The sequence below is a fragment of the Streptomyces sp. NPDC086519 genome, assembly GCF_040686075.1.
Classification (GTDB): domain Bacteria; phylum Actinomycetota; class Actinomycetes; order Streptomycetales; family Streptomycetaceae; genus Streptomyces; species Streptomyces shenzhenensis.
The window spans coordinates 111,628-168,987 of sequence record NZ_JBFBJL010000013.1 but is presented as its reverse complement, the minus strand read 5'-3'; the positions used below and the strand labels follow the sequence as shown (position 1 = coordinate 168,987).

The 57,360-nt window shown below is 70.8% G+C and carries 50 protein-coding genes and 1 pseudogene (1 of these 51 only partly in view); 29 read left to right on the top strand and 22 right to left on the bottom strand.

Going from position 1 to position 57,360, the window contains the following annotated elements; genetic code table 11:
• Positions 1-57, top strand: partial view of an ABC transporter substrate-binding protein gene (locus AB0P24_RS15250; protein WP_365793986.1) — the end only. Its footprint begins 1,497 nt before the window's first position; the window shows 57 of its 1,554 coding nt (coding positions 1,498-1,554); its start codon lies off the left edge, out of view; its stop codon occupies positions 55-57.
• Between the two features lie 139 nt (positions 58-196).
• On the opposite strand, the gene AB0P24_RS15245 is transcribed toward AB0P24_RS15250, so the two are convergent.
• Positions 197-1,663, bottom strand: a complete 1,467-nt coding sequence (locus tag AB0P24_RS15245; protein ID WP_365793984.1) for a HAMP domain-containing sensor histidine kinase — start codon at positions 1,661-1,663, stop codon at positions 197-199.
• Positions 1,660-2,349, bottom strand: coding sequence for a response regulator transcription factor (locus AB0P24_RS15240; protein ID WP_234535435.1), 690 nt, complete (start codon positions 2,347-2,349; stop codon positions 1,660-1,662). The genes AB0P24_RS15245 and AB0P24_RS15240 overlap by 4 nt, the downstream gene beginning before the upstream one ends.
• Positions 2,350-2,524: 175 nt before the next feature.
• On the opposite strand from AB0P24_RS15240, the gene AB0P24_RS15235 reads away from it, so the two are divergent.
• On the top strand, positions 2,525-4,939 hold the full coding sequence (locus tag AB0P24_RS15235) for an MMPL family transporter (RefSeq protein WP_365794032.1): 2,415 nt from the start codon (positions 2,525-2,527) through the stop codon (positions 4,937-4,939).
• Here the strand turns inward: AB0P24_RS15235 and AB0P24_RS15230 are convergent.
• The 9 genes from AB0P24_RS15230 to AB0P24_RS15190 form a co-directional block, all read right to left on the bottom strand.
• On the bottom strand, positions 4,932-5,678 hold the full coding sequence (locus AB0P24_RS15230) for a TetR family transcriptional regulator (protein WP_365793982.1): 747 nt from the start codon (positions 5,676-5,678) through the stop codon (positions 4,932-4,934). The genes AB0P24_RS15235 and AB0P24_RS15230 overlap by 8 nt on opposite strands.
• Before the next feature lie 9 nt (positions 5,679-5,687).
• Entirely contained in the window at positions 5,688-6,233 is a 546-nt protein-coding gene (locus AB0P24_RS15225) for a DCC1-like thiol-disulfide oxidoreductase family protein (protein ID WP_365793980.1), read from the bottom strand.
• The gene (locus AB0P24_RS15220) at positions 6,230-6,637 is read right to left on the bottom strand and encodes a hypothetical protein (protein WP_365793978.1); all 408 of its coding nucleotides are present in this window, start codon (positions 6,635-6,637) and stop codon (positions 6,230-6,232) included. The genes AB0P24_RS15225 and AB0P24_RS15220 overlap by 4 nt, the downstream gene beginning before the upstream one ends.
• A gap of 94 nt (positions 6,638-6,731) precedes the next feature.
• On the bottom strand, positions 6,732-7,142 hold the full coding sequence (locus AB0P24_RS15215) for a VOC family protein (RefSeq protein ID WP_181807210.1): 411 nt from the start codon (positions 7,140-7,142) through the stop codon (positions 6,732-6,734).
• A 227-nt stretch (positions 7,143-7,369) separates the two neighbouring features.
• Positions 7,370-8,149, bottom strand: a complete 780-nt coding sequence (locus tag AB0P24_RS15210; RefSeq protein ID WP_365793976.1) for a succinate dehydrogenase iron-sulfur subunit — start codon at positions 8,147-8,149, stop codon at positions 7,370-7,372.
• The gene (gene sdhA / locus AB0P24_RS15205; protein WP_365793974.1) at positions 8,149-9,903 is read right to left on the bottom strand and encodes a succinate dehydrogenase flavoprotein subunit; all 1,755 of its coding nucleotides are present in this window, start codon (positions 9,901-9,903) and stop codon (positions 8,149-8,151) included. Before sdhA ends, AB0P24_RS15210 begins: the two co-directional genes overlap by 1 nt.
• 19 nt (positions 9,904-9,922) lie before the next feature.
• Positions 9,923-10,405 (bottom strand): succinate dehydrogenase hydrophobic membrane anchor subunit, encoded by a 483-nt coding sequence (locus tag AB0P24_RS15200; protein WP_189265798.1) that lies wholly within the window; start codon positions 10,403-10,405, stop codon positions 9,923-9,925.
• Positions 10,406-10,410: 5 nt separating this feature from the next.
• The gene (gene sdhC / locus AB0P24_RS15195; protein WP_043406142.1) at positions 10,411-10,791 is read right to left on the bottom strand and encodes a succinate dehydrogenase, cytochrome b556 subunit; all 381 of its coding nucleotides are present in this window, start codon (positions 10,789-10,791) and stop codon (positions 10,411-10,413) included.
• A 195-nt stretch (positions 10,792-10,986) separates the two neighbouring features.
• Positions 10,987-11,595 (bottom strand): 2-oxo-4-hydroxy-4-carboxy-5-ureidoimidazoline decarboxylase, encoded by a 609-nt coding sequence (locus AB0P24_RS15190; RefSeq protein WP_365793971.1) that lies wholly within the window; start codon positions 11,593-11,595, stop codon positions 10,987-10,989.
• 155 nt (positions 11,596-11,750) lie between these two features.
• Here AB0P24_RS15190 and AB0P24_RS15185 point away from each other — a divergent pair, with 155 nt between their 5' ends.
• The 4 genes from AB0P24_RS15185 (at position 11,751) to AB0P24_RS15170 (ending at position 16,631) form a co-directional block, all read left to right on the top strand.
• On the top strand, positions 11,751-13,409 hold the full coding sequence (locus AB0P24_RS15185) for a glycoside hydrolase family 20 protein (RefSeq protein WP_365793969.1): 1,659 nt from the start codon (positions 11,751-11,753) through the stop codon (positions 13,407-13,409).
• A gap of 363 nt (positions 13,410-13,772) precedes the next feature.
• The gene (locus AB0P24_RS15180) at positions 13,773-14,330 is read left to right on the top strand and encodes a hypothetical protein (RefSeq protein WP_365793968.1); all 558 of its coding nucleotides are present in this window, start codon (positions 13,773-13,775) and stop codon (positions 14,328-14,330) included.
• 170 nt (positions 14,331-14,500) lie between these two features.
• A complete protein-coding gene (locus AB0P24_RS15175) occupies positions 14,501-14,881 on the top strand; it encodes a hypothetical protein (RefSeq protein ID WP_365794030.1) in 381 nt (126 codons plus the stop codon).
• Between the two features lie 277 nt (positions 14,882-15,158).
• Positions 15,159-16,631: a DHA2 family efflux MFS transporter permease subunit gene (locus AB0P24_RS15170; RefSeq protein WP_365793966.1), complete on the top strand. Its 1,473-nt coding sequence runs from the start codon at positions 15,159-15,161 to the stop codon at positions 16,629-16,631.
• 3 nt (positions 16,632-16,634) lie between these two features.
• On the opposite strand, the gene AB0P24_RS15165 is transcribed toward AB0P24_RS15170, so the two are convergent.
• Positions 16,635-18,917, bottom strand: a complete 2,283-nt coding sequence (locus tag AB0P24_RS15165) for a peptidoglycan recognition protein (protein ID WP_365793964.1) — start codon at positions 18,915-18,917, stop codon at positions 16,635-16,637.
• 598 nt (positions 18,918-19,515) lie between these two features.
• On the opposite strand from AB0P24_RS15165, the gene AB0P24_RS15160 reads away from it, so the two are divergent.
• Positions 19,516-20,178, top strand: coding sequence for an RNA polymerase sigma factor (locus AB0P24_RS15160; protein ID WP_365793962.1), 663 nt, complete (start codon positions 19,516-19,518; stop codon positions 20,176-20,178).
• On the top strand, positions 20,178-21,206 hold the full coding sequence (locus AB0P24_RS15155) for a hypothetical protein (protein WP_365793960.1): 1,029 nt from the start codon (positions 20,178-20,180) through the stop codon (positions 21,204-21,206). Before AB0P24_RS15160 ends, AB0P24_RS15155 begins: the two co-directional genes overlap by 1 nt.
• Positions 21,207-21,431: 225 nt before the next feature.
• Here AB0P24_RS15155 and AB0P24_RS15150 read toward each other — a convergent pair whose 3' ends face one another.
• The gene (locus AB0P24_RS15150; RefSeq protein WP_365793958.1) at positions 21,432-22,283 is read right to left on the bottom strand and encodes a L,D-transpeptidase family protein; all 852 of its coding nucleotides are present in this window, start codon (positions 22,281-22,283) and stop codon (positions 21,432-21,434) included.
• Positions 22,284-22,397: 114 nt separating this feature from the next.
• On the opposite strand from AB0P24_RS15150, the gene AB0P24_RS15145 reads away from it, so the two are divergent.
• Together AB0P24_RS15145 and leuE are read left to right on the top strand one after the other, a co-directional pair.
• Positions 22,398-23,978, top strand: coding sequence for a methylmalonyl-CoA mutase family protein (locus AB0P24_RS15145; RefSeq protein ID WP_365793956.1), 1,581 nt, complete (start codon positions 22,398-22,400; stop codon positions 23,976-23,978).
• Positions 23,979-24,107: 129 nt separating this feature from the next.
• Positions 24,108-24,764: a leucine efflux protein LeuE gene (leuE, locus tag AB0P24_RS15140; protein ID WP_365793954.1), complete on the top strand. Its 657-nt coding sequence runs from the start codon at positions 24,108-24,110 to the stop codon at positions 24,762-24,764.
• Positions 24,765-24,844: 80 nt separating this feature from the next.
• Here leuE and AB0P24_RS15135 read toward each other — a convergent pair whose 3' ends face one another.
• Positions 24,845-26,242 carry an FAD-dependent monooxygenase gene (locus AB0P24_RS15135; RefSeq protein ID WP_365793952.1) on the bottom strand — a complete coding sequence of 466 codons (1,398 nt, stop codon included), beginning with the start codon at positions 26,240-26,242 and terminating at the stop codon, positions 24,845-24,847.
• A 71-nt stretch (positions 26,243-26,313) separates the two neighbouring features.
• Here AB0P24_RS15135 and AB0P24_RS15130 point away from each other — a divergent pair, with 71 nt between their 5' ends.
• Positions 26,314-26,958, top strand: a complete 645-nt coding sequence (locus tag AB0P24_RS15130) for a TetR/AcrR family transcriptional regulator C-terminal domain-containing protein (protein ID WP_365793950.1) — start codon at positions 26,314-26,316, stop codon at positions 26,956-26,958.
• A gap of 78 nt (positions 26,959-27,036) precedes the next feature.
• Here the strand turns inward: AB0P24_RS15130 and AB0P24_RS15125 are convergent, their stop codons facing one another.
• Complete coding sequence (locus AB0P24_RS15125) at positions 27,037-27,966, bottom strand: class I SAM-dependent methyltransferase (RefSeq protein ID WP_365793948.1); 930 nt, start codon at positions 27,964-27,966, stop codon at positions 27,037-27,039.
• A 171-nt stretch (positions 27,967-28,137) separates the two neighbouring features.
• Entirely contained in the window at positions 28,138-29,247 is a 1,110-nt protein-coding gene (locus AB0P24_RS15120; RefSeq protein WP_365793946.1) for an acyltransferase, read from the bottom strand.
• A 261-nt stretch (positions 29,248-29,508) separates the two neighbouring features.
• On the opposite strand from AB0P24_RS15120, the gene AB0P24_RS15115 reads away from it, so the two are divergent.
• Entirely contained in the window at positions 29,509-30,969 is a 1,461-nt protein-coding gene (locus AB0P24_RS15115; RefSeq protein WP_365793944.1) for a glycosyltransferase family 29 protein, read from the top strand.
• Positions 30,966-33,284 (top strand): glycosyltransferase, encoded by a 2,319-nt coding sequence (locus AB0P24_RS15110; RefSeq protein WP_365793942.1) that lies wholly within the window; start codon positions 30,966-30,968, stop codon positions 33,282-33,284. Before AB0P24_RS15115 ends, AB0P24_RS15110 begins: the two co-directional genes overlap by 4 nt.
• 181 nt (positions 33,285-33,465) lie before the next feature.
• On the opposite strand, the gene AB0P24_RS15105 is transcribed toward AB0P24_RS15110, so the two are convergent.
• Positions 33,466-34,800, bottom strand: a complete 1,335-nt coding sequence (locus AB0P24_RS15105; RefSeq protein ID WP_365793940.1) for an alpha-2,8-polysialyltransferase family protein — start codon at positions 34,798-34,800, stop codon at positions 33,466-33,468.
• Positions 34,797-35,774: a glycosyltransferase family 2 protein gene (locus tag AB0P24_RS15100; protein ID WP_365794028.1), complete on the bottom strand. Its 978-nt coding sequence runs from the start codon at positions 35,772-35,774 to the stop codon at positions 34,797-34,799. Before AB0P24_RS15100 ends, AB0P24_RS15105 begins: the two co-directional genes overlap by 4 nt.
• Before the next feature lie 198 nt (positions 35,775-35,972).
• Between AB0P24_RS15100 and AB0P24_RS15095 the strand changes: the two genes are divergently transcribed.
• Genes AB0P24_RS15095 through AB0P24_RS15080 form a run of 4 tightly spaced genes read left to right on the top strand, consistent with a single transcriptional unit; the run spans position 35,973 to position 40,770 of the window.
• Entirely contained in the window at positions 35,973-37,295 is a 1,323-nt protein-coding gene (locus tag AB0P24_RS15095; RefSeq protein ID WP_365793938.1) for a DUF6716 putative glycosyltransferase, read from the top strand.
• 59 nt (positions 37,296-37,354) lie between these two features.
• Positions 37,355-38,617, top strand: coding sequence for an N-acylneuraminate cytidylyltransferase (locus AB0P24_RS15090; protein WP_365793936.1), 1,263 nt, complete (start codon positions 37,355-37,357; stop codon positions 38,615-38,617).
• A 15-nt stretch (positions 38,618-38,632) separates the two neighbouring features.
• Complete coding sequence (locus AB0P24_RS15085; RefSeq protein ID WP_365793934.1) at positions 38,633-39,568, top strand: N-acetylneuraminate synthase family protein; 936 nt, start codon at positions 38,633-38,635, stop codon at positions 39,566-39,568.
• Positions 39,569-39,609: 41 nt separating this feature from the next.
• Positions 39,610-40,770: a hypothetical protein gene (locus tag AB0P24_RS15080; protein ID WP_365793932.1), complete on the top strand. Its 1,161-nt coding sequence runs from the start codon at positions 39,610-39,612 to the stop codon at positions 40,768-40,770.
• A gap of 165 nt (positions 40,771-40,935) precedes the next feature.
• On the opposite strand, the gene AB0P24_RS15075 is transcribed toward AB0P24_RS15080, so the two are convergent.
• Positions 40,936-41,949, bottom strand: a complete 1,014-nt coding sequence (locus AB0P24_RS15075; RefSeq protein WP_365793930.1) for an aldo/keto reductase — start codon at positions 41,947-41,949, stop codon at positions 40,936-40,938.
• 92 nt (positions 41,950-42,041) lie between these two features.
• On the opposite strand from AB0P24_RS15075, the gene AB0P24_RS15070 reads away from it, so the two are divergent.
• Complete coding sequence (locus AB0P24_RS15070; protein WP_365794026.1) at positions 42,042-42,935, top strand: AraC family transcriptional regulator; 894 nt, start codon at positions 42,042-42,044, stop codon at positions 42,933-42,935.
• Here AB0P24_RS15070 and AB0P24_RS15065 read toward each other — a convergent pair.
• Both AB0P24_RS15065 and AB0P24_RS15060 read right to left on the bottom strand, forming a co-directional pair.
• On the bottom strand, positions 42,901-43,125 hold the full coding sequence (locus tag AB0P24_RS15065) for a DUF397 domain-containing protein (RefSeq protein ID WP_365793928.1): 225 nt from the start codon (positions 43,123-43,125) through the stop codon (positions 42,901-42,903). The genes AB0P24_RS15070 and AB0P24_RS15065 overlap by 35 nt on opposite strands.
• The gene (locus AB0P24_RS15060) at positions 43,125-43,967 is read right to left on the bottom strand and encodes a helix-turn-helix transcriptional regulator (protein WP_365793926.1); all 843 of its coding nucleotides are present in this window, start codon (positions 43,965-43,967) and stop codon (positions 43,125-43,127) included. The genes AB0P24_RS15065 and AB0P24_RS15060 overlap by 1 nt, the downstream gene beginning before the upstream one ends.
• A 192-nt stretch (positions 43,968-44,159) precedes the next feature.
• Here AB0P24_RS15060 and AB0P24_RS15055 point away from each other — a divergent pair, with 192 nt between their 5' ends.
• The 3 genes and pseudogenes from AB0P24_RS15055 to AB0P24_RS15045 all read left to right on the top strand — a co-directional run bounded on the left by AB0P24_RS15055 (position 44,160) and on the right by AB0P24_RS15045 (position 46,080).
• Entirely contained in the window at positions 44,160-44,567 is a 408-nt protein-coding gene (locus AB0P24_RS15055; protein WP_365793923.1) for an ATP-binding protein, read from the top strand.
• Positions 44,568-44,582: 15 nt separating this feature from the next.
• A pseudogene (locus AB0P24_RS15050) lies at positions 44,583-44,879 on the top strand (hypothetical protein); the annotation flags it as partial.
• 112 nt (positions 44,880-44,991) lie between these two features.
• Positions 44,992-46,080 carry a glutamate--cysteine ligase gene (locus tag AB0P24_RS15045; protein WP_365793921.1) on the top strand — a complete coding sequence of 363 codons (1,089 nt, stop codon included), beginning with the start codon at positions 44,992-44,994 and terminating at the stop codon, positions 46,078-46,080.
• 39 nt (positions 46,081-46,119) lie between these two features.
• Here the strand turns inward: AB0P24_RS15045 and AB0P24_RS15040 are convergent, their stop codons facing one another.
• On the bottom strand, positions 46,120-46,776 hold the full coding sequence (locus tag AB0P24_RS15040; protein ID WP_365793919.1) for a class I SAM-dependent methyltransferase: 657 nt from the start codon (positions 46,774-46,776) through the stop codon (positions 46,120-46,122).
• Between the two features lie 260 nt (positions 46,777-47,036).
• Between AB0P24_RS15040 and AB0P24_RS15035 the strand changes: the two genes are divergently transcribed.
• From AB0P24_RS15035 to AB0P24_RS15000, 8 genes are all read left to right on the top strand, one after another.
• Positions 47,037-48,254, top strand: coding sequence for an amidohydrolase (locus AB0P24_RS15035; protein WP_234535372.1), 1,218 nt, complete (start codon positions 47,037-47,039; stop codon positions 48,252-48,254).
• Between the two features lie 384 nt (positions 48,255-48,638).
• Positions 48,639-49,670: a BMP family ABC transporter substrate-binding protein gene (locus AB0P24_RS15030; RefSeq protein WP_365793917.1), complete on the top strand. Its 1,032-nt coding sequence runs from the start codon at positions 48,639-48,641 to the stop codon at positions 49,668-49,670.
• Between the two features lie 243 nt (positions 49,671-49,913).
• Positions 49,914-50,963, top strand: coding sequence for a BMP family ABC transporter substrate-binding protein (locus tag AB0P24_RS15025; RefSeq protein ID WP_365793915.1), 1,050 nt, complete (start codon positions 49,914-49,916; stop codon positions 50,961-50,963).
• Between the two features lie 521 nt (positions 50,964-51,484).
• Positions 51,485-53,197 carry an ABC transporter ATP-binding protein gene (locus tag AB0P24_RS15020; RefSeq protein WP_365794024.1) on the top strand — a complete coding sequence of 571 codons (1,713 nt, stop codon included), beginning with the start codon at positions 51,485-51,487 and terminating at the stop codon, positions 53,195-53,197.
• On the top strand, positions 53,194-54,315 hold the full coding sequence (locus AB0P24_RS15015; protein WP_365793913.1) for an ABC transporter permease: 1,122 nt from the start codon (positions 53,194-53,196) through the stop codon (positions 54,313-54,315). Before AB0P24_RS15020 ends, AB0P24_RS15015 begins: the two co-directional genes overlap by 4 nt.
• Positions 54,315-55,577, top strand: a complete 1,263-nt coding sequence (locus AB0P24_RS15010) for an ABC transporter permease (RefSeq protein ID WP_365793911.1) — start codon at positions 54,315-54,317, stop codon at positions 55,575-55,577. Before AB0P24_RS15015 ends, AB0P24_RS15010 begins: the two co-directional genes overlap by 1 nt.
• A complete protein-coding gene (locus AB0P24_RS15005) occupies positions 55,574-55,978 on the top strand; it encodes a cytidine deaminase (protein WP_365793909.1) in 405 nt (134 codons plus the stop codon). The genes AB0P24_RS15010 and AB0P24_RS15005 overlap by 4 nt, the downstream gene beginning before the upstream one ends.
• Before the next feature lie 80 nt (positions 55,979-56,058).
• On the top strand, positions 56,059-57,336 hold the full coding sequence (locus AB0P24_RS15000) for a thymidine phosphorylase (RefSeq protein ID WP_365794022.1): 1,278 nt from the start codon (positions 56,059-56,061) through the stop codon (positions 57,334-57,336).
• Positions 57,337-57,360: the final 24 nt, after the last annotated feature.

Genomic DNA, 57,360 nt, shown 5'->3' with positions numbered 1-57,360 from the left:
CAGTACCTCACGGACAGCACGGGCGTCTTCCGCCTGTGGAACCTGAACTGGATCTGACCGCCGGACACCCGGCGACCACCACAGGACGCGGGTGGGCGCCGGGTGAGGAGCAGACGTGCGACGAGACGGGCGGGTGGCCGCCCCTTCGGGGGCGCGGGGTTGCAGACGGCATGCGGCTACCGCCGCGTGGGCGCGCTCAACCCCCGCCCACCCGCACCCGAGACTCAGACGCAACGCAACGCAACGTGACCGTCACCGCCAGCCCCTCCCCGGGTGAGGTCCGCACACAGACCTCACCCCCATGCGCCTCCACCACCCCCTGCACGATCGCCATCCCCAGTCCGCTCCCCTGCGCACTCCCCACCCGGAAGAACCGGTCGAAGATCCGCCCCGCGTCCTCCTCCCCGAGCCCCGGCCCCTCGTCGGCCACCCACACCCGCACCACCCCGTCGGCCCGCTCCACCCCCAACCGCACGGCCGCCTCCACCGGGGTATGCGTACGGACGTTGGCCAACAGATTCCCCAGCACCTGCCGCAACCCCGACTCGTCGCCCCGCACCAGCACCGCCCCGTCGGCCTCCACGGCCACCGGCCGCCCCGGCTGCTGCGCCCGCAGGTCCTGAGCCGCGTCCCGCACCAGCCGGCTCACGTCGACGTTGCGGAACTGGATCTCCGGCCGCTGGTCGAGCCGGGCGAGCAGCAGCAGCTCGTCCACCAGGCGGCCCATCCGGTCCACTTCCCCGTGCATCCGGTCCCAGGCCCGCCGTCGCTCCCCGGGCTCGCTCAGCATCCCCTTCTCGTACAGCTGGAGATAGCCGCGGATGGCGGCGAGCGGCGTGCGCAGCTCGTGCGAGGCGTCGGCGACGAACCGGCGCAGCTGGGCCGCGCTGCGCTCGCGGGTCCGGTACGCCGTCTCCACCTGGTGCAGCATCGCGTTGAGGGCCAGCCGCAACTGCTCGACCTCCTCGGTCGGATGCTCACTGGAGGGCACCCGCCGGGTCAGGTCGCCCTCGGCGATCGCCGACGAGGTCTCCACCATGTCCTCCAGCGGCCGCAGCCGCTGCCGCACGCTGTACATGGTCAGACAGCACAGCAGCGCGAGCAGCAGCGAGCCGACCGCGAAGTCGAGCTTCAGCGCCTTGGCTATGCCCTTGTCCAGCAGCTCGGTCGAGGTGGCCAGCAGGATGTAGGGGCCGTCGGTGAGCCGGGTCGCCGTCACCCGGTAGGACGCGCCGCGCACGTCGAGGTCGCGCGGTTCGGGCGCGGCGGCGAGGGCGTGCGGGTCGGACACGGCGGCCGCGAGGGCGCGCTGGGCCCGGGTCGGCTTCATGTCGAAGACGGAGATCGCGTCACCCCTGGCGTCGATGACCGTGAAGATCGAGTCCGGGGTCGGGTCGGACTCGCCGGGGGTGATCCGGTCACGGATCAGGCCGAGCGCGCCCAGGGAGTCCACCTGCCGCAGGGTCAGTCCCGAACTGCCCAGGGAGGATCGCATCTTGAGCAGTTCGGAGTCCGTCTGTTCGAGCAGGTACAGCCGCATGCCCATGATGCTCACGGTGGTCGCCACCACGATGCCGACGGCCAGCAGCCCGACGTTGGCCAGGGTGAGTTTGCCGCGCAGCGAGTGCAGGCCGTGCCGGTGGCGGCGCTTGCCGAGGCTCATGTCAGGCCGTATCCGACGCCCCGCCGGGTGGTGATCACCGGGGCTCCCAGGGCGTCGAGCTTGCGCCGCAGGTAGCTGATGTAGGTCTCCACGACGGTCGACTCGGACGGTATGTGCTCGTACTGCCAGACGTGCCTGAGCAGTTGTTCCTTCGGCACGATCCGGCCGCCGTTGCGCACCAGGAAGCGCAGCAGCGCGTACTCGGTCGGGGTCAGCTCGACCGTGCGGCCGGCGCGGTGCACCGAGTACGTCGTCTCGTCCAGCTCCAGGTCGCCGTAGCGCAGCGGCGGGCGCTGCTGGATGACGTCCGCCGGGCGGGTGCGGCGCAGCACGGCGCCGATCCGGGCGACGACCTCGTCGATGTTGAACGGCTTGGTGATGTAGTCGTCGCCGTAGCCGAGCGCCCCGACTATCTCCGCCGGGGCGTCCCGCGCGGTGAGGAACACCAGCGCCAGGTCCGGGCGGCGGGCGCGCAGCTCGCGGCCGAGGGCGCGGCCGTCGCCGTCCGGCAGCATCACGTCGAGCAGGGCCGCGTCCGGCCGGGTGCGCTCGGCCAGCGCGAGGGCGTCCCGGACCGTACCGGCCGTCATCACCTCGAACCGGTGGTAGCGCAGGGCGATGGCGAGGACGTCCGCGATGCTCGGCTCGTCCTCCACGATCAGCACGGTGCTGCCTGGAGCCGTCATGCCCCCAGTATCGGCGCCGCCGCCGACAGCCGGGGGCGCACAGCTTTGGAGTTCCTTGAGAGTCATGCGCGTCCCGTGTCCCGGCACGCGGCCCGCTGCCGATGCTGTTGCCCAGGACCTGGGGGACCAACCGACCGAAGTGATCTACGACAAGGAGCTGTTGAGCGTGACGGCATTGGCACGGTGGTGCTATCGGCACCGGCTGGTGGTCCTGTTGCTGTGGGTGGGGGCACTCGTCGGCGTGGGCTTCTCGGCCTCGGCGGCGGGCACGAACTACGCGAACGTGTTCTCCCTCCCCGACACGGACTCCAAGACGGCGTACGACCTGATGGAGAAGGCCTTCCCGACCACCTCCGGTGACACGGACACGGTGGTGTGGAAGGCCGGCAGCGGTTCGGTCAGGGACAAGGCGGTCCAGGACCGGATCGGGCCGGCCCTGGACAGGATCGCGAAGCTGCCCGGCGTGGGCGCGGTCACCAGCCCCTACGCGGGCGCCCGGGGAGCGGCGCAGATCAGCAAGGACGGCACGATCGCGTACGCCCAGCTCACCTTCACCAAGCGCGCGAACGAGATCCCCAAGGAGCAGGTGCAGAAGGTCCTCGACACCGCGCGGGCCGCCGAACGCCCCGGCCTTCAGGTCGAGGTGGGCGGCCAGGCCATCCAGCGCGTCCAGGAACCGCCGCAGGGCCTGTCCGAGATGGTCGGCATCGTCGCGGCGGCCGTCGTGCTGTTCCTCGCCTTCGGCTCGTTCTTCGCGATGACCCTGCCCATCGCGATCGCGGTCTTCGGCGTCGGCATGGGTCTGTTCTCCACCCAGCTGCTCAGCCACACCACCGACATCCCCGACATCGCGCCGCTGCTCGCCTCCCTGATCGGCCTCGGCGTCGGCATCGACTACGCCCTGTTCATCGTCACCCGGCACCGGCGCGGCATCCTGCGCGGCCTGGACCCCGAGGAGTCGGCGGTCACCGCCCTCAACACCTCGGGCCGTGCGGTGCTGTTCGCGGGCGGCACGGTCTGCATCGCGCTGGCCGGCATGCTGGTCACGAGGCTGCGCTTCCTGGACGGCGTGGTGATCGGCACCTCTCTCACGGTCGTCCTCAGCGTCCTCGCGGCCACCACCCTGCTTCCCGCCCTGCTCGGCTTCCTCGGCCCGCGCGTCCTCAGCCGCCGCCAGCGCCGCCGGCTGGCCGCCGAGGGCCCCGAGCCGGAGAAGGCGAGCGGTCTCGCGGCCCGCTGGTCGGCGAACGTCGAGAAGCGCCCGCGCCGCATCGCGCTGCTGGCCGTGGTGGTCATGGCGGTCCTGGCCATCCCCGTCCTCTCCCTGCGCCTCGGCGCCACCGACCAGGGCAACGACGACGCCTCCACGACCACCAGGAAGGCCTACGACCTGCTCGCCGAGGGCTTCGGCCCCGGCTTCAACGGCCCCCTCCAGGTGGTGAGCGCGGGCGGCGACACGGCGAAGCTGGTCGAGGGCCTGCAGTCGACCCGGGGGATCGCCCAGGTGGCCGAGCTGCCCCCGTCCCGGGGTGTCACGGTCATCCAGGTGGTGCCGACCACCTCCCCCCAGTCCAAGGCGACGGACGACCTCATCGACACCATCCGTGACCAGGTCATCCCGAAGGCCGGCGCGCAGGCCCACGTGGGCGGCGTGACGGCGGTCTCCAAGGACTTCGCCTCCGTCACCGGCGACCGTCTGCCCCTCTTCATCGGGACGATCATCGCCCTGGGCTTCCTGCTGCTCCTGGTCGCCTTCCGCTCCCTGGTCGTCCCGCTGACGGCCGCGCTGATGAACCTGCTCGCGGCGGCCGCCTCCTTCGGCGTCCTCGTGGCGGTCTTCCAGTGGGGCTGGGGCCTGGACCTGCTGAGTCTCGGCAAGGAGGGCCCGATCAACGCGTTCCTCCCGGTCATCATGCTCTCCCTGCTCTTCGGCCTCTCCATGGACTACCAGGTGTTCCTGGTGAGCCGGATGCACGAGGAGTGGGTGCACACGAAGGACAACGCGCGGGCGGTCCGGGTGGGCCTCGCGGAGACCAGCCGCGTCATCAACAGCGCGGCCCTGATCATGGTCTGCGTCTTCCTGGCCTTCGTCCTCAGCGGCAACTCGGGCGCGGCGACGGCGGGCGTGGGCCTCGCGGCGGCGGTCGCGCTGGACGCCTTCATCCTCCGTACGGCCCTGGTCCCGGCGGCGATGCACCTGCTGGGCAGGTCCAACTGGTGGCTGCCGGTCTGGCTCGACAAGCGGCTCCCGCACCTCGCGGTGGAGCCGAAGGAGGAGGAGCCGGCTCCGCACCCGACCGCTCCCGGCGGCCCGGCCACGGCGATCCACGGCTTCATCCGGACGGCCGACGGCGGGCCGGTCGAGAACGCGTCCGTGACCCTCATGTCCAAGGGCGGCCGCCAACTGGACCGGGTGACCTCCCTGGCGGACGGCTCCTACATCCTCTCCGTCCCGGCGCCCGGCACCTACCTGCTGGCGGTGACCTCGGCGTCGTACGGCTCGCGGGCCCGGCACGTGACGGTGGTGACCGAGGGGCCGCTGGTGTACGACGTGGAGCTCACCGGGGACGAGGTGGACGCGGTCAGCTAGCCGAGTCCTTGGTCCTGGCCGACGGATCCGGCAGGACCCGGGTCATCCCCGGCAGGAAGTCCGTGAACAGTTCGTGGACCTCCAGCACCAGGGGCCGCAGCACCCGGAACCGCGCGAGGGAGACGCCTCGCGCGGTCAGCCGGGCTCCCCGTTCGGCGAGCCGGTAGCTGCGCTCGCGGCCCTCGGTGCGGTCGAAGATCCAGTACAGGACGAGGCCCATCTGGGAGAGCCACATCAACTCGGGGAGCACGTCCCGCAGTTCGGGGGCGACCTTCGTCTTCGCCCCCGCCAGCACCTCTCGATGCACACTGATCGCCTCCTCGCGCGCGTGCTCGCTCTCCGGGGAGAAGGGGCTGAGGGGGCTGTCGGGGTCGGCGGCGTTCTTGAAGAAGTGGATCGCGAACTCGTGGTACGGCCGGGCGATGTCCAGCCACACCGTGAGCACGCCCGCGAGCCGCGCCTCCAGGTCGGTCTCCTTGGCCAGGACCTCGCGGACCGCCACCCGGTGCTCGGCGGCGAGCTGGTCGTAGAAGCCCTGGATCAGGTGTTCCTTGCCGGCGAAGTAGTAGTACGCGTTGCCGACGGAGACCCCGGCCTCCGTGGCGATGGCCCGCATCGTGGTCTTCTCGTAGCCGCGCTCCCGGAACAGGCGCATCGCCGTCTCCAGGATCAGCGCGCGGGTCTGCTCGGACTTGCTCTGGGCACCGGCCTCGACGGGACCGTCGTTCTTCGCGGACACGGACAGAGCCTAACGAGTGGCGCAGACGCCGCCGTCACAGCCCGGCGGGTCGTAGATCCACCCGAGACCCGGGTCGTACTCCCACCCGTCGCCCGACCACCGCCCCTCAACGAGGCGCTTCGCGCCGCCCCTGTCGACGTCCTCGCGCCGGTAGACCTTCCCGCCCCACTGCGCGCCCCGCCACCTGGCGGCGGCGAGCACCGCGCCCCGGGCCAGCCGGGCCCCGGCCGGTGTGCTCAGCCGGTGGGCCAGCGGCCGCTGCTCCCGCAGCGCCCACAGCACGACGATCCAGGCGGCGGTGTCCCGGTAGACCTGCCCCGCGTCGCCCACCACGGTGACCTCGTCGAGGGTGGCCGAGTGGTCGAGGTCCGGGAAGCGCCGTCGGGCCTCGGCCGAACCCGCCGGGACCAGGTCCAGCGGCACCAGCTGCGGCTGGCGCCCGAGCCAGTCGCGCAGGAAGGTGCAGAGGCCGCACTCGGCGTCGTAGAGGACGGTGAGCCCGTGGACCGGGACGCGCAGGGCGTCCCGGTCGGCGGTCGTGGTCACGGCGCTCACGCCCCGGCCGCCGGTGCGGTCCAGCCCTGCGGGGGGACCGGCGGGAGCTGTTCCTTCTCCATGATCCCGCGGCGCCGTATCCGGTTGAGCACGTAGACGTTGCCCAGGTGCATCACACCGAGCACCAGCAGTACGACGCCGAGCTTGGCGGACAGTGCCTCGAAGATGCCCCGGGTGTCGTCGATCGCGTCGCTGGTGTGCAGGTAGAGCGCGACGAAGCCCAGGTTGACCAGGTAGAAGCCGACGACCAGAAGGTGGTTGACGGCGTCGGCGAGCTGCTCGTTGCCGTGCAGGACGTCGGCGAGGAAGACCCGTCCGTTGCGGCTGAGCGTGCGGGCCACCCAGATGGTCAGACCGATGCTGACGAGCAGGTAGATGACGTAGGCGATGACCGTGCGGTCCATGCCCCACCCCTTCTTGAACGCGTTCAAAACGCTGACGGGGATGACTGTAGACCTGCTTTTGAACACGTTCAACTCCGTTGCGGAGTGACCCCGTTCACGCTCGCCGCGCCAGCTCCGGCCGCTTGCCGTAGTCGGTGAAGCCGATGATGTTCCCCCAGGGGTCGGCGACCTCGACGGTCCAGCCGGTGGCCACGGAGAACGGCTCGTCGAGCACCGCGATCCCGGCCTCCTTGAGCCGCCGGGCCGTGCCCCGCGCGTCCGGCACCTCCAGCCACACACGCGGCGACGCCCACACCGCCGGCCGGTGCCCGAGCCCCTCCTCGGCCCGCAGCAGGATCCCGGGCGTCTCGCCCCCGACCTTCAACAGGGCGATCCCGCCCTCGTCGAACCGGAACCCGACCGTGAACCCGGCCCGCTCGTAGAAGGCGACGGCGTCCGCGAGCCTCCCGACGGGCATCACCACGTTGTCGAACCCGAGCAGTTCGTAGGACTCGTCATCTGACATGACGTCAGGTTAGATGCGGCGATCGCGGGGTCGTGGGAGCCGAACGGGGACCGGTGCCGTGATCACTCGTTGAGGTGAGGCATCCCTGGTCCCCCCTGGGCAGGCTGATGGGCCGGGCGAGACTCCGTCCCGTGGGAGCACCCGGAACCTGAGCGCCGAGCGGTACGACAAGGGCCCCGCCCCGGTGCGGAACCGGAAGCGGGGCCCAGGTGGTCCTGGCGGAAGGGTCAGAAGCGGCGCGTGATCAGCGCCCGCTTCACTTCCTGGATCGCCTTGGTGACCTCGATGCCGCGAGGGCAGGCGTCCGTGCAGTTGAAGGTCGTGCGGCAGCGCCACACGCCGTCGCGGTCGTTCAGGATCTCCAGGCGCTGCTCGCCCGCCTCGTCACGGCTGTCGAAGATGAAGCGGTGCGCGTTGACGATGGCGGCCGGACCGAAGTACTGGCCGTCGTTCCAGAAGACCGGGCACGAGGACGTGCAGGCCGCGCAGAGGATGCACTTCGTGGTGTCGTCGAAGCGCTCACGGTCCTCGGCCGACTGAAGCCGCTCACGCGTGGGCTCGTTCGTGTCCTTCGTGATGAGGAAGGGCATGACGTCCCGGTACGCCTGGAAGAACGGCTCCATGTCCACGACCAGGTCCTTCAGGACCGTCAGGCCCTTGATGGGCTCGACCGTGATCGGCTTCTCGGGGTTGATGTCCTTGATCAGGGTCTTGCAGGCGAGGCGGTTCTTGCCGTTGATCCGCATCGCGTCCGAGCCGCAGATGCCGTGGGCGCAGGAGCGGCGGAAGGTCAGCGTGCCGTCCAGGTCCCACTTGATCTTGTGGAGGCCGTCGAGGACGCGCTCCTTCGGGTCGATCTCCAGCTGGAAGTCTTCCCAGACGGCGTCCGCGGAGACCTCCGGGTTGAAGCGGCGGACCCGGAAGGTGACCGTGATGTACGGGGAGTCGGCGAAGCCGGGCTCGGGCTGGCCGGCCGCGTCCGCCTTGTCCAGAACGGGGGTTGCCATCAGTACTTACGCTCCATCGGCTGGTAGCGGGTCTGGACGACCGGCTTGTAATCGAGACGGATGGACTCGGTGCCGTCGTCGCCCACCTCGCGGTACGCCATGGTGTGGCGCATGAAGTTGACGTCGTCGCGGTTGGGGTAGTCCTCGCGGTAGTGACCGCCGCGGGACTCCTTGCGGGCCAGCGCGGAGACCGCCATGACCTCGGCGAGGTCGAGCAGGTTGCCGAGCTCGATGGCCTCCAGCAGGTCCGTGTTGAACCGCTTGCCCTTGTCCTGGACCGAGACGTTCTTGTAGCGCTCGCGCAGCTCCGCGATCTTCTCGACCGCCGTCTTGATCGTCTGCTCGGTGCGGAACACCATGACGTTGGCGTCCATGGTCTCCTGCAGCTCCCGGCGGAGCGTGGCGACCCGCTCGTTGCCCGTCGAGGTGCGCAGCCGCTCGATCTGGGAGACCACGAACTCGGCCGGGTTCTCCGGGATTTCCACGAAGTCGTGACCGTGCGCGTACGCGGCGGCCGCGATGCCCGCCCGGCGGCCGAACACGTTGATGTCGAGCAGCGAGTTGGTGCCGAGGCGGTTGGCGCCGTGCACCGACACACAGGCGACCTCGCCGGCCGCGTACAGGCCCGGGACGACGGTGGTGTTGTCGATGAGGACCTCACCCTCGACGTTGGTCGGGATGCCGCCCATGGCGTAGTGCGCGGTGGGCTGGATCGGGATCGGGTCCGTGTACGGCTCGATGCCGAGGTAGGTGCGCGCGAACTCGGTGATGTCCGGGAGCTTCGCGTCCAGCTGCTCCGGCGGGAGGTGGGTGAGGTCGAGGTAGACGTGGTCGCCCTCGGGACCGCAGCCACGGCCCTCACGGATCTCCGTGTAGATGGAGCGGGAGACGACGTCACGGGACGCGAGGTCCTTCATGACCGGCGCGTACTTCTCCATGAAGCGCTCGCCGTCCTTGTTGCGCAGGATGCCGCCCTCACCGCGGGCGCCCTCCGTCAGCAGGATGCCCATGCGCCAGATGCCGGTCGGGTGGAACTGGAAGAACTCCATGTCCTCCAGCGGCAGGCCGCGGCGGTAGACCGCCGCCTGACCGTCACCGGTGAGCGTGTGGGCGTTCGACGTCACCTTGAAGAACTTGCCGCAGCCGCCGGAGGCGTAGATGACGGCCTTCGCCTGGAAGACGTGGATCTCGCCGGTGGCCAGCTCGTAGGCGACCACACCGGCGGACTTCTTGACGCCGTCGACCTCGGTGATCAGCTGGTCCAGGACGTAGAACTCGTTGAAGAACTCCACGCCCTCCTTGACGCAGTTCTGGTACAGCGTCTGGAGGATCATGTGGCCGGTGCGGTCGGCCGCGTAGCAGGACCGGCGCACCGGCGCCTCGCCGTGGTTACGGCTGTGGCCGCCGAACCGGCGCTGGTCGATGGTGCCGTTCGGGGTCCGGTTGAACGGCAGGCCCATCTTCTCCAGGTCGAGGACGGCGTCGATGGCCTCCTTCGCCAGGATCTCGGCGGCGTCCTGGTCGACCAGGTAGTCGCCGCCCTTGATCGTGTCGAAGGTGTGCCACTCCCAGTTGTCCTCCTCCACGTTGGCGAGCGCGGCGGCCATACCGCCCTGCGCGGCGCCCGTGTGGGAGCGGGTGGGGTAGAGCTTGGTCAGGACCGCGGTGCGGCTGCGCTTCGTGGACTCGATGGCCGCGCGCATGCCCGCGCCGCCGGCGCCGACGATGACGGTGTCATACTTGTGGATCTTCATGATTCTCGCAGCCCCGTGCCTAGCGGATGTTCGGGTCGAAGGTGAAGATCACCAGCGAGCCCAGCAGAATGGTGAACACCGTGGCCGTGTAGAGCAGGCCCTTGAGCCACAGCCGGGTGTTCGCGCGCTCCGCGTAGTCGTTGATGATCGTGCGCAGACCGTTGGCTCCGTGCAGCATGGCGAGCCACAGCATGAGGAGGTCCCAGACCTGCCAGAAGGGGCTCGCCCAGCGACCGGCCACGAACGCGAAGCCGATCTTCGACACGCCGCCGTCGAGCACCAGCTGGATCAGCAGGTGGCCGAGGACCAGGACGACCAGTACGACACCGGACAGGCGCATGAACAGCCAGGCGGCCATCTCGAAGTTGCCGCGGGTGGAGCGCGGGGTCTTCTTGGTGCGCTTGCGCGGGGCCTCGATGAGGGGGGCCGGGTTGTCGACGTCGAAGAGGGGGGCGCCCTCGACGGGGCCGACGCCGGCAGCGGGGGTTTCAGTGGTCGACATCGGCGTCAGCTCCCGAACAGGACACGAGCGGCGTGGCCGAGAACGGGGTAAATGGCCCCGGCCATCAGGACGACCCAGACACCGACGACCGTCCAGAGCATCTGCTTCTGGTAGCGCGGGCCCTTCGACCAGAAGTCGACGGCGATGACGCGCAGGCCGTTGAGGGCGTGGAAAAGGATGGCGGCGACGAGGCCGTACTCCAGCAGTGCGACGATCGGCGTCTTGTACGTGGCTACGACCTTGTCGTAGTCCTCGGGGGAGACGCGGACGAGAGCGGTGTCCAGCACGTGAACGAACAGGAAGAAGAAAATGAGGACGCCGGTGACTCGGTGAGCCACCCAGGACCACATTCCTTCCCGGCCGCGGTACAGCGTTCCAGCCGGCACGGAAGTCCCTCCGGGAGCGGGGTATCGGGGCCGCGCCGGCTTGTGGGTGTCGGTCGGGCCCGGCCGGGTACGGTCCACCGGCCCTCAGCATCGTAGCGATGCGCCGGCGCCGGGCTTACGCCGGGCCTACCGGTGTGATCAAAGTGGCACGCGGATGGGTGAGCGCCGGCGGGGGGCCGAGGACGGTCCGTGCGGTCATCTGCCGGGTGCGGCGCCGTTCGGGCTGGTCGCTCCCCCACTCTCGACTGCGCTGGAGCGGGGGGACCCCCATCGCGGCGGAGCCGCTGAGGGGCACGGCCCCGCGCCCCTCAGTTTCTCGGCGAGCCGTTGCCCGGCGAGGCGCCGTAGCTCCTCCGCCGCCACAACCCGTTCCTCCTCCGGATCGTTTGTCAAACGTGACCGGATGCCCTCCAGGACGCGGTCCAGGGATTCGGCGGGCGGCGTGTCGCCCAGGTAGATGACGAAGACGTGTCCGAAGCGGGCCTCGTACGCCGCGTGTGCCGCGCTGAGCGCGGTGTGGGCGGCCGAGTAGGTGCCGTCGGGCACCGGCGGCAGGCACTCGCCCGCCAGGGCCCCGGACAGATCCTCCGGCGACAGGTCGTACGCCGCCTCGTCGGCTGCCGCCAGGAGGGATTCGACGTCGGGGTAGGGGCGGTGGGCGGCGATGCGGTGGGACCAGCGCGGGCTGTGCAGGCAGTGCAGGAGCAGCGCGCCGGCCTCGTCGTCCGGGGCGGCGTTGAAGGCGTCCAGCGGGGCGGGGAGAGGGGGCAGACGGTGGGCGGGCAGCGTGGGTCCTCGCGTCACGGGCGGTGTGGCAGGGGATGCTGTGAGAGATGTGTCGTCGACGTTATAGAGGACGTTCACGGCGTGTCCGATGGTTGCTTGAATTTCACCCGAACGGGAGAGTTTCGGATTGGGTCGGTGACGCTCGTGGGGCTGGCGCGTCGTAAGTTGTAGCCGTGAGCCAGCACAGGCGCAGGCCGTCGGCACGGCAGGGCGCGCGAAGGCGGGCGGTGATAGTCGCCGCGGCCTTCGCGGGGACCGTCGCGCTCGGCACGGGCATCGGCGTATGGGCCACCTCGGGCGGCGGCGACGGGGCGGCCCGGCAGCCCTCCGCGAGCGCGCGGGCCGCCTCGTCTCCGGCGCGTTCCGGGGCGGCGACCCCCGCGCCCACGCCGACCCGCAGCTACCCCCTCTCGCAGGCGCCCCGCACCATCCCCGCCGTCCGCTCCCACACCGCGGCCCGCGGCCCCGGCTGGCGCCCGCGGCCGGGCGGCCGGGTCGTGGTGAGCAACGCGGCGCTGGCCGACGAGGGACGGCTGACGGCGAGCGAGCTGGGCCTGTCGTACGCCGGGCAGAAGGGCGCCGCCGACGACGTCAGGCCCGGTGACCTGCGGCTCGACCTCGGCGGCAGCGGGGACCCGGAGTCGTACACCATGACCGTGCGCGGCGGGTCGGTCCGGATCAGCGGGCCCGGGGACGCGGGCGTCTTCTACGGCACCCGGACGCTGAAGCAGGAGGTGCACGGCGGCGGTACGGCCCCGGAGGGGGTCGTGCGGGACCAGCCGGCCAAGCCGCAGCGCGGGTTCATGCTCGACATCGCGCGCAAGCCGTTCACCGCGGGCTGGATAGAGTCGCGGATACGGGAACTCGGCGACCTGAAGTTCAACCAGCTCGGGCTGCACTTCTCCGACGACCAGGGCTTCCGGATCGAGTCCGACACCCACCCCGAGATCGTCTCCCGGGACCACCTGACCAAGGCGCAGGTGAAGGAGATCGTCGCGGTCGCCGCCGCCCGGCACATCCAGGTCGTGCCGGAGATCGACTCGCCGGGACACCTCGGTGCCGTCCTCGCCGCCCACCCGGAGCTGCAACTGCGCAACGCGCAGGGCGTGGCCACACGGGGCGCCATCGACATCTCCAAGGACGCCTCGGCGAAGCTCGTCGACGATCTGCTCGACGAGTACGCCGACCTGTTCCCCGGCTCCTACTGGAACCTCGGCGGCGACGAGTACCAGGCCCTGACCGTCGCGAACCCGCAGGCCTCCTACCCGCAGCTGGCGGCCGCCGCCCGGCGGGAGTACGGCTCCGGCGCCACCGTCGCCGACCTCGCCACCGGCTGGCTGAACGCCCGCGCCGACACCGTCCGCGCCCACGAGCGGACCATGCGGGCCTGGAACGACGGCTTCTTCCGCGGCACCTCCGTGCAGCCCGCCGAGGACCTCCAGGCCGGCTACTGGACCGGCAAGGAGTACGGCGCCCGGCAGCCCGTGGAGTACCTGAGGGCGGGCCGCAAGGTCCTCAACTACAACGACGAGTACCTCTACTACGTCCTCGGCGAGCCCAACACCTTCGTCTATCCGACCGGACAGCGGATCTACGAGCAGTGGATCCCGCGCATGCTGCGCGGCACCTCGGCCGTGGCCGCGCGGTACGAACCCCAGATCCTCGGCGGCTCCTTCGCCGTCTGGTGCGACCTCGCGGGCTCCCAGACCCAGGACCAGGTGGCGGCCGGCATCCGGATGCCGCTGCGGGCCACCATCCAGAAACTCTGGGACCCGAACCCCCCGACGATGTCCTGGACGGACTTCAAGGCCCTCGCGAACCGACTGGGCTGACAGGGGATCACGGTGGACGTACGGCGGTGACGGGCCGTACGTTCCGCCTTCCGCGCGCGGGCCGGGGAGGGTCCCGCGCTCTACCGCTTCCCCGACTTGACAGGGTCATGCCATGACTGGGGAGATGCTCATCCGTATGCGGCACGGGAAGGCGTCGGCGGCCACCGCTCCGGCCGCGCCCTGCCCCCCGGCCCGCCGCCTCCGACCCTGACACACTGTTGGCCGAAAACGCATTCTTCGGACTCCTGTGGATCCTGGGTGTCCTGCCTGTGTGACAGTGCCGTACCGTCGCACGCAGTCAGGGAAAGTGCGGGCTCCGTGCGCATGGGTGCCTTGGTATGTACCGTTTCTGGGAGGCGTGGGATGAGCCTGGTGGAGCTGATCGCTCAGGCCGATGAACGCGGACTGGCCGCCAGCGGGTTGGCCTGTTTGGATCGGTGCGTGCCGCTGCTGGGCGGCGACGACCTGGTCCTGCGGCCGCTGTGGGCGAGCCTCGCCGACGGCTCCGACTGGGGCCCGGGCCTGGAGAAGGCGCGCGGCTCGCTCGGCGCCGGCGCCGAGCGCGACGACCGGGCCGGGGAGGCCCAGGCCCTCGCCCGGCGGATGCTCGACGCCGCGCCCGAGTCGCGGGAGGCCGCGGACATCCGCCTGTGGGCCGACGCCTGCTCCGTCGCCTCGCTGCAGATCCATCGGCTCCTCGACCCCGCCGAGGACGCGGCACCCTCGGTCGACTCCCGCCGGGAGGGCGGCACCGAGGGCATGTCCCCGCTGGTCGCCGCCGAACTGCGCCGTCAGGTCACGGTGCTCGAACTGCTGGCGGAGCACGGCGCGGCCGGGCTGCGGCGGGCGCTGGACGTCTCCACCGAGGGCCGCCGGGTGCTGCGCGCGGTGGTCTCACGGCGGGCCCGCGGGCTCGGGTGAACCATTCGTGACGGCGGTGCGCGGGTCCTGCGCCGGTTGCCGCAACCCCCCTGTGTACGGGTGACGAAACCGCCGTCGGCCTCGCTTTTCCCTATGTGACAGCCCACGATGCGACAGCCGGCCACCTGACCGTCGAACACCTGCCTGACGATCACTTGCCCGACGACCACCTGACAGCGCCGCGGCGGACCAGGCCGCACGCCGCCGTGAGACCGGCCCGGTGGGCGGCGGACGCGGTGGCCATGATGCGCGAGGGCGCGCGGGTCCGGCTCGACTACTCGGCGCAGAGCCTGTGGCGGGTCGACCGCATGGTGGAGGAGATACGCCGGGAGGGCGCGCCGTACGACGCCGTCCGGGAGATGCTGCGCGGCTTCGGGGCCTACGCCGGCGAGGTGATCGTCCGTCACGCCGGCGCCGAGTGGTGGGCGTCCGGCGGCGACCACTGGATCCGCACCCCCGACGGCCGGCTGTGGGACCCGATCGACGAGGCCCGGCGGTGCTACCGCGGCCAGGGCTCACTGCGACTGCTGTGCCGGGACGCGCTGGGCTAGGGCCTGTTGCGAAAGTGCCGTCTGCCGCGCGGCGTCCGGCGTGCCCTCCCGCCGCACCGCCCGAAAGCCCGAGTACGCCCGGTACGAGGGCTTTCGGGCGGCACTCCGCCAGCCTTCGGCCGGGGGGACGCCCAGAGCACGCACCGGACGCCGCGCGGCCGCCCTCCGGGCGACGACGCCACTTTCGCAACAGGCCCTAGCCGGAGGCCCGGCAAAAAACACCGAAATAGGAGACGCGGCCGTTCCCAACAGGCCGGTGGCGGAGCACGATTGCCCCATGGCCGACAACCGACGCTGGTGGGCCCTGGTCGTCATCGCCCTGGCCCAGCTGATGGTCGTGCTCGACATGACCATCGTCAACATCGCGCTCCCCTCCGCCCAGGTCGCTCTGCACATGTCCGACGGCAACAGGCAATGGGTGATCACCGCCTACACCCTCGCCTTCGGCGGGCTGCTGCTGCTCGGCGGCCGGATCGGCGACCTGGCCGGACGCAGGGTGGCGTTCATGACCGGCCTGGTCGGCTTCGCGGCCGCCTCCGCGCTCGGCGGCGCCGCGGTCAACCAGGGGATGCTGTTCGGGGCGCGGGCCTTGCAGGGCGTGTTCGCCGCGCTGCTCGCCCCGGCCGCGCTGTCGCTGCTCGCGACGACGTTCACCGACCCGAAGGACCGCGGGAAGGCGTTCGGCATCTTCGGCGCCATCATCGGCGCGGGCGCCGCGGTCGGGCTGCTCGCGGGCGGCTTCCTCACCCAGTACCTGGACTGGCGCTGGTGCCTGTACGTCAACGTGCCGATCGCGCTGGTCGCCTTCGCCGGCGCCTGGGTCCTGCTGCCCGACGGCGGCCGCCATCCCGACGCCCGCCTCGACGTCCCCGGCGCCCTGCTCGGCTCGGCCGGCATGCTCTCCCTGGTCTACGGCTTCTCCGAGGCGGAGTCCCGGAGCTGGGGTGACGGCCTGGTCCTGGCCCTGCTCACCGGCGGAGTGGCGCTGCTCGGCCTCTTCGGGTACTGGCAGACCCGCGCCCGGGTCCCGCTGCTCCCGATGACCGTCGTACGGGACCGGCAGCGCATCGGCTCGTTCCTCACCGTGCTGCTGGTGACCGTCGGCATGTTCGGCGTCTTCCTCTTCCTGACGTACTACATGCAACGCGTCCTCGGCTATTCGCCCGTGAAGACCGGCGTCGCCTATCTCCCCATCACCGTCGGCATGGTCACCGGCTCCACCCAGGTCGCCGCCCGGCTGCTGCACCGGGTCCCGCCCCGCATGCTGATCGTGCCCGGGCTGCTGCTGGCGGCCGGGGCGCTGGCGCTGATAGCCCAGGTCGGGGTCGAACCGGCGTACGCCTCGCACATCCTGCCCGGCATGCTGATGCTCGGCCTCGGCATGGGCACGGCGATGATGACCTCCGTCTCGCTGGCCACCGGCAACGTCGCCCCACGGGACTCGGGCGCGGCCTCGGCCACCTTCAACACCGCCCAGCAGGTGGGCGGTTCGATCGGTACGGCACTCCTCAACACCATCGCCGCGAGCGTCACCACCCGCTACGCCACCGCGCACGCCGCGGCCGTTCCGGACCGGGCGCTGCTGGCGGCGAAGGCCGCGGTGCACGGCTTCAACGTGGCCACCTGGTGGGCGATGGCCGCGCTGCTGCTGGGCGCCCTGGTCGCCGGGGTGGTCGTGAACGCGGACCGGGCGCCCACCCCGCAGGCAGCGCGGGAGCGGACGCCCGAACCGGTGGAGTCGGCCACCTGAGAACTACTTGAGGTACACCAGGCCGTCCGTCGTGACCGTCGGACGGCCGCTGGTGCCGACCACCACGATCTTCACGGTGTGCTGGGCGCTGGACGACCAGGTCCTGGTCCAGATCGCCTGGCGGTACGAGGTCGTCGTGGACTTCAGGTCGACGGTCGCCACCTTGGTGCCGTCGACGTAGACGTAGGCCTGACCCGAGGTGGACGCCCGCGAGACCACCCAGGAGGCGGACCGGCCGGTGAAGGTCCAGGTCAGGCTCGCGCCCTTGGAGCCGCTGGAGTAGGACGTGCCGCCCAGGTAGTTGGTGGACGACCGGGCCGTCCACGTACCGGCCTTGGCGGCCGACGTCTCCTGGAGGATCACCGGGGTGAAGGAGGCGGAGGAGGTGCGGGTGTTGCCCGCGTAGTCGTACGCCTTCATCGACCAGGTGGACGCGGTGCCGGGCTGGGCGGTGCGGCTGGAGCCGGTCGTGGCCGGGCCGAAGGCGGCCGTCGTCGGGGACAGCAGGCTCACCGACTTCAGGGCCGCGTTGTCGGTGGCCTTCCAGCCGAGGGTGACCGGGACGGCGGTGGTGCTGACGGTGCCGGTGCGCAGGGAGAGCTTCGGCGCGGTGGTGAAGGTGGGCGCCGTGGTGTCGGTGACGACGGTCAGTGCGGCGGTCGTCGTGGTCTTGCCGGACTGGTGCACGGCCCGTACGGCCACGGTGTGGCTGCCCGCGGCGAGCGTGGCGCCGGCCGAGGTCGCGGTACCGGAGGCGGTGGCGGCGGTCCTGCCGTCCACCAGCAGCTCGAACTTCGAGATCAGCGAACCCGGCGTGGTGGTCGACCACTTCGCCGTGATCGCTCCCTTGGTGTAGTACGTCGAGCCGGACGCGCTCGCACCGGACAGCGAGGTGAGCTTCAGGCCCTGCACCGGGCCGGACGCCCAGGCGCGGACGGTCGGCAGCTGGGGATAGAGCGAGTTGCCGGGGCACTGGGTGTTGTAGCCGTCGCGGTGCCCGGAGATCCGGTTGAAGGTGTACGCGGTGCCCGAAGTGAAGCCGGTGCCGAAGTAGTTGGTCTGGGTCGCGCCCGCCGTGAGCTTGACGGTGCCGGCCGGGTCGGCGCCGTACTGGCCGAGCTTCCAGGCCGCGATCCGGGCGATCGACGCCAGAGCCGCGTCCGTGGCGCCGGCCGAGGTGTAGTCACCGAGCACCGCGATACCGGCCGACTCCCGGTTCCAGCCGTAGGTGTGCGCGCCGAGCACCGGCAGGTCCACACCGCCCTTGCGGCCCTCGAAGATCGTGCCGCACTTGTCGACCAGGAAGTTGTAGCCGATGTCGTTCCAGTGCTCGGTCTGCGTGTGGTACGCGTAGATTCCCCGGACGATCGCCGGGGAATCCGAGCACGCGTAGTCGTTGGTGCCGTCCGTGTGGTGGACGAAGACGGCCTTCACGTCCGCGTTGTAGTCCGACGGGTCCGGGCTCAGCGACTCGTCGGCGCCCCAACCGGCCCGCGAGACGATCGGCGGCTCGGGCACGGTGGACGGCGGCGCGACAGGCGTGGAGGCCGACGGGCTCGCGGACGCGCTGTCCGTCGGCGCGGCGGACGCGGAGTCGCTCGGGGAGGCCGAGCCGGTGGCCGGCGCGGAGTCGGCCGGCGTCACGGACCCGGCGGGCGACGCGGAATCCGCCGGGGAAGCCGAGTCGGCCGGGGAGGCGGAGGCGCCGGGTGACGCGGAGTCCGTCGGCGACGTGCTGTCGCCCGGGGTGGCGTCCGCCACGAACGCGGCCGGCTCCGCCCTGGTCTCGGCGGCGGTCACCACCCCCGGGTCGACCAGGTTCACCTGGAGTCCCCTGGGCAGACCGGCACGGGTGGCGCCGTCCCGGCCGACGACCTGGACCTGGACGCCGTCGGAGGGGCCGACCCACACCGGCTCGGACGCGCCGCGCGCGTCGGGGCCGGCCTCCGGGTCCTCCAGCGGGTCGGCCGCCTCCAGACCGTGCCAGGCGCTCCACTGCCCGGTCTCGGCGCTCCGGGTACGCACCTGGGCCGTGCCGTGCAGCCGCTTCGTCGCCCCCGTCCAGGAGACGCCGAGCAGCGAGAACTGCCGGGTGTCCGTGCGCGGCAGCTCCCGCTTGCCGTTCGTGGTGCCCTTCAGCGCCAGGTCGTAGACCTTCACCGGCCGTCTGGCCTGCCCGCCGGTTCCGTGGCCGGCGGACGGGCTGGCGACGGCGTACGTCACCACACCCCCGCCGCCCAGGACCACCGCACCGAGCGTCAGCCACGCCCGTCGCCTCGTGCTCAACGGTCTGTACGCACGCTTACCGCGTGGACTCACTCGTCCCCACCCCTAGAAAAGGACCATCACTGTCAGGCCTGTCACACCTTTCACACAGGCCACGCTTAGGCTCAGCGTCCGGTCCTGACTAAACGTCACTCGTCACTCGTCACTCGTCACTCGCCACCCGTGGACGTGCCGACGGGAGAGCGGACGGCGGAGGTCTGCTCGCTCGGCGAGCTGCCACGCGGGAGAATCCTGCGGACCGCAAAACCCCAGCGGTGCGGAAGAACCGAAGCAACGGCCGGGGCCGCCACCCCCCACAGGAGAGGCCCCGGCCGTCGCGCGGTACGGACCGCGCGGCGGCCCGTACTCTGTACAGCGCCATGACTGCGTTTTCTGTCACACCTCAGGGCGTCACGAGTTAGTTGCGCTTTGTACTGACGTGGACGGCGAGCGGTTTCAGGTCGTAACGTGCAGTTCGCGCCGGGCCGCGGAGGACGCATACGACCACCGCGACGATCTGCGGTCCCGAACACCGCAACCATCAATCGAGGAACCACGACGGCGAAGAACCACGACCGCGAGAGCGGCGCCGGTTTAGGCGCAAAGTAGGGAAAAACGGGTGCTGGGGGACGACGCGGAGCTGACCGCCGCGGTGCGTGCGGCACAGGGCGGGGACGAGACCGCGTTCCGCATCGTCTATCGCGCGGTCCAGCCACGCCTGCTCGGATACGTCCGAACGCTGGTCGGCGACCCGGACGCCGAGGACGTCACCTCAGAGGCCTGGCTGCAGATAGCCCGTGACCTCGACCGGTTCAGCGGCGACGCGGACCGGTTCCGCGGCTGGGCCGCCCGGATCGCCCGCAACCGTGCCCTCGATCACATACGGATGCGCGGCCGCCGCCCCGCGATCGGCGGCGACGAGACCGAACTGGCCGGGCGGGCCGCCGACTCGGACACCGCCGGCGAGGCCATCGAGGCGCTGACCACCGTCTCCACGCTCTCCCTCATCGCCCGGCTGCCGCAGGACCAGGCCGAGGCCGTCGTCCTCAGGGTCGTCATGGGTCTCGACGCCAAGACCGCCGCCGAGACCCTCGGCAAACGGGCCGGGGCGGTGCGGACGGCAGCCCACCGGGGTCTCAGGAAGCTCGCGGAACTGCTGGGCGCCGACGCCGAGGCGGTGGGCGTCCTCGACGCGCTGCCGCCCCAGCGAGAACCGAATGATCGTGCGGCGACGTCCGCCAGTGTGACGCATACGCGTTCGCGGACGCAGAAGGACATGTGATGGCCGACGAGCAGTACACGTGGCTGAACCGGGTGACGGCGGACCGTCTGCTGCGCGGTGAGTCGCTGGAAGCTGTCGACGCCTCCGCCCGTGACCAGGCAGAACGTCTCGCCGGGGCGCTCGGCGCGCTCTCCGCGCGGGTCGCGCCGGCCACCGCCGAACTCCCCGGCGAGGAAGCCGCGCTGGCTGCCTTCCGCAAAGCGCGCGAATCCGCCGAGGACGCCGGGGCCGCGCAGTCCGGCGGGCGCGGGCCGGACGCCGACGCGGGTCTCTTCCGTATCGCCGCCGGTGCCCGGCCGCCCCGGGTCCCGAGCCGGCTCCGCCCCGCGCGGCTCGGCCTCGCCGCCGCGCTGACCGCCGGCATGCTCGGCGGGATCGCGGTGGCCGCGGGCACCGGGGTGCTGCCGACGCCGTTCGACGACAACCGGCCCGGCCCGGCCGCCTCCGTCTCGGCCGCCGGCACCCCCGCACGTCCGCAGGGCTCGCAGTCGCCCGAGTCCCTGCTCGGCGGCGAGACCGGCACTCCCTCCAGCGATGCCGCGTCCGGCGGCTCCGGGCAGAGCTCGCCCGGTTCGTCCGGCAAGCCGACGAACCGGGACACCGGCTCACCCGGCCTCCCGGTCGGCGGGTGGACCGGCGCGCTGACCTCCTGCCGCGCGATCCAGGACGGCAAGTCGCTGGGCGCCGAGCGCAAGCGGGCCCTGGAGGGCCTGGCGGGCGGCGCCGGCCGGGTGAACAGGTTTTGCAGGGCCGTCCTCGGTACCGGACTGAACGGCAAGGGTGAGTCCTCCGGTGACGACAAGGGCGGCGGCAACGGCCAGGGCGGCGAGAACGACGGCCAGGGCGGCCAGGGTGACGGCAACGGCTCGGGCGGCGACGACGAGGGCTGGCCCGGCCGGGGCACCGGCGGGGGCAGGGGCAACGACCACCACCAGGACGGAGGGGCCACCCCCGCCCCGACCGGCTTCGCGCCCCTGCTGCCGAACCGGCCCGCCACCTCGCCCAGCCCCACATACAGCGCACTTTGACCCTTACGCACCGCTGTGACCTGCGGCTTTGAAAGTCGCTGAACTTTTTTCCCGCAGGGAGTGACGTTTTCGGCGGCGGTGACGCAGTACTGAATGAGCCGACTGGTCATCGGCCGTCGCACAGAGCCGGGGTTCCCCCCGTACCTGCGGCTCGTGCATCGGCGCGGGCGGGACACGTTCCCCCGGTCCCGCCCGCGCCCCGAACGTCCTTCCCACCTCACGCGCTCACCAGTAGACGACGACCTTGTCGCCGTTCCTCACCTGCGCGAACAGGTCCGCGATCGCCGCCTCGTCCCGCACGTTGACGCACCCGTGCGAGCCGCCCGCGTAGCCGCGGGCCGCGAAGTCGTAGGAATAGTGCACCGCTTGGCCGCCGCTGAAGAACATCGCGTACGGCATGGGGGAGTGGTAGAGCGTCGACACGTGGTGGCGGGACTTCCAGTAGACGTGGAACACACCCTCACGGGTCGGGGTGTACTGCGCCCCGAACCGCACCGACATCGTCGACACCGTGCGCCCGTCGATCATCCAGCGCAGGGTCCGGCTGGTCTTGCTGATGCACAGCACCCGCCCGGTCAGGCACCGCGGATCGGGCGCGGCGGCCGGCTGACCGCCCATCAGGTACAGCTCCCACTTCCCCGGCCGGTGCGTCATCTGCACCAGCCGCCGCCAGGTCACGGCGTCGGTCTCACCCGTTGGCGGCAGCCCGCGCCTGCCCTGGAAGCCCTTGACGGCCTCGGCGGTGAGGTCGTCGTAGGTCCCCGTCGGCCCGTCGAAGAGCCAGGCGACCTGGCGCAGCCGGGCCTGGAGCTCGCGGACGCCGGTGCCGGTGTCGCCGCGGGTGAAGACGATGTGCGGCGGCACGGTCTCCACCGCGGACGGAGTCGGCTTCGGCGCCGGGGCGGTGGCCGGGGCGGAGGCGGAGGGGGAGACCGAGGTGGAGGCGGAGCTGTGCGGGAGGTCGATGTGGACGGGCGAGTGCCCCTTGGCGTCACCGCCGTCGGGCGCCCGCACGGTGCACCCGCACAGCACGGCCAGCACGGCGGCCAGGATCCCTGAGTACCCCGAGACCTTCATGCCGAGGATGCTTCCCCGCATGACCGTCGCCGAACAAGGGGGCATGGTGGGAACTGACAGACGTGCCGGGAATTCGGCATATCGGCGTACTGGCGTGCTGCGGAGGTCACCCACATGGCCCGTGAGTCGGAGTCCGGACTGCCCATCGAGCCGGTCTACGGCCCCGGGGACCTGGCGGGCTGGGACCCGGCCGGGAAACTCGGCGACCCGGGGTCGTACCCCTACACCCGGGGCGTGTACCCGACGATGTACACCGGCCGCCCCTGGACCATGCGCCAGTACGCCGGCTTCGGCACCGCGGCGGAGTCCAACGCCCGCTACCGGCAGCTCATCGCGCACGGCACCACCGGTCTCTCCGTCGCCTTCGACCTGCCCACCCAGATGGGCCACGACTCCGACGCGCCCCTCGCGCACGGCGAGGTCGGCAAGGTGGGGGTGGCGATCGACTCGGTCGACGACATGCGGGTGCTGTTCGGCGGCATCCCGCTGGACCAGGTGTCGACCTCGATGACGATCAACGCCCCGGCTGCCGTGCTGTTGCTGCTGTACCAGTTGGTGGCGGAGGAACAGGGCGTACCGGCGGGCGCCCTGACCGGCACGATCCAGAACGACGTCCTGAAGGAGTACATCGCGCGGGGCACGTACATCTTCCCGCCCAAGCCGTCCCTGCGGCTGACCGCCGACATCTTCCAGTACTGCCGGACGCGGATGCCGCGCTGGAACACGATCTCCATCTCCGGGTACCACATGGCCGAGGCCGGTGCCTCGCCCGCGCAGGAGATCGCCTTCACGCTCGCCGACGGCATCGAGTACGTGCGCACGGCGGTCGCGGCCGGCATGGACGTGGACGACTTCGCACCCCGCCTCTCCTTCTTCTTCGTGGCCCGCACGACGCTTCTGGAGGAGGTGGCCAAGTTCCGTGCGGCCCGCAGGATCTGGGCGCGGGTGATGCGGGACGAGTTCGGCGCGCGGAACCCCAAGTCGCTGATGCTCCGCTTCCACACCCAGACGGCCGGCGTCCAGCTGACGGCCCAGCAGCCGGAGGTGAACCTGGTCCGGGTGGCGGTCCAGGCCCTCGGCGCGGTCCTCGGCGGCACCCAGTCGCTGCACACCAACTCCTTCGACGAGGCGATCGCGCTGCCGACGGACAAGAGCGCGCGCCTGGCCCTGCGCACCCAGCAGGTGCTCGCGTACGAGACCGACGTCACGGCGACGGTGGACCCCTTCGCCGGTTCGTACGCCGTGGAACGGATGACGGACGACGTGGAGGCGGCGGCCCTCGATCTGATGCGGCGGGCCGAGGACCTCGGCGGCGCGGTGGCGGCGATCGAGCACGGCTTCCAGAAGGGGGAGATCGAGCGGAACGCCTACCGCATCGCGCAGGAGACCGACGCGGGGGAGCGGGTGGTGGTCGGCGTCAACCGCTTCCGGCTGGACGAGGAGGAACCGTACGAGCCGCTGCGCGTCGACCCGGCCATCGAGGCCCGGCAGACGCAGCGCCTCGCCCTGCTGCGCGCCGACCGCGACCGGGCGGCCGTCGCCGCCGCCCTCACCGCCCTGCGGAAGGCCGCCGGGGGCGACGACAACGTCCTGCCCCCGATGAAGGAGGCGCTGCGCGCGCGGGCCACGGTGGGCGAGGTGTGCGACGCGCTGCGGGAGGTGTGGGGCGTGTACGTCCCGACGAACGCGTTCTGACGGCGCGTTCTGACGGCGCATTTTGACGGCGCGTGCTGGCGGACGGGGTCTGGCGGACGTGGTCTGACGGGTGCGTCCTGACGTACGCCCCCGGGGGTGTTGTCGGACGCGCGTGCGACACTGCTTCTCATGTTCGGTGTCATCGACCTCCCCACCTATCTGGTAGGACTCGTCCTGATCGTCCTGCTGCCCGGTCCCAACTCCCTGTACGTGCTGTCCGTGGCCGCCCGGCAGGGGATCCGGGCCGGTTACACCGCCGCCGCGGGTGTGTGGTGCGGGGACACCGTGCTGATGACACTGTCGGCGGCCGGGGTGGCCTCGCTGCTCAAGGCCAACGCCGTGCTGTTCGGGATCGTGAAGTACGCGGGCGCCGGCTACCTCACCTGGCTGGCGGCAGGGATGCTGCGGGCGGCCTGGTCGATGTGGCGGTCGCGGAAGGAGCAGGCGGCGGAGCAGACCGCCCGGGCGGCCGCCGCCCCGGCGCAGGAGCGCCCGTACCGCCGCGCCCTGGTGATCAGCCTCTTCAACCCGAAGGCGATCCTGTTCTTCATCGCCTTCTTCGTGCAGTTCGTGGACCCGGGGTATGCCTACCCGGCACTGTCCTTCGTCGTCCTCGGCGCCTTCGCCCAGCTGGCCAGCTTCCTGTACCTCAGCGTCCTGATATTCAGCGGCACCCGGCTGGCCGAGGCGTTCCGCCGCCGCAGGCGGATGTCGGCGACGGCCACTTCGGCGACGGGGGTGCTGTTCCTCGGGTTCGCGGTGAAGCTGACGCTGGCCAGCGCCTGAGCCACCAGCGCCCGCCCGGCCCGGCCGCGGCGTGAGCCGCGCACCGAGGGCCGTGCGCACCGGGCTGTGTCCGCCCGGCCCTACGCGGCATCGGCATCCGCGTCGACGCCGAAGGCCCCGGTGCGCGCCGCGTACGTCCGCAGGCCCGCGGTCGTCTCGCCCGCCCAGCCCACATAGCCGTCCGGGCGGACCAGGAACACACCCGGTCCGTACGACCGAGGGGCCGGCAGACCGCGGACGCCGGCCACCGGTTCCGGCGTCAGCAGGGTCCAGTGCGGCCCCCGGAACGCGTCGAACATCCGCACCCCGTCCGCGTTGCGCCCGTCGGGTGCGCGGTCGCCCGCCTGCACCGGTCCCGGGTTCGCCCGGGTCTCCTCGGTCAGCGAGGACTCCCGGTAGCCGATGCCCAGTTGGACCGTGGCCTCACCCCGCCGTACCTCGCCGTGGTGGACACGGGTCGAGAGCCCCAGCATGGCGGCCGCGTTCGGCCGGCGCTCCTCCTCGTAGGTGTCGAGGAGCGCCTCCGGGGCCCGGTCCGTCAGGACGGCGGCCAGCTTCCAGCCCAGGTTGTAGGCGTCCTGGACACTGGTGTTCAGGCCCTGGCCGCCGGCCGGGGAGTGGACATGGGCCGCGTCTCCGGCCAGGAAGACCCGGCCCACCCGGAACCGGTCCGCCAGCGCGGCACGCGGGCGGAAGTCGGAGGCCCAGCGCAGCCCGGTGACGTCCGCCGCGTCGAGATGGGTGTACGTCGTCACCAGCCGCCGTATCCCGTCGAGGGACAGGTCGGGCTCCGTGCCCTCGGGCAGCCTCGCCGCGAGCTGGAATTCCTCGGTGCCGGCCAGCGGGCACAGCGCCACACCGTTCCCGTCGTCGCCGACGAAGGTGTGCCAGTGGTCCCGGTCGAGGCCCCGTACCCGCAGGTCGGCCACCAGGAAGGGGCTCGGGTCGACCGACTCGCCCGTCATGCCGACGCCCACCGCACGCCGTACGGCCGACCGGCCCCCGTCCGCCGCCACCGCATACCGCGCGCGAGCCGTCGTACCGTCGGCGAAGCGGACCGTCACCCCCCGCGCGTCCTGGTCCAGTCCCGTCACGGCGCGCCCGAACTCGACCCGGCCGCCCAGCTCCCGCAGCCGCGCGTACAGCACCTCCTGCGTGCGCCACTGCGCGACCATCAGCGGATCGGTGTACGGCGCGCCCTCGTCCGCCGTCACCTCGTCGAACATCGGCTTCGTACCGAGCCGCTCGCCGTTTTTCCAGAGCAACCGGGGCGGGTAGGGACCGCCGGCCGCGCGGATCGCGTCGTGTACCCCGAGGTCGTCGAAGACCTCCTGCGTCCGGGGCTGGATCCCCTTGCCGCGCGAGCCAGGGAACAGCGTCTCGCCCGCCTCCACGACCATCGCGTCCACCCCGCGCCGGGCCAGGTCGATGCCGAGGGTGAGTCCGGTGGGACCGGCGCCCACGATCAGTACATCCACGCCAAATCTCCTTAATGTTGTTAAGTGCTGCTGGCGGCAAGGCTGCCCTTAACGCTGTTAAGCTGTCAAGCGTGAGTACGGAAAGACGTGCACCCCTCGACCGCAGGCGGGTCGCCGACACCGCCCTGCGCCTGCTGAACGAGACCGGTCTCGACGGCCTGACCCTCCGGGCCATCGCCAGGGAACTCGACGTCAAGGCCCCGGCCCTGTACTGGCACTTCAAGGACAAGCAGGCGCTGCTCGACGAGATGGCGACGGAGATGTACCGCCGTATGGTCGCGAGCACCGAGCTCGATCCCGCCGACAGTTGGCAGGACCGGCTGCGCAAGTCCGGCCGGGGACTGCGTACTGCCCTCCTCGGCTACCGGGACGGCGCCAAGGTCTACAGCGGCTCACGCTTCACGGGCATCGACCACGCCCATGAACAGGAGGCGAACCTGCGCGTCCTGGCGGAGGCCGGCTTCACCCTCGCCCAGGCGGTGGCGGCGGGCCTGACGGTGAACGCCTACACGATCGGTTTCGTGACCGAGGAACAGGGCGTCGAGCCCCTCCCGGGCGAGCGCCGGGAGGGGTACGACGTGGAGGAACGTGCCCGCCTGCTGGCCGACTTCCCGCTGGCGGCGGCGGCGGGCAGGGAGATCTTCGCCGACTACGACCACCACTTCGAGGAGGGCCTGGAAGTGGTCATCGCGGGGATCGGGGCGCGGTATCTGTAGCGCCCCCGCAGACCTGACCCGCTAGAAGATCGGATGCACGGTACAAGCGGTGCGGCTGCGGTGGCGGTCCCGCCGGCGCTACTTCATCGCCCTGCGGAGGGCCCGGGTGAGCACCGGGGGCAGCAGGTCCGCCGCGATACGCCGGACGCGGCTCCGTCGACGGGATGCCGCGGGGGCCGCGGGGGATGCGGGGGATGCCGCGGGTGCGGGGGCCGGCTCCGGGGCCTCAGGTGCGTCCGGTGTGTCCGCGTACCGTGAGAACGGGAACTCCGGCGCTCGCATCCCCTTCGACTTCAGCCGTATGATCCGGTGCCCCGCCGCCTCCTGCGTGCTCAGATGGCAGTCGGTCCGCGCCTGGATCATCTTGATCAGTTCCTCCTGCACCGGTCCGGCGTCGCCCCAGGTGCCGTACAGCTTCTGGGTGCTGAGGCATATCGGGTTCAGGTCGCGGTTGAGCACCGCCTCCCAGGCCGCTATGGAGACGCCGGGCGTGTGCTCGGAGCGGAAGTCGTCGAGGACCACGATGCCGTCGGGCAGGAGCAGTTCGCGCGCCGCCCCTATGTCACCGTGCACGTGCTCGTACAGGTGCGAGGCGTCGATGTGCACGAACCGGCAGGAACCGGGTGCCACTTCGGTGGCGACCAGCGAGCTGGGGCCCTGTAGCACGCGGGGCAATTCGTCGTGGAAGGCCAGGTAGTTCTGTTCGAAGACGCGCCGGGTGAGTTTGCTGTAGGACTTCGTCGACTCCGCCTGGTTGGCGTCGTCCGGGGCGTCGCCCTCGAAGAGGTCGCACACGGTGTACGTCTCGCCCGGCCGCAGATGCCTGCCGGTGAAGATCGCGCTCTTGCCCATGTAGACCCCCACCTCCAGCAGGTCGCCCCGCAGGCCGGCCTTCTCCTGGCGGTTCAGGAACCAGTCGAAGAGCAACTGGTCGAGCACGGGGAACCAGCCGGGGACGTCGTCGAGGCGGCGGGGCAGCGGGGTCGTTTCCTGGGTGGTGGCGGCCATGCGGAGAAGGCACTCCCTCGGTATGCGATGCGAAAGTCTGTGGAATCCCTGCGGAATGGCTGTGTGTGCAGGGTTCCAAAGTGCCTGCCCGCCGTGCCGCTTTGAAACCCAAGAGCAGATGAACGGCGGGCCAACACCCGAGAGTGGAAGAGAAGGGGATGTCGAATCGGGTCAAGGCGTCTTCAGCGCTGTTCTCAACCGCGGCCCGAACCGGGTCTCCGCGAACCGGTGGATCAGCCAGGCGAGCCCCAGCATCGCGAGGACCGTCACCGCGAGCGTCGGCCACGGCGGCAGCCCCCACGCCCGGTGCAGCACCCGGATCACGAACCAGCCCAGGTGCTCGTGGACCAGGTAGAAGGGGTACGTCAGCGCCCCGGCCGTGGTCAGCCAGGGCCAGGCCGCCCAGCGCGTCCAGCCCGCCGCCACCGCGGCGACCGCGGCGAAGGCGAGGGTGACGACGAGCATCACGACGTACGGGTCCCGGGGCGCCCCCGCCTGCCACAGCCCCTGGGCGGCCGTACGCGTGCCGAGCACCCAGGAGAGCGCCACGATCCCCCAGGGCAGCAGCCGGTTGCCGAAGCGGTGCACGAGATAGAGGGCCAGGCCGCCGACGAAGTACGGCGCGTACTCGGGCATCACGACCAGTTCGGCCCAGGGGCCGCCGGCCGCGGTGGACAGCACGGCGGCCAGCGTCCACACCGAGCAGAACAGCACCACCCTGCGGTAGGTGACGCCCGGCAGGACGACGGCCAGTGCGAACAGGGCGTAGAAGCGCACCTCGACCCAGAGGGTCCAGCAGACGCCCAGCACGCGCGGTACGCCCAGCGGCTGTTGCAGCATGGTCAGGTTGACCAGGAACTCGTCGAGTCGCACCGGGTGCACCACCGCGGGCAGCGCCAGGGACGCCCCGGTGACCAGCACCAGCGCGACCCAGTACGCGGGGTAGAGGCGGGCGACCCGGGAGCGGAAGAAGTCGCCGAGGGAGCGGCCCCAACTGCTCATGCAGATCACGAAGCCGCTGATGACGAAGAAGAACTGGACGCCGAGACAGCCGTAGACGGCCGCCCTGGACAGGGTCGGGAAGACGTGGGCGGGGTTCTGGTGCCAGGACGCGGAGACGACTCCGCCGCGGCCGGCGTAGTGGTAGAGGCAGACCATCAGGGCGGCGGCGAGCCGCAGTCCGTCGAGGGCGAGAAGTCGGGGGCGGGGGTGCCCGGGGCGGGCCGGGACGACCGGGATCTTCGCAGGCGAGGGCGCCAGCGCGGGAGGCGAAAGTGACATGGTCCGAGACGCCTACCCGAGGCCGGGCCGTTAATCATCCGATCTGTTCGCGAAATCCCCGGGACGTGGGGACCCCTTACCGTCACCTGGGGGAATCATAGAAAGTGCGCGGTGAACCCGCTAACCATTCTCTTACTCTTTGAGATTCGTTAACCATACAGTCGTTTTTACTTCCTAGTTTCTCCATCCATCCCCCCGGTGCGCGTCACCACACCACACACAGCCATTACACAAGCTTTGCTTGGTAAAAACAGGAGAGCTATGACGAGGGTCCAGAACAGGCGGGCACCTGCGCGCGGAGGGGAGCTGGACGACTGCCTGCACGCCTGCGCCGTGCACAGCGGGAAAGTGGTCGGCAGCCTCGACCGCCGGCGCGCGGAACTGGCGGAGCAGCTGCGCAAGCTGCTGGTGGTCGTCGCCATGGAAGGCACCACCGCATCCGCCCCCGCCTCGGCCGGCGGCGCGACGGCGCTTCTCAAGCGCGCCGTCAAGGGCGCGGCGAGCCCCTCGGGCGGGATCAACAACGACCTGCTGGACGCTCTGCTCGCGGTTGCCAACAAGGCCCTGGAGTGCGGTTACCACGACGAGTTGAACCTCGCCCTGGTGATCAGCGACACCGTCCTCGCCCAGCGCAAGAACTCCCGCGCCGGCTGGCGGCTGCGCGCCCGCATCCTGGAGGGACTCGGCGAGGAGCAGGAAGCCGTCGAGGCCTACGAGCGCTACCTCGAACTCACCACCGACGACGGCTTCGGCGTCGCCAACCGGATCTCCGGTATGCGCCGCGCCGCCGAACGCGAAGGCGAACTCCTCGCCCTCCTCAAGCGCCAGGTGCCGGCGGCCGCGGACCACGTCCGCGGGCCCGCCACCGCCACCTGGGCCGAGGGCCTCGCCCTGCAGGCCGCAGGCGACTGGCGGGCCGCCGAGCCCCGCCTGGTCGGCGCGCTGCTCGCCCTCGCCGAGGACGAGGCGCCGGTCAACGACCGGCAGGAGCTGCTCAGCCAGTACCTGGACCTGCGGCTGGCCGAGGGCAACGACGCCGGCCTCGCCGAGGCCGTCGCGATCTACGCAGAGCAGCGCAGGGTGCGGATGCGCGGCCCGGTCGCCGACCCGACGGTCGACGGCGTGCGGTGGATCAGCCTCGGCGAGTTCCGCAACCAGATCGCCGGCAAGTCGGTCTGCCTGATCGCCAACTCGGGCCGGGTGGGCGCGAGCGGCATCGGCAAGCAGATCGACGACTACGACCTGGTCGTGCGCTTCAACTCGTACAAGATCGACCCGGAGCACACCGGCGAGCGCACCGACATCCACGTCAGCATCCACAAGCACGCCTTCAACTGGGAGAAGCCGGTGACCACCCGGCTGATCTTCGGCGGTGTCTCGGGTGACTGGAAGCACTCGCTGCGCAACAAGCTGGTGCCCGGCGCGCAGAAGTACCTCGGCGACGAGTCGCTGCGCTGGCCGATGCGCAACATCGGGCAGATCAGCACCGACACGTGGTCGGGTATCCCGACCTCCGGGTTCAACATGCTGTGGCTGCTGGACTTCCTGGACGTCAGCCCGACCCTGGATTTGATCGGCTTCGACTTCTACGAGAGCGGCGCCTACCGCGTGCAGGAGGCAATGAAGCTGGCCATCACCTCCGTGCACGAATACACCAGCGAGAAGGATTGGGTCATGCAGCGGGCCCAGAGCGTGACCGACATGAGGATCTCCCTGCGATGACGACCACCTTCACCCCGGCGATACCGAACACCGACGCGAGCGCTCTCACCAAGAAGCGCCGGATCGCGTTCGCGTCCTACGTGGACGAGAACTACCTGCCCGGCTTCCTGGTCCTGCTGCGCAGCCTCGCCCTGTCCAACCCGGGCATCTGCGAGGACTTCGTCGTGCTCTACGACGACCTGCGCCCGGCGTCCGTCGCGAAGATCCGGGCCCTGCACCCGCGCATCGTGCTCCAGCGGGTCGACGACACGCACTACGACTCGTACGTCAAGGGCGACCAGGACAACTACCTGGTCCGCAAGGCGTACTTCATCCTCGACATCTTCCGGCTGCGCGACTACGACACCGTCATCACCCTGGACACCGACATGGTCGTCCTCGGTGGTCTCGGCGAGCTCCTGGAACTGCGCGAGGGGCTCGCGGCCGTCCCGCAGTTCTTCTACGGGCAGCACAAGCTGAACTCCGGTCTCCTGGTGATCCAGAAGGAGTACCTGTCCGACGAGTTCTGCGCGAAGATCGACAAGACCGGCCGCAGCGGAGACTACGAGCTGGACAAGCACGACCAGGGCATCCTGAACGCCGTCCTGGACGGCGACTTCGTCCGCCTCGACGCCAAGTACAACTTCGTCAAGCGGCGGCTGTCCGGCGACCTCCCGGTCCCGGAGGACACCAAGATCCTGCACTTCACCGGGCGTCACAAGCCCTGGCAGGGCGGTGAGTCCGGCTACTCGCAGGCCGAGGACCGCTGGCGCGAGTTCGAGATGACCGACGCCGAGTTCCACGCGGCCTACTTCGCCTCCTCCGGCGGCCTCCACCACGACCTGGTCGTCCACTTCGGCACCCCGCACGTCAAGCGCACCGGTGACGTCGAGATCGCCCGCAGGGTGGCCGCCGCGCACATCGCGAACGGCGACTACCAGGACGCCGTGGACGTGCTCGGCGGCGTCCGCATCCCGCTGGACGAGGCCTGGCCGCACGAGGTGCTCGGGCACGCCCTGATGAGCGTCTCCCGCTACGACGAGGCCAAGACCCAGCTGCTGCTCGCGACCGCCGCCCCCAACCGGGCCGCCACCGCCTTCGCGCGGCTCGCCCAGATCGCCTGGGTGCACGGCGACAACACCGAGGCCCTCAGGTACGCCACCGCCGGCCTCACCGTCGACCCCACCCACCGCTCCAGCCGCCTGTGGGCCCAGCGCGCGGCCGCCGTCCCCTCCCAGGAGCAGGGCAGCGCCGAGGACCAGCTGGCGCACGTCGCGTTCTACATGGACCGGCAGGGCAACGCGGGCGACAAGCTGCTCCCGGAGACCGTCCGGCTCGGTTTCGGCCCGGACACCACCTCCCGGCGCTGGCACTCCGTGCACGCCCACCGGTACTTCGACAAGGCCGCCCTGGAGCGCGTCAACGCCCGCCGGGGCCTGGTCATCGGCGGCGGCGGTCTGTTCATCCCGGACACCATGCCCAACGGCAACAGCGCCTGGCAGTGGAACGTCCCGGACGAGCACCTGCGCGCCATCGACGTCCCGATCATGGTCTACGCGGTCGGCTTCAACGCCTTCGACGGCCAGTCCTACCGGGCCAAGCGGTTCAACGACAGCCTGCGGCTGCTGGTGGAGAAGTCCTCCTTCTTCGGTCTGCGCAACCACGGCTCCATCGCCAAGGTCCGCGGCATGCTCCCGCCGGAGCTCCAGGACAAGGTCGTCTTCCAGCCCTGCCCCACCACGGTCATGCGCCAGCTGGTGGCCGGCTGGACCGACCCGGTGTACCGCGAGGACACGGTCATGCTCAACGCGGCCTACGACCGCGCGGGGCTGCGCTTCGGCCACGACTACGGCCACTTCCTCGCCGAGATGGCCAAGGCCGTCCGCAAGATCGGCGAGCACACCGAGGTCAAGTGCGTCGCGCACTCCCTCGACGACGAGAAGATCGCCTTCGACCTGCGCCGCGAGCACGGCATCTCGCTGCCGGTGATCCCGATGTACGACTTCTCCAACGACGAGATCCGTGCGGCGTACGCCAGGACCCGCCTGGTCATCGGCATGCGCGGGCACGCCGGCATGATCCCGTTCGGGGTCGGCACGCCGATCATCTCGCTGATCTCGCACCCGAAGATGGCGTACTTCCTGGGCGACATCGAGCGCCCCGAGTGGGGCGTCTCTGTGCACGAGCGGGAGCTCGGCGACGTCCTCACCGAACGCGCCCTCGGCATCCTCGACAACCACAGCCGCACCGTCGCCGACGTGCACGACCGGCAGGAACAGCTGTGGAAGGTCACCCAGGAGAACGCGGCCACGATCAAGAAGATCCTGGGCCGATGACACCGAAGGGGCGGGCCCCTGATCGGGACCCGCCCCTGATCGGCGGCGCGGCCGCCGCCTGGGGGCGCGGGGCTGTATGGGATATGCGGCTACCGCCGCGTGGGCGCGACCAGCCACGACGGCGCCGCAGCCGACCGACGACATGACCCGGCGGCTTCCAGCGGAGCGCTCGGCGCAACGCCTACCGGCGCACGCCCCGCCGCAGGTTGCGTGCCCTGCGGGCCATCCGGCGGACGGTCGCGTTGCGTGGCAGGAACGCCAGCTGCGCGGGCACCCCGCCGGGCAGCCCGAGCGAGGTCAGGCGTCTGCGCTTGAAGTAGCGGATGGTCGTGTCGTTCAGATGCTTCGTCAGGTAACGCACGGTCTCCGCGCGCAGCTGCGGATAGATCTTCGGCTGCATGGCGAAGCCGACCGCGCCGATCAGCCGGCCGAGTTCCTCGACGCTCATCCGCGGGCGCTGTGCCTCGACCGCCTGGCGGTCGCTCAGGGCCGGCACCAGCGCGTCGACGACGGTGACCGGGACGCGGTTGCTGTTCTCGTACGGGGTGAGCTTGTCGAGGAGGATGTCGGTGCCGACGCGGGCGGTCGGCAGGCCGTACAGCGCGGACGCGGTGAGCAGCGCGGTGGAGAAGCAGCCGACGACCAGGGCGGGACGCATCCGCTGGTAGAGCACCTCGGCGAGGACCGTGGTGTCCAGGACGGTGAGGTCGGCCTTGAGCTTCTCGGCCTCCTGCTCCAGGGTCCGGGCGAACCGGGCCGGGGCGGAGGGGTGGGGCTTGAACACGATCTTGGTGTGGCCGAGTTCGACGGCGCCCCGCAACATCCGGACGTGCAGGCTCTCCTCCTGCTCCGGAGTGAGGATCTCGAGCGCGGAGAGGTACTGGCCGAGCAGCAGGGCCGGTTCCTCGATCGGCGGCAACTCGTCGCCGCTGGGCGCGAGTTCGGCCAGCACCTTGGTGAACGCCGCGGTCGGTACCACCTCGGCGGGGACGCCGAACTCGGTGAGCAGTATCGGCTTGAGGCCCGGCACCAGGTCGAGGTGGAGGACCCGGTCGACGCGGGTGCCGACCAGCGGGTCGATCTTGTTCCGGGTCGGGCCGTAGCTCATCAGACCGTCGGCGTAGACCGTGACGGGGGCGCCGTTGAAGATCTGGGTGAGGCTGAGCGAGGGGTTGACCTGGATCGACTCGACGGCGAACTCGACGTCGTCGTCGCCGAGCCGCCACTCGTGGCGCAGGAAGCGTTCCCACAGGGGCATGTCATCGACGCGCGGGGCCCAGCCGCCCGGGTGGAACGGGAAGATCGTCTCGTTGTACGAGATCACCTCGTCGAAGCGGTCGCGCAGCCGCTCGAAGCCGGGCGCCTCGTCCAGGCCCGGGGTGGTCTCGGGGGCCGCCGCGTTGTTGCAGACCAGCAGGATGCGCCGGTCGGCCGGGCGGAAGGCGCCGGAGTCCAGGGCGGCGGCGAGGGTGGCCGTGCCGTAGAGGGTGGACGCCTGGAAGATCTGGGTGGTCACGCGGCGGCTCCCGCGGGGGCGGGACGGCGGCGCAGCCGGCGCAGCTTGGTGGCACGCTGGAGGTCCATGGAGTCCAGGGCCTCGTCCAGCACGTCCTGCGGCATGCGCCGCAGGGCAGCGGCACTCATGGATTTAAGCTTCTTCGCCACCGCGGGCTCGAACCTTTCGATGGATCCCAGGTGATGGGAAATGATGGCGCAATACGTGCGGACGGCCTTCGGCAGGAGTTCCTTCGCGTCGGCGTCCTGTGCCGTTTCCTCGATCACCTGGTCGAACGCGCGAATGAAATCGAGCTGACGGACGTCGCCGATCTGTGTGAGTGAAGAGGCTACGCCACGCCGGTAGAAGACGCCGAGCAGGTTCACCACCGCGAAGGACTCGGCCTCCCGGTGCAGTTTCCAGATCCACGGCCGGTCCTCGGCCGTGCGCAGCCCGTCCGTGAAATGCACGAGCCCCTTGTCCACCAGACGGCGGTGGTAGACGCCCGCCCAGGCGTAGGCGTAGTCGACGGAGGTGGACCGGTCGGCGGGCAGGATGGCCTCCCGCGGGTTCATCACCACGTTGCGGCGGCCGACCGGCACCCGGTGCACGGCCCGGGCGCGCGCGGTGCACTGGACATGGTCGGTGCGGACGAAGTCGCAGCCCAGCGACTCGATCGCGTCGACCAGCCGCGGGTAGTAGCCCGGTGCCAGCCAGTCGTCGCCGTCCAGGAAGGTGACGTATGCGCCGCGTGCCCGGTCGATGCCGGTGTTGCGCGCGGTGGCCAGCCCCCCGTTCTGCTCGTGTCTGACATGGACCGCGCCTGGGAGCTCGCGCTCTGCTCGCGCGAGAATCTCTGGTGTCCCGTCGGTCGAGCAGTCGTCGACGAGAATGAATTCGAAGTCCTCACGCGCGTTCGCGCGCAGGCTCCTCAGGGTGTCGGGCGCGTATTGCTGCACGTTGTAGAACGGCACGATGACGGAGAGCTTGACCACGTGGAGGACGTTAGGCGGACGCCCGTCATCCGTCTTGACTGTTGCCTTGATTCGAGGTGAACGACACATGGCGAAGCTGTGAACCAGGGCTTTTCGGCGGGCAATCCCGGGCTGATTCGCCATTCGGCGATGTGTTGTTAACCTTTTGTTGGATTCGGGTTCGGGAGATTCTCGGAATGGCTTCCTAGCGTCTCCGGTGTGCCAGCAAGTGCAACGAAGTCCCTGCGGGTGGCCGTCCTGGCGGATTCCGACACTCGGTGGAAGTGGGGGGCGCTCACCGCGAAGCGCCTGATCCCCGGCGAAACCGACAGTCCGGACATCCGGCTCGACGGCTACCTCCTGCGGGGCCGTGCCACCCCCACCGCCCGCCAGCTCCAGGAAGTCGGCGTCCACGCGGACTCGCTCCGCGAGGTCACGGCCGTCGAGTTCCTCAGAGAGATGGAACAGCAGTCGTACGACATCCTCGTCCTCTCCCTCGTCGGCGGCGGCACGCAGGCCATGCTGCACGGGCTGCGCAGCGTCTGGGCCGGCCGGGAGCGGCGGCCCGTCGTCGTCACCGGCTACGTCGGCGTCGTCTACGAGAAGCTCGCCGACGGACTGCTGCTGCGGCACGGCGCGGACCTCGTCCTCGCCAACTCCCGCCAGGACGCCGAGCGTTTCCGGGCGGTGTACGACGGGGTCGGCGCCGACTCCTCGTCGGTGACCGAGGTCGCGCTGCCGTTCCTCGGCGGGGCGCCCTACGAAGGCGAACACGACCCCTACACGGTGGTGTTCGCCGCCCAGCCCTCGGTCCCCGACAGCCGCAAGGACCGTACCTACCTGCTCAACCGGCTGATCCAGCACGCCCGCAGGCACCCCGAGCGGGAGGTGCTGCTCAAGCTGCGCTCCAAGCCCGGCGAGCACACCACCCACATCGAGGAACTGCCGTACCAGAAGCTGGTCCAGGGCAAGGACGTGCCCGCCAACTTCCGGCTGGTCTACGGCCACATGGGCGAGGTGCTCGACCGCACCGACCTCCTGGTCACGATGAGCTCGACGGCCGCCCTGGAGTCCCTGCACCGCCGGATCCCGACCGTCGTCCTCACCGACCTCGGCATCCGCGAGGCGCTCGGCAACCACCACTTCGTCGGCTCCGGCTGCCTCGCCTCCTGGGACCAGCTCGACGTCGGACACCGCCCGGTGCCCGACGCGGAGTGGGTCTCACGGCAGGGCGTCGCCGCCGACGGCAGCTACGCCACCGCCTTCGACGCGGCCCGCGAACGCATCGCGAAGCTGCTGGCACGGCCCGGCGGGCTGCCGCCCCTGAACCCCTACTACACCACCGAGACCGCGTCCGGTTACCTGCCCGGCATCCTGGCCCGCCACCACCTCGGCCCCGACGGCGCCCCGCTCCCGGGCGCGCCCGCCGCCGACAAGGCCCCGGGCCCCGTCCGCCAGATCGTGCGCCGGGCCGCACGCGGCGCCTACCGCCACGGCGTCCAGCGGGTGGCCCCCGTGATCCGACGAATGGGAGAGCTGTGAGCGACCGGATCCCGCGCCAGACGTCGTCGGCGTCTGACGGAATCGAAGGAACAGAGCCGATGCCCCACCCAGAAGCGGCCGTAGTGCCCCGCGTCCTCGCCGTGATCCCCGCCCGGGGCGGCTCCAAGGGCGTGCCCGCGAAGAACCTCGCCCCGGTCGGCGGCGTCCCGCTGGTCGCCCGCGCGGTCCGCGAGTGCCGCGCCTCCCGCCTGGTGACCGACGTGGTCGTCTCCACCGACGACCAGGCGATCGCCGCGGCCGCCCGCTCGGCCGGCGCCGAGGTCGTGCTGCGCCCCGCCGCCATCGCCGGTGACACCGCCACCTCCGAGGCCGCCGTCCTGCACGCCATGGACGCCCACGAGGCGCTGCACGGCGCCCCGGTCGACGTGGTCCTGCTCGTGCAGTGCACCAGCCCGTTCATCATCCGCGAGGACCTCGACGGGGTGGCCGGCGCGGTCGTCGAGAACGGCGCCGACACGGCCCTGACCGTGGCCCCCTTCCACGGCTTCGTCTGGCGCGACGAGGTGCACGCGCCGGTCCCGGCAGCGGCTGCCGGTGACGGCGACGAGGCCCCGGTCAGCGGCGGCTTCGGCGTCAACCACGACAAGTCGTTCCGCCCGCGCCGCCAGGACCGCCCCCAGGACTTCCTGGAGACCGGCGCCGCCTACGCGATGCGCGCGGACGGCTTCCGCGAGCACCAGCACCGCTTCTTCGGCCACACCGAACTGGTGCGCACCGACCCCGCGCGCGTGCTGGAGATCGACGACCCGCACGACCTCGCGCGCGCCCGCGCCCTGGCCCCGCTCTTCGACGCGGACCGCCCCGGCGCGCTGCCGACCGCCGACGACGTCGACGCGGTCGTACTGGACTTCGACGGCACCCAGACCGACGACCGGGTGCTGATCGACGCCGATGGAAAGGAGTTCGTCTCCGTGCACCGCGGCGACGGACTCGGCATCGCCGCCCTGCGAAAGAGCGGGCTGAAGATGCTGGTCCTGTCCACGGAGCAGAACCCGGTCGTCGCCGCGCGGGCCCGGAAGCTGAAGATCCCGGTCCTGCACGGTATCGACCGCAAGGACCTCGCCCTGAAGCAGTGGTGCGAGGAGCAGGGCATCGCTCCCGAGCGCGTGCTCTACGTCGGCAACGACGTCAATGACCTCCCGTGCTTCGCCGTAGCCGGCTGGCCCGTGGCGGTCGCGAGCGCCCACGACGTCGTACGCGGCGCCGCACGCGCGGTCACCACCCTCCCCGGCGGTGACGGCGCGATCCGAGAGATCGCCAGCTGGATCCTCGGCCCCTCTCTCGATTCCCTCCCCAAGTAAGGACACCCCACAGTCATGAGCAACTCCCGTCTGCGCCAGTTCGGTTCCCGTGAGGTCGGCCCCGGCAAGCCCGTCTACATCTGCGGCGAGATCGGCATCAACCACAACGGTGAGCTGGAGAACGCCTTCAAGCTGATCGACGTCGCCGCCGAGGCCGGCTGTGACGCCGTCAAGTTCCAGAAGCGCACCCCGGAGATCTGCACCCCGCGCGACCAGTGGGACATCGAGCGCGACACGCCCTGGGGCCGCATGACCTACATCGACTACCGCCACCGCGTGGAGTTCGGTGAGGACGAGTACCGTCAGATCGACGAGTACTGCCGGGCCCGGGGCATCGACTGGTTCGCCTCCCCGTGGGACACCGAGGCCGTCGCCTTCCTGGAGAAGTTCGACGTCCCCGCCCACAAGGTCGCCTCCGCCTCCCTCACGGACGACGAGCTCCTGAAGGCGCTGCGCGCCACCGGCCGTTCGATCATCCTCTCCACGGGCATGTCGACGCCGAAGCAGATCCGCCACGCGGTCGAGGTGCTGGGCTCGGAGAACATCCTCATGTGCCACGCCACCTCGACCTACCCGGCGAAGGCCGAGGAGCTGAACCTCCGCGTGATCAACACGCTGGAGAAGGAGTACCCGAACGTGCCGATCGGCTACTCCGGCCACGAGACGGGTCTGCAGACCACCCTCGCCGCGGTCGCGCTCGGCGCCACCTTCGTCGAGCGTCACATCACCCTCGACCGTGCCATGTGGGGCTCCGACCAGGCCGCCTCCGTGGAGCCGCAGGGCCTCAACCGCCTGGTCCGCGACATCCGCATCATCTCCGAGTCCCTCGGCGACGGCGTCAAGAAGGTCTACGACTCCGAGCTCGGCCCGATGAAGAAGCTGCGCCGCGTCACCGGTGTCGTCGCCGAGGCGGAGATCGCCGCGGCCGCCGGTGAGCCGGTCCAGGTCTGAGTCTGATTGATGTGTTACGACGACGGGACGGTCGTACGTCGATGAGCCCCCGCGCCGGGAACACCGGCCCCCACACACTCGCGTTCGTCGAGAGTCCGGTGCAGCTGCTGAACGTGCTGGAGTGGGCGCATGTCCGCGCCCGGCGCGGGACGGCGGACCCGGTGCCCGCCGTACCCGGCCAGGTACGGCGCTCCGTGTCCGGCATATCCGCACCCGGCGCGGAACTCACGATCGTCGTCCTGTCGCCGACGGACCCCATGACCCGGGGCCAGCTGCGCCGCATGGCGGACCTGGCCCGGGACGAGGGTCACCGGGTCCGCTGGGAGGAAGCGCGGGGCGGCACCGCCGCCCCCTTCCAGACGATCGGCGGCCTGGCGGGTTCCCTCCGCCGGGCCGACCGCATCGTGATGGGCGACCCGTTCTCCCGTTACGTACAGCTCCTCCTGACCATCACCCGCGCCCGCGACCTGGTCGTGGTCGACGACGGCACGGCGACGATGGAGTTCGTCGCCCAGCTGGCGCGCGGCGAACGCCTGGTCCGCTGGCACCGCAAGGGCGGCAGACCCGGTGCCCGGGACCTGCTCTTCGCCCCGGTCTCCTCCTCCGCCCGCCGCCGCCTCACCCCCAGCGCCCACCGCCGGGTGGAGGTCTTCTCCTCCATGCCGATGGCGGAGACGCCGACGGGAGTGACGGTCACCGCGAACGACTTCGGCTGGACCCGCGCCCGCTTCGGTCCGCCGCGCATCACCAAGGGCGCCGACATGGTCGGCACCTCCCTGGTGGAGACGGGGGTGGTGGACGGCGACCGCTACCTGGAGGCCGTCCAGACCCTGGCCAAGGCCCACGGTGCGACCCGCTACTTCGCGCACCGGCGCGAGAGCACCGAGAAACTCCACCGCCTGGCCGTCGAGACGGGCCTGGAGATAGTCCGCCCGGACCTCCCCCTGGAACTGATCGCCCGCCGCGGCCCCATCGGCCGTACGATCCTCAGCTTCCCCTCCACGGTCGTGCACACCCTCCCCCTGGCCCTGGTCGGCACGGGCGTCCGGGTGGCCGTCTGCGACATCGACCCGGCCTGGCTGACCGAGCACGCGTCCCCCCGCGCCCAGGGCTTCCTCTCCGGGGTCACCGGAACGGCGAAGGACGTACACCGGCTGGCCGCGGTGGCGAGCCCGGCCCAGCCCCTGCTCACGCCACCCTGATCACCGCCCTGCCGCGGGCGTGCCCCTGCTCCAGGTGCCGGACGCCCGCGGCCGTGTCGGCCGGCCGGTCCGCAACCGCGGGGAGGACCGGCCGCAGCCGCTCCCGGACGAAAGGCAACGAGTTCGCCCGACGCCTCTGCGGTCCGGCCGAACCCGTCCGCCCGGTCACTGCCAGGTCGGCATGATCGCCGCGGGATAGCGGGAGCCGGCCGCGCCGTACGGCAGGATCTCCTGGACGCGGGCCAGATCCTCGGCGCCGAGGCCGACGTGCGCCGCGGCCACGTTCTCCTCAAGACGCTTCGGGCTGCGGGTGCCGGGAATGGGCACGATGTCGTCGCCCTGCGCGAGCAGCCAGGCCAGCGCCAGCTGGGTGACCGTCCAGCCCTTGCTCTGAGCCAGTTCGGTCAGCTCACGGACGGCGGCGACGTTCTTCTCGTAGTTGCCGGGCCGCCAGCGCTCGTCCAGGGTGCGCCGCATGTCGTCGGCGTCGTACTCCGCGGCCGGCTTGGCAGCACCGGTGAGGAAACCGCGGCCGAGCGGCGAGTACGGCACGAAGCCGATGCCCAGCTCCCGGACCACGGGCAGCACCTCGGCCTCCACGGCCCGCTCGAACAGCGAGTACTCGGTCTGGAGCACCGAGACGGGGTGCACCGCGTGCGCGCGGCGGATGGTCCCGGGCCCGGCCTCGCTCAGGCCGAAGTAGCGGACCTTGCCTTCGGCGATCAGCTCGCCGACCGTACCCGCCACATCCTCGATGGGGACGTCGGGGTCCACCCGGTGCTGGTACAGCACATCGATGCGGTCCGTTCCCAGGTGCCGGAGGCTGTTCTCGGCCACCTCCCTGATGTGCTCGGGCCGGCTGTCCAGGGCGCGTCCGATCCGGGCGGGGTCGGAGAGGTCGAAGCCGAACTTGGTCGCGATCAGGATCTCGTCGCGAAAGCCCCGCACCGCGCGCCCGAGGAGCTGCTCGTTGCTGCCGGTGCCCAGGCCGTACAGCTCGGCCGTGTCGAAGAGGGTGACGCCGAGTTCGTGGGCCCGGTGGAGGGTGGCGATGCTGCTCCGCTCGTCCGGGGCGCCGTACGCCATCGTCATGCCCATGGTGCCGAGACCGATCGCCCCGGCCGTGAGGCCCTGGGTGCCGAGGGTGCGCCGGGGGAGGTGTGTGGTGTGCTCTGCCATGCGTTCAACGCTAGGGACGCGGCCGGCGGAGGTCATGGGCCACCGCTCGCATAGGATTGCCTGATCCTCTCACCGTGAAGGAGGAGCACCCCGTGCTGGACCGCCTGGCCGCGGCCATCGACCGGCACTGCGTGGGGCTGGGCTCGGACACCGCGGTCCCCCGGCTCTCCGTGGTCGCCGTCGAGGACCCCATCGAGCCCATGGACCTGCTGTACGAACCGATGATCTGCTTCGTCGCCGGCGGCCGGAAACGCATCACGGCGGGCGAACTCGTCCAGTTCGCACGGCCCGGCGAGATGATGCTCACCGCCATCGAGGTTCCCGTCACCCTCGCCTTGGAGCAGGTGCCCTACCGGTCCGCCGTCATGCGACTCGACGGCAACGCGCTCACGGACCTGCTGGTCGAGCTGGACGAGACCGGCCACACCGCCCCGTCGGCCACGGTCGGGCAGATCGGCGCGCCGATGCCCCCCGAACTCCTCGACGCGGTCGTCCGCTGGGTCGAGCTCCTCGACACCCCGGAGGACATCCGCCCGCTCGCCGGCCGCGTCGAAGGCGAGATCCTCTACCGGCTGCTGCGCGGCTCCCTCGGTCCCGTCCTGCGCCAGTGGTCAGTGGCCGACTCGGCGGCGACCAGGGTCCGTGCGGCCGCCCGCTGGATCCGCGCCCGCTACACGGAGCCGCTCAGCATCGACGAGATCGCCGAGGTGGCGCACATGAGCGCGGCCAGCCTGCACCGGCACTTCAAGGCGGCCACCGGCATGAGCCCGCTCAGGTACCAGAAACACCTGCGGCTCCACGAGGCCCGGCGCCGTCTGGTCGCCGACGACGCCACGGCCGCCCAGATCGCCCAGGCGGTCGGCTACGTGAGCGCCACCCAGTTCAACCGCGAGTACCGGACCGCCTACGGCCTCCCTCCCGTCCAGGACGGGGCGCGCCTGCGCGCCCGCCTCACCCACACCGGACCCGCGCCGACGGGGCTGTGACCGCGCCCGCGTCCTTCAGCGCCTCGACGAAGGAGACGAAGGACGCGGGCGGGAAGGCGAGGGTGCCGGCGGCCGGGTCCTTGGAGTCGCGGACGGATATGCGGGTGGGGGAGTTCGCTATCTCTACGCAGGAGTCGCCGTCGCCGAAGCTTGAGTAGGACGACTTGTGCCAAAGGCCGGGGATGGGCATCACAGTTCCTTCGCCACGCGGTTGATCAAGTCTCGTGACTTGCCGGGGTTGAGCGACGCGGCTTCCAGCTTACGGAGAAGTGTTCGAAGAGCGGCGAGTTGGCCGTCGGAGTCGACGTACGCCGCGCCGTTGGGCCCGTCCCGCACAACCGTGTCCAGCTTCGGTACGGCGCCGCCCGCGTACAGCATGGCGCTTGCGGCGCCCGCGAACCCTTCCGCGGTGAAGGGGATGACCCGCACGGTGACGTTGTCCGCCTCGGACACCTCCAGCACCTCGTCCAGTTGGGCTCGCGAGGCTGCGCGGTCACCGACCATGATGCGCAGTGCCGCCTCGTGGATGATGGCGTCGAACGGCGTGCGGTCGAGGACCACCTTGCGTCGCAGCCGGTGCTGCACCCGCAACTCCAGTTCCGTCTGTGGGAGTTCCGGGGTGCGGTACGCGTAGACGGCGCGGGCGTAGTCCGCTGTCTGGAGCAGGCCGGGGATGTACAGGAACTGCGCCTCCCGCAGGAACGTGGCGTGGTGTTCCAGTTCGGCGAGGTCGAGGAAAGGCGCCGGCAGCAGCTCCCGGTACTCCTCCCACCAGCCTCGTGTGCGGTCCTTCGTCATGGCCGCCAGGGCCTCGATCAACTCGTCGTCCGAGCAAGAATAGTTGGCGGCGAGGGTCCGCAGTCGTTTCTCGCTGACCCCGGCCAGGCCCGACTCGATCTGGCTGATCTGCGGTGCGTTCACCCCGAGCAGTACGGCTGCCTCCCGCGAGGTGAGGCCTGCCGCGTCCCGCAATCTGCGCAGCTCGACCGCCAAGCGCAGCTGGCGTGCCGTTGGCTCGATCCTCTTTGCCACCGAGGGGGCCTCCCAACACGCCTCCGGACGCGACTCTTTCGGGGCCAGATTACGCGACCGGCTTGCGGGATCGAAATATTGCCCCCTACTGTCGGTGACGTAACGCGCACGCTGCGGAAGTGCACCGCACCGTTGCTGTGCGGCGATGCCACCGTGCGTGAATCCCCTTCACCGAACCGGAGTTGATGACGCATGTCCGAAGCCTGGGACTACACGCTCTCCATTCCCAACGATCTGAGAGCGGTGACGATCTGCCGTCGCACCCTGCGTCTGATCCTGACGATGCACGGGTTGATCGGCCTCGCCGACACCGCGGAGCTTCTCGCCGCTGAGCTGGTCTCCAATGCCGTGCGGCACACGAAGGGGCCGGCCGCGCTGCGGGTGCGGCGCTCCCCGGAGGGCGTCGTGTGGATCGGGGCGTGGGACGCGGATCCCGTGCCTCCTGAGCCGCCGCGGTCGTTGGGGGTGGTGACGGAGCTCGACGAGGCGGGGCGGGGGCTGGGGCTGGTGGTCGCGTGTGCGGACTGCTGGGGCTGGCAGCCGTCGTCCCGGTTCGGGGAGCGCGGCAAGTACGTGTGGTGCACCTTGGGGGTGGCGTGATGGTGGGGTCGACTCCTGGTCGATCCCCAGGCGAAGCAGATGTGGAGGGACCTGATGACGGCGATCCAGTACTTCTGGCGGCACCCGCTGGCGGAACAGGTGCGCGAAGAAGGACGCGAGGAAGGCCGGGAACAGGGGCGCGTCCAGCAGTGTGCCGAGATGGTGCTGCGTCTGCTGGAGTGGCGGGGTGTCCCGGTGAGCGATTCCGTGCGAGAGCGGGTGGAGTCCTGTACGGAGCTGGATCAGCTTGAGCTCTGGGCCCAGCGCGCAGTGCACGTCACCGACGCCGCGGAGCTGTTCGTCGAGGTGTGAACGTCCGAGCCGCCCTCGGGCCGTGGGCAGGTGTCCGTCGGCCCGGCCTGGGAAGTCGGGGGGAAACAGCCTGCCTGGGCAGGGGCGCGGTGTGGATGGAGGGCGGCCTCAGGTGCGTACCGTCGGAGTGGAGGAGGAGCTGCTGCTCGTCGACCCGGGGACGGGTGAGCCCCAGGCGTCGGCCGCGGCCGTGCTGGCGCGGGCCTCGCTGGCCGATCCGGGGCAGGACGTGTTCGAGAAGGAGCTCTACGGGCAGATGCTGGAGTTCGCCACCCATCCGCAGTCGGAGATGGCGGAGCTGGGGGAGGAGATCGTCCGGTGCCGTAAGGAGGCCGCCCGGCTCGCCGGAGAGCTCGGGTCCGCCGTGGTCGCGCTCGCCTCCTCGCCGCTGCCCGTCAGCCCCTCCATCAGCGTGAACCGGCGCTACCAGTGGATGGCCGAGCACTACGGCATCGCCACCCGGGAGCAGCTGGTGTGCGGGTGCCATGTGCATGTTGCCGTGGAGTCCGACGACGAGGGGGTGGGGGTGCTCGACCGGGTCCGGCCCTGGCTGCCGGTGCTCACGGCGATCAGCGCCAACTCCCCCTTCTGGCAGGGCGACGACACCGGCTATGCCAGTTACCGCAGCCGGGTGTGGATGCGCTGGCCGTCCGCCGGTCCGACCGAGCTGTTCGGCTCCCCCGGGCGCTACCACCGGCTGGTGGCGGACATGGTGGCCACCGGCGTCATCCTGGACGAGGCGATGGCCTACTTCGACGCCCGGCTGGCCCGGCTCTATCCGACCGTGGAGATCAGGGTCGCGGATGTCTGCCTGCGCGCGGAGACCGCCGTCCTCGTGGCCACCCTCGCCCGTGCGCTGGTGGAGACCGCCGCGCGGGAATGGCGGGCCGGACGGGAGCCCGTCGACCACGGGGTGGCGCTGCACCGGCTGGCCGCCTGGCGGGCGGCGAGATCGGGGCTGAAGGGGGAACTGCTGGATCCCGGCACCCTGCGGCCCCGGCCGGCCTCCGCCGTACTGGACGCGCTGCTCGCGCACACCCGCGACGCCCTCGCCGACAGCGGTGACCTGGCGGCCGTGGAAGAGGCCGTCGCACGTCTGCTGGGGCGCGGCAACGGCGCGGTCGAGCAGCGGGAGCTGCTGGCGGGCACCGGCAGCCTGCGGGAGGTCGTCACGGAGTGTGTGCGCCGCACCCAGGAGTGACGCCGCGCTTCCCCCGCCCTCGGCGGACCCGCCCCCGGCTCAGCCCGGCTTGCGGGCCAGGACGAACGCCCGGGGCCACTTCTCCGACTCCACCGGCTCCCGGATCAGGGTCGCCGCCACCTCCAGGCCCGCCTTGGCGAGCATGTCGCCCACCGCGTACGCGGGACGCCAGTAGTAGCGCAGGTCGATCTCGTGGCCGAAGCGCTCGGTGAGGTGGAGGCCGGGTGATTCGCCCTTCTGGAAGGCCAGCAGGACGTGGCCGCCGGGAACCAGGACGCGGTGGAAACCGGCGAAGGTCGCCGGCAGGTGGTCGTCGGGGATGTGGATGATCGAGTAGAGGGCGAGGATGCCGCCGAGGGTCTCGTCGGGCAGGTCCAGGGAGGTCATGGAGCCCCGGTGGAACCGGACGGCGGGGTGGGCCTCGCGGGCCAGGGCGACCATGGCGGGCGAGAGGTCGATGCCGAAGGCCTGGACACCCAGGTCGTTCAGGTGCGCCGTGAAGTCGCCGGGGCCGCTGCCCAGGTCGGCCACGGGGGCGGTGCCGTTCGCCTTCACCAGCGTGGCGAAGGCGGCGATCATCGACATGTCCACCGGCCGTTCGGGCAGGCCGGGGAAGGCGGCGCGGTAGTCCTTGGCGAACGCGTCGTAGGACGTACGGGTGGTCTGTATGAAGTCGGGTGTTTCCGAGTCCGTCACGGTCGCGCACGCTACCGGGCGGGCGTGGCCCGCGTGGCGAAGTCGCGGTTGCGGCTCGGTCCCGTTTCGGTAGGTGGACAGGACGCGCGTGATCGTCGCCAGGCGTGGTATCCGTGGAAGAGGAAACATAAGTGTTACCCAGCCACGTCCGGCGTCATGCGTCCGCGGTCAGATTTTCTTCCCCTAACGGGCTGAAGTTTTGTTGATCTCGGGTCAGGTGACCCTTCGGGCGTCCTACCCTTCAGAGGGTGAACCAATTGATGTCCCAAGAGACCGAGGCCGACCTTCCCGGGGATGTGCTCCCCGGCGTGCTCAGCGAGGAACTGCACGCCGAACTCGTCGCCTTCCGCCGCGACCTGCACATGCACCCCGAACTGGGCAACCAGGAGTTCCGCACCACGGCCGCCATCAAGGAACGGCTGGAAAAGGCCGGTCTGCGGCCGCGTGTCCTCCGCTCGGGGACCGGCCTCCTCTGTGACATCGGGCCGGTCGGGGACGGGCTTCCGGTGCTCGCCCTGCGCGCCGACATCGACGCCCTGCCCATCCCGGACATGAAGACCGAGTGCGCGTACCGGTCCACCGTGCCGGACCGGGCGCACGCCTGCGGGCACGACGTGCATACGACCGTGGTGCTGGGCGCCGGGCTGGTCCTCGCCGAGCTGCACGAGCGGGGGCAGCTGCCGCGGCCCGTACGGCTGCTCTTCCAGCCCGCCGAGGAGGTGCTGCCCGGCGGTGCCGCCGACGCCATCGAGTCCGGGGTGCTGGACGGGGTGGGGCGGATTATCGCCGTGCACTGCGACCCCCGGGTGGACGTGGGGCGGATCGGGCTCAGGACCGGGGCCATCACCAGCGCCTGCGACCGCATCGAGGTGGCCCTGGACGGGCCCGGCGGGCACACCGCGCGGCCGCACCTGACGACCGACCTGGTCACCGCCGCCGCCCGGGTCGCCGTCGACGTGCCGGCGCTCATCGGCCGGCGCGTGGACAGCCGCAGCGGGCTCGCCGTGACCTGGGGCCGGATCGAGTGCGGGCACGCGCCCAACGTGATCCCCCAGCACGCCGAGCTGTCCGGGACCGTGCGCTGCCTGGACCTGGAGGCCTGGCGGCAGGCCCCGGACGTGGTGCACGCGGCGATCGACGAGGTCGCCACCATGCACCGGGCCAAGTCCGAGATCAACTACGTGCGCGGGGTGCCGCCGGTCGTCAACGACCCGGTGGTCACCGAACTGCTGCGGGACGCGATGACCGCCCGCCGCGGCACCGACTCCATCGAGACCACCGAGCAGAGCCTCGGCGGCGAGGACTTCTCCTGGTACCTGGAGCACGTGCCGGGCGCGCTGGCGCGGCTCGGGGTGCGCACGCCGGGCGACCGGATCGCGCGCGACCTGCACCAGGGTGACTTCGACGCCGACGAGCGGGCCATCACCGTCGGGGTGGAGCTGTTCACGGCCGCCGCCCTGATCGACGCGACCATGTAGCCGTATCGACGGCAGGCGCTCCGACGGCAGTCGTGCCGGACGGGGGAAACGGCCGGGGGAAACGGCTGTGGGAGAAGCGGTCGGATTCCCGTATGTCGCGTGAGTTCCGCAGGGGGCGAAGAGGTGCCCGGTCGGTACCTCTTCGCCCCCTTGTGTCACCCCGTCGTAACCGGCGGCCGTCGCTTGTAACCCGGAGTCGGCACGGTTCGATAACGGCCCGGAGAAACCCCGTTCCCCTCCCCTTCTACGCGCGTTACTGTGCGCCGAAATCGCCACCGAGGGTGGACGGTTGGGGAAGCGGGCCGAAGACGGTGCCGTGGGGACGAAGGGGTGCTTGTTGTGCGTACTATCTCGGGTCGGAGGACTCGGTTCTCCCAAGCTGCGGTGACCGTTGCCGTCATCGCCCTCGCGGCCGCCGGGTGCGGCAAGTCCAGCCAGGACAGCGGTGCGACCAGCACCAACTCGTCCGGCAAGTACAACGGCAAGGGCATCGGCCTCGCCTACGACATCGGCGGCAAGGGCGACCAGTCCTTCAACGACGCCGCCTTCGCCGGTTTCCAGAAGGCCGAGAAGGAGTTCGGCATCGGCGGCCGGGACATCGAGCCGCAGGACGGCGAGTCCGACGCCGACAAGGTGCAGCGCCTGGACACGCTGGCCAAGGCCGGTTACAACCCGATCATCGGGGTCGGCTACTCCTACGCGCCCGCCGTCAAGGAGGTCGCCGCCAAGTACCCGAACATCACCTTCGGCATGATCGACGACTCGACGATCCAGGCGAAGAACGTCGTCGACATGGTGTTCGCCGCCGAGCAGTCCTCGTACCTGGCCGGCGTCGCGGCCGCCTCCGCGACCAAGAAGGACCACATCGGGTTCATCGGCGGCGTGGACATCCCCCTGATCCACACCTTCGAGGCCGGTTTCGACCAGGGCGCCAAGGCCGTCAACCCGAAGATCAAGATCGAGTCGCAGTACCTGACCCAGACCGCGGCCGAGGGCGGCTTCTCCAGCCCCGACAAGGGCAAGACCGCGGCCCAGGGCCAGATCGACGCCGGCGCCGACGTCATCTACCACGCGGCCGGCCTCTCCGGCCAGGGCGTGATCGAGGCCGCCGCCACCGACAAGGTGTGGGCGATCGGCGTCGACTCCGACCAGTACTCGCAGGACGCCCTCGCGAAGTACAAGGACTACATCCTCGGCTCGGCGCTGAAGAACGTCGGCGGCGCCGTGTACGACCTGGTGAAGTCGGTCTACGAGGGCAAGCCGGAGAGCGGCACCGTCGAGGGCACCCTCAAGACCGGTGGCGTCGGCTTCGCGGACACCAACCCGAAGTACAAGGCCATGACCAAGGTCGTCGCCGCGGTCGACAAGGCCAAGCAGGACATCATCGACGGCAAGGTCACCGTCAACACGAAGTGACGCGGCACATACAAAGCGCCCGGTGAGCGGCCGTACCCCTGTGTACGGCCGCCCGACGGCGTCGCGGTCGGCGCGCCCCTTGCCTCCTGCAAGGGGCGCGATGCTGTCCGTAACCTTGGCCGTGCCTGTGGCCACAGCTAGATAACGGACCGGACATTGGGGGTTTTCCGTCTGGTCTACGCGCGTTACGCTGCCGCGGAACCAGCGCCTGGTTTGGGCGCTTGCACGAAGGAGTCTCGTTCCATGCGCCGGGTGTCCCGAATCGCCGTTGCGGGCGTTGCAACCGCAGCTCTTGCCGTCACCGTCTCAGCGTGCGGCAACTCGTCCAGCTCGTCCACCGGCAAGGCCGGTGCGTCCAAGGGTGTCGGTCTCGCGTACGACGTCGGCGGCAAGGGCGACCAGTCCTTCAACGACGCCGCGTACGCCGGCTTCCAGAAGGCCGACCAGGAGTTCGGCGTCACCGGCCGGGACATCGAGCCGCAGGACGGCGAGTCGGACGCGGACAAGGTGCAGCGGCTGGAGACCCTGGCCAAGTCCGGCTACAACCCCGTGATCGGCGTCGGCTTCGCCTACGCGCCCGCCGTCAAGGAGGCCGCCGCGAAGTTCCCGAAGGTCACCTTCGGCATCATCGACGACAACCAGGACCAGGCGAGCAACATCGCCGACATGGTCTTCCACGAGGAGCAGTCCTCGTACCTGGCCGGCGTCACCGCCGCGCTGACCACCAAGTCGAACACCGTCGGCTTCATCGGCGGCGTGGACGTCCCGCTGATCCACAAGTTCGAGGCGGGCTTCGAGCAGGGCGTCAAGGACACCAAGAAGAACGTCACGGTCAAGGCCCAGTACCTGACCCAGACCGCCCAGGAGGGCGGCTTCTCCAGCCCCGACAAGGGCGAGGCCGCCGCCGAGGGCCAGATCGGCGCCGGTGCCGACGTGGTCTACGCCGCCGCCGGTCTCTCCGGCCAGGGCGTCATCAAGGCCGCCGCCGCGCACAAGGTGTGGGCGATCGGCGTCGACTCCGACCAGTACAACCAGGCCGCGCTGTCGAAGTACAAGAACTACATCCTGACCTCGGCCCTCAAGAACGTCCAGGGCGCGGTGTACGACCTGGCCAAGTCGGTCATCAAGGACAAGAAGCCGCTGTCCGGCGAGATCCGCGGCTCCCTGAGCAACGGTGGCGTCGGCCTGGCCGACTCCAACCCGGTCTTCAAGAACAACGCCACCCTTCAGGCCGCGATCAAGAAGGCCGAGGACGGCATCAAGAACGGCTCCATCACGGTCAAGACCTCCTGACCCAGGAGTCATGACCTTGTCCCAGGCATGGTCAAAGAGGCGCCGTAATGGCAGCGTTACGGCCACGGAACGGGGTGCGGGAAGGATGTTCTTCCCGTGCCCTGGCCGTAGATCCGGGACTCCGTAGATCCGGGCGGGATCCCGGGCGCGGGTCCGGGTGACCGGTCGGTGGTCCCGGGCGCGGTCCGGGGCGTCTGCCGGTGGTCCCGGGCGCGGGTCCGGCGGACCTGTCGGGGGGTTCGGGGCCTGGGTGCGGGGGGTCCGGGCGGATCCCTGGACGCGGATCCGAGAGTTCGGTCAGGAATCTCGGGTGCGTGGCGGGGAGACCGGCCGGTGACCCGGGTGTGCGGGGCCGGGAGATCCTTGAGAGATCCCGGGAACAGCGGCAGGGGCAACCCTCGTTCGCGCGGCAGAATGCTCGGAACGGATCGAGAGACGAAAAAACTCGGTCAGGTCCGGGCACTATTTAAAGCAGGGGCGCTACGCGCGTAGAGCGACCCCTTTCCCGAGGAGAGTGCGCCATCGACGCGTCCAGCAGCCCTCCGCTCACCGCAGAGACGACAGCCGCGGTCGAGCTGGCAGGGATCACCAAGCGATTCCCGGGTGTCGTGGCCAACCACGACATCCACCTGTCCGTCCGCAGGGGCACCGTGCATGCCCTGGTCGGCGAGAACGGGGCCGGCAAGTCGACCCTGATGAAGATCCTCTACGGCATGCAGAAGCCGGACGAGGGCACCATCGCGGTCGACGGCGAGCAGGTCTCCTTCTCGTCCCCGGCCGACGCCATCGCGCGCGGCATCGGCATGGTCCACCAGCACTTCATGCTGGCCGACAACCTGACGGTGCTGGAGAACGTCGTGCTCGGCAGCGAGAAGCTGTACGGCATCGGCGGCAACGCCCGGAAGAAGATCAAGGAGATCTCCGACCGGTACGGGCTCGGCATCCGCCCGGACGCCCTGGTCGAGGACCTCGGTGTCGCCGACCGGCAGCGCGTGGAGATCCTCAAGGTCCTCTTCCGCGGCGCCAAGATCCTGATCCTCGACGAGCCCACCGCCGTCCTCGTCCCGCAGGAGGTCGACGCGCTCTTCGACAACCTGCGCGAGCTGAAGTCCGAGGGCCTCTCGGTCATCTTCATCTCCCACAAGCTCGGCGAGGTGCTGTCCGTCGCCGACGACATCACCGTCATCCGGCGCGGCACGACGGTCGGCACGGTGATCCCGTCCGAGACCACGCCCCGTCAGCTCGCCGAGCTGATGGTCGGCAGCGAGCTGCCCACCCCGGAGACCGCCGAGTCCACCGTCACCGACCAGGCCGTCGTCACGGTGAAGAACCTCACCGTCTACGCCGGCGGCGCCTCCCTCGGCGAGCTCGGCGCGCAGCCCGAGACCGCCACGGCCGGCTCGGCCGGCGCCACCGCGCGCGGCGACGTCCTCGACGAGGCCACCACCCCCGGCGCCGCCAAGCGCGTCCTCGACGACGTCTCCTTCACCATCCACGCCGGTGAGGTCATGGGCATCGCAGGCGTCGAGGGCAACGGCCAGACCGAGCTGATCGACGCGCTCATCGGCACCCGGAACGCCGACTCCGGCGCGATCGAGTTCCTCGGCGAGGACATCACCGGCTGGCAGACCCGCAAGCGGCGCGAGTCCGGCGTCGGCTACATCCCCGAGGACCGCCACCGCCAGGGCCTGCTCCTGGAGTCCCCGCTCTGGGAGAACCGCATCCTCGGCCACGTCACCGAGAAGCCCAACGCGAAGGGCTTCTGGCTGGACATCAAGGGCGCCCAGGCCGACACCCGCCGGATCGTCGAGGAGTTCGACGTCCGCACCCCCGGCATCGACGTCACCGCCGCCTCCCTCTCCGGCGGCAACCAGCAGAAGCTGATCGTCGGCCGCGAGATGAGCCACAACCCGAAGTTCCTGATCGCCGCCCACCCCACCCGCGGGGTGGACGTCGGCGCCCAGGCGCAGATCTGGGACCGCATCCGGGAGGCCCGCCGCGAGGGCCTGGCCGTGCTGCTGATCTCCGCCGACCTGGACGAGCTCATCGGCCTGTCGGACACCCTGCGGGTGATCTTCGACGGAAAGCTGGTCGCGGACGCCGACCCGGCCACCATCACCCCGGAGGAACTGGGCTCCGCCATGACGGGTGCCGCGTCCGGCCACCTGGAACACGTAGACACCGCCCCAGAAGGAAACGAAGGCGCCGCCGGTCCGGAGGACGAGGCCCGATGAAGAAGTTCGACAAGGAGCGCGTGCTCCTCGCGCTGGCCGGCCCGGCCATCGCGCTCGTCCTGGCGATCGCCCTGACCTCGATCGTGCTGCTCGCCTCGAACCGCAACCCGTTCGAGCCGTACGCGCTGATGCTCCAGCAGCTGCCGTACTCGGACATCCAGGTCCTGATCATCAACCAGGCGGCGATGTACTACATCGCGGCCATCGCGGTCGCCCTCGGCTTCCGCATGAACCTGTTCAACATCGGCGTCGACGGCCAGTACCGCCTCGCCGCCGTGATGACGGCCGTGGTCGGCGCCAACGTCGGCCTGCCCGCCTTCCTGCAGATCCCGATGCTGCTCCTGGTCGCCATGCTCACCGGCGCCTTCTGGGCCGGTGTCGCGGGCGTCCTCAAGGTCACCCGAGGGGTCAGCGAGGTCGTCGCCACGATCATGCTGAACGCCATCGCCACCAGCGTCATCGGCTACGTCACCCTCTCCGACGTGTGGGGCGTCCAGGTCGGCAACAACATGACGACCGGCGTGATGAAGAAGTCCGGCTGGTTCCCCGGCATCAACCTGGGCTCCGACGTCGGCGAGATCTACGGCATGGTCTTCGTCGCCATAGCCCTCGGCATCGGCTACTGGATCGTCCTCAACCGCACCCGCTTCGGCTTCGACCTGCGCGCCACCGGCGCCTCCGAGTCCGCCGCGGCCGCCTCCGGCGTCGACGCCAAGCGCATGGTCCTGGTCTCCATGCTGATCTCCGGCGCCGTCTCCGGCCTCGCGGGCCTCCCGCTGCTGCTCGGCGACTCCCACACCTACAGCCTCGACTTCCCGGCCGGTCTCGGCTTCACCGCCATCGGTATCGCCCTGCTCGGCCGCAACAACCCCGGCGGCATCGCCTTCGCCGCCCTGCTGTGGGCCTTCCTCGACAAGGCCTCGCCCGCCCTCGACTACGCGACCCCGGTGGCGTACGAGAAGGAGATCGCCACGATCATGCAGGGCCTGATCGTCTTCTCCGTCGTCATCTCCTACGAAGCCGTACGGCAGTGGGGTCTGCGCCGCCAGCAGCGCCAGGTCGGCGCGGAGCTCGCCGCGGCCGCCGCCCAGAACACCAAGAAGGAGGTGGCGGCCTGATGCCCACCGCGACCATCGCCAAGCCGCAGGCGAAGCAGCCCGGCAAGGGCGGCCGCCGAATGTCGCTCCCGGTACTCCTGCTGGTCATCGCCGGCGTACTGGTCCTCACCTCGGCCGTGCGCCTCATCACCGGCGCCGAGGGCATCACCTCGACCGGCCAGATGTCCACCGCGCTGCGCCTCGCCGTCCCCATCGGCCTCGCCGGTCTCGGGGGTCTGTGGGCCGAGCGCGCGGGCGTCGTCAACATCGGCCTCGAAGGCATGATGATCCTGGGCACCTGGTTCGGCGCCTGGGCCGGCTACCAGTGGGGCCCCTGGACCGGCGTGGTCTTCGGCATCCTCGGCGGCGCGCTCGGCGCCCTGCTGCACGCCGTCGCCACCGTCACCTTCAACGTCAACCACATCGTCTCCGGTGTGGCCCTGAACATCCTCGCCCTGGGCGCCACCCGCTACCTCTCGAAGTTCACCTTCGAGAACGCCGAGGGCGGCTCCTCCAAGCAGTCCCCGCCGATCGACTCGCTGGGCACCTTCAGCGTCCCCGGCCTGTCGGACTGGCTGGACACGCTCAACGGGAAGCACTGGTTCCTGGTCTCGGACCTCGCGGGCCTGGTCGGCGGTCTGCTGACCGACCTGTCCCCGCTGACGGTGATCGCGGTGGCCCTCGTACCGATCACGTGGTGGGTGCTGTGGCGCACCGCCTTCGGCCTGCGCCTGCGCTCCTGCGGCGAGAACCCGGTGGCGGCCGAGTCCCTCGGCGTCAACGTCTACAAGTACAAGTACATCGCGGTGATCATCAGCGGTGGCTTCGCGGGCCTCGGCGGCGCGTTCCTCTCGATCGTCGCCTCCAACGTCTACCTGGACGGCCAGACCGCCGGCCGCGGTTACATCGGCCTCGCCGCGATGATCTTCGGCAACTGGATGCCGGGCGGCCTCGCCCTCGGCGCGGGCCTGTTCGGCTACACCGACAGCCTCAACCTGCGCGGCGGCACGGTGAACGTCCACGCGCTGATCCTGCTGATCGCGATCCTGCTGGTGTTCGGCGCGGCCTACCTGGCCTGGCGCAAGAAGTACGTCCCGGCGGTGATCACCATCGTGATCTCGGTCCTGATGTTCATCTGGTACGCCTCCACCAACGAGGTCCCGCGCCAGCTCGTGACCGCGACCCCGTACATCGTCACCCTCCTGGTGCTCTCGCTGTCTGCGCAGTCCCTGCGGATGCCGAAGGCGGACGGCCTGCCCTACCGGAAGGGACAGGGCAAGTGACCGGCGCGGCCGCCGGCTTCGACTGGGAGGCCCTGCGCGCCGAGGCGCGGGAGGCCATGTCCCACGCCTACGCGCCGTACTCCGGCTACCCCGTCGGGGTGGCCGCCCTGGTGGACGACGGCCGTACGGTCTCCGGCTGCAACGTGGAGAACGCGTCGTACGGCCTCGGCCTGTGCGCCGAGTGCGGACTGGTCTCCGAGCTCCAGCGCACGGGCGGCGGCCGCCTCACGCACTTCACCTGCGTGGACGGCACGGGCGGCCTCCTCGTCCCGTGCGGCCGCTGCCGCCAGCTGCTCTACGAGTTCGGCGGCCCGGACCTCCTCCTGGACACCCCGGAGGGCGTCCTGCCCCTCTCCGAGATGCTGCCCCAGGCCTTCGGCCCGGCCCATCTCACCAAGTAACTCCCGTACGGCCCCTCCCTGCCCGGCGCGCGGAGGGGCCGTACGCTTCGCACCTCTTCGAAGGGAACGCCATGGCCACCATGGACGCCATCTCCGTCATCCGCACCAAGCGGGACCGCGGTGAACTCAGCGACGAGCAGATCGACTGGGTCATCGACGCGTACACGCGTGGCGAGGTCGCCGACGAGCAGATGTCGTCGCTCGCCATGGCCATCCTGCTGAACGGCATGAACCGCCGGGAGATCGCCCGCTGGACCGCCGCGATGATCGCCTCCGGCGAGCGCATGGACTTCTCCTCGCTGTCCCGCCCGACCGCCGACAAGCACTCCACGGGCGGCGTGGGCGACAAGATCACCCTGCCGCTGGCGCCCCTGGTGGCCGCCTGCGGCGCGGCCGTTCCGCAGCTCTCGGGCCGCGGCCTCGGCCACACCGGCGGCACCCTCGACAAGCTGGAGTCGATCCCCGGCTGGCGCGCCCTGCTCTCCAACGAGGAGATGCTGGCGGTGCTGGACGGCACCGGCGCGGTGATCTGCGCGGCAGGCGACGGCCTGGCCCCCGCCGACAAGAAGCTGTACGCGCTCCGCGACGTCACCGGCACGGTCGAGGCGATCCCGCTGATCGCCTCCTCCATCATGTCCAAGAAGATCGCCGAGGGCACGGGTTCACTGGTCCTGGACGTGAAGGTCGGGACGGGTGCCTTCATGAAGACCCTGGCCGACGCCCGCGAACTCGCCTCGACCATGGTGGGCCTCGGCACCGACCACGGGGTGAAGACGGTCGCGCTGCTGACGGACATGTCGACGCCGCTGGGCCTGACGGCGGGCAACGCGCTGGAGGTCCGCGAGTCGGTGGAGGTCCTCGCCGGCGGCGGCCCCGCCGACGTCGTCGAACTGACCCTCGCGCTGGCCCGCGAGATGCTCGACGCGGCCGGTGTGAAGGACGCGGACCCGGCGAAGGCGCTGGCCGACGGCTCGGCGATGGACGTCTGGCGCCGCATGATCGCGGCCCAGGGCGGCGACCCGGACGCGGCGCTCCCGGTCGCGAGGGAACAGCACGTCATCAAGGCGCCGTCGTCCGGCGTGCTGACCCGCCTCGACGCCTACGGCATCGGCGTCGCCGCCTGGCGCCTGGGCGCGGGCCGGGCCCGCAAGGAGGACCCGGTGCAGGCGGGCGCGGGCGTCGAACTGCACGCCAAGCCCGGCGACCCGGTGACGGCGGGCCAGCCCCTGCTCACCCTGCACACGGACACCCCGGAGCGCTTCGAGTACGCGCTCCAGGCGGTGGAGGGGGCGTACGACATCGCGGCGGCCGGTACGGCGTTCACGGCGTCGCCCGTCGTGCTGGAACGTATCGCCTGACCAGGGGATTGCCCGATCGGGTGA

Excerpts from the sequence above, each read along its gene's own strand:
- AB0P24_RS15245 (WP_365793984.1), bottom strand. The coding sequence starts at position 1,663 with ATGAGCCTCGGCAAGCGCCGCCACCGGCACGGCCTGCACTCGCTGCGC.
- AB0P24_RS15240 (WP_234535435.1), bottom strand. The coding sequence starts at position 2,349 with ATGACGGCTCCAGGCAGCACCGTGCTGATCGTGGAGGACGAGCCGAGC.
- AB0P24_RS15220 (WP_365793978.1), bottom strand. The coding sequence starts at position 6,637 with ATGGACCGCACGGTCATCGCCTACGTCATCTACCTGCTCGTCAGCATC.
- AB0P24_RS15215 (WP_181807210.1), bottom strand. The coding sequence starts at position 7,142 with ATGTCAGATGACGAGTCCTACGAACTGCTCGGGTTCGACAACGTGGTG.
- AB0P24_RS15210 (WP_365793976.1), bottom strand. The coding sequence starts at position 8,149 with ATGGCAACCCCCGTTCTGGACAAGGCGGACGCGGCCGGCCAGCCCGAG.
- sdhA (WP_365793974.1), bottom strand. The coding sequence starts at position 9,903 with ATGAAGATCCACAAGTATGACACCGTCATCGTCGGCGCCGGCGGCGCG.
- AB0P24_RS15200 (WP_189265798.1), bottom strand. The coding sequence starts at position 10,405 with ATGTCGACCACTGAAACCCCCGCTGCCGGCGTCGGCCCCGTCGAGGGC.
- AB0P24_RS15180 (WP_365793968.1), top strand. The coding sequence starts at position 13,773 with ATGAGCCTGGTGGAGCTGATCGCTCAGGCCGATGAACGCGGACTGGCC.
- AB0P24_RS15170 (WP_365793966.1), top strand. The coding sequence starts at position 15,159 with ATGGCCGACAACCGACGCTGGTGGGCCCTGGTCGTCATCGCCCTGGCC.
- AB0P24_RS15155 (WP_365793960.1), top strand. The coding sequence starts at position 20,178 with ATGGCCGACGAGCAGTACACGTGGCTGAACCGGGTGACGGCGGACCGT.
- AB0P24_RS15150 (WP_365793958.1), bottom strand. The coding sequence starts at position 22,283 with ATGAAGGTCTCGGGGTACTCAGGGATCCTGGCCGCCGTGCTGGCCGTG.
- AB0P24_RS15145 (WP_365793956.1), top strand. The coding sequence starts at position 22,398 with ATGGCCCGTGAGTCGGAGTCCGGACTGCCCATCGAGCCGGTCTACGGC.
- leuE (WP_365793954.1), top strand. The coding sequence starts at position 24,108 with ATGTTCGGTGTCATCGACCTCCCCACCTATCTGGTAGGACTCGTCCTG.
- AB0P24_RS15125 (WP_365793948.1), bottom strand. The coding sequence starts at position 27,966 with ATGGCCGCCACCACCCAGGAAACGACCCCGCTGCCCCGCCGCCTCGAC.
- AB0P24_RS15120 (WP_365793946.1), bottom strand. The coding sequence starts at position 29,247 with ATGTCACTTTCGCCTCCCGCGCTGGCGCCCTCGCCTGCGAAGATCCCG.
- AB0P24_RS15115 (WP_365793944.1), top strand. The coding sequence starts at position 29,509 with ATGACGAGGGTCCAGAACAGGCGGGCACCTGCGCGCGGAGGGGAGCTG.
- AB0P24_RS15110 (WP_365793942.1), top strand. The coding sequence starts at position 30,966 with ATGACGACCACCTTCACCCCGGCGATACCGAACACCGACGCGAGCGCT.
- AB0P24_RS15090 (WP_365793936.1), top strand. The coding sequence starts at position 37,355 with ATGCCCCACCCAGAAGCGGCCGTAGTGCCCCGCGTCCTCGCCGTGATC.
- AB0P24_RS15085 (WP_365793934.1), top strand. The coding sequence starts at position 38,633 with ATGAGCAACTCCCGTCTGCGCCAGTTCGGTTCCCGTGAGGTCGGCCCC.
- AB0P24_RS15080 (WP_365793932.1), top strand. The coding sequence starts at position 39,610 with ATGAGCCCCCGCGCCGGGAACACCGGCCCCCACACACTCGCGTTCGTC.
- AB0P24_RS15075 (WP_365793930.1), bottom strand. The coding sequence starts at position 41,949 with ATGGCAGAGCACACCACACACCTCCCCCGGCGCACCCTCGGCACCCAG.
- AB0P24_RS15065 (WP_365793928.1), bottom strand. The coding sequence starts at position 43,125 with ATGCCCATCCCCGGCCTTTGGCACAAGTCGTCCTACTCAAGCTTCGGC.
- AB0P24_RS15055 (WP_365793923.1), top strand. The coding sequence starts at position 44,160 with ATGTCCGAAGCCTGGGACTACACGCTCTCCATTCCCAACGATCTGAGA.
- AB0P24_RS15035 (WP_234535372.1), top strand. The coding sequence starts at position 47,037 with ATGTCCCAAGAGACCGAGGCCGACCTTCCCGGGGATGTGCTCCCCGGC.
- AB0P24_RS15025 (WP_365793915.1), top strand. The coding sequence starts at position 49,914 with ATGCGCCGGGTGTCCCGAATCGCCGTTGCGGGCGTTGCAACCGCAGCT.
- AB0P24_RS15015 (WP_365793913.1), top strand. The coding sequence starts at position 53,194 with ATGAAGAAGTTCGACAAGGAGCGCGTGCTCCTCGCGCTGGCCGGCCCG.
- AB0P24_RS15010 (WP_365793911.1), top strand. The coding sequence starts at position 54,315 with ATGCCCACCGCGACCATCGCCAAGCCGCAGGCGAAGCAGCCCGGCAAG.
- AB0P24_RS15000 (WP_365794022.1), top strand. The coding sequence starts at position 56,059 with ATGGACGCCATCTCCGTCATCCGCACCAAGCGGGACCGCGGTGAACTC.